Here is a 48,676-nt window from a genome sequence, read left to right as displayed (position 1 = left end):
CACGGCCGCGAGATCGTCATCGGCGCTGATCTGGCGGCGGCCGGTGGCGCGGTTCACGCCGGTGCGACCGTCGAGCTCATCGGGCAGGTCGAGTACGTCGAGCGGGCGCGGGGCGATCAGTGCAGTTTTCATGGAATCTGGACGGGCCTCAGGGTGTCACGCGGCGATTCTTGCACCTCTGCTCCAAGTTTTCAACATTATAGGATTAATGTCAAAATTCAGACCCGATGAAGTAGAAAATTGCCGGTTTACGTTGTAATATTCATCAGGATCACTGCTCCCGACGACCCATGCCCGACCTGATCCCCGACGAAGCCGGCCTGCGCGTCGAAATCGAGCGCCTGAAGGCCGAATTTCCGGGAACGCGCGAGCTCTACCGGGAGGTCTGTGCGTTGCTGTTCTTCCGCCACGGCGTCACGCCGACGGCCAACCGTCTCTACCAGCTGGTCCGGCGGGGTAGCATGAGCACGCCGGTGGCGGTCCTGGCCGGGTTCTGGGCCGGGCTGCGCGAGAAAAGCCGCGTGCGCATCGAGCACGCCGGGCTGCCCGAGGAACTGCGTGATGCCGCTGGCGAGCTGGTGGCCACCCTCTGGCAGCGCGCCGGCGCCACGGCGCAGGATGCGCTCACGTCCCTGCGCGATGAGGTGGAAGCCGCCAGGCTCGCCGCAGAGGCTTCGGTCACCACCCTGCAGGCGGATCTGGCGCGTACGGAGTCGGCGCTCGGGCAGCGTACGGCTGCCCTGCTCGCCGCACAGGTTCGCATTCAGGAACTCGAGCAGGCGCAGGCGGCCGCCGCCGCGACACGTGATGCGTTTGAGGGCGAGCTGACGCGTACGCAACAGGTACTGCGCGAGCGGGACGTGGCCCTGGCGCAGGCCCGCACTGATTTCGCTGCCGGGCTCGACCGGCAGCGCGCCAGCACGGAACTGGCCGGGACGCGCCTGCGGGCGGCGGAGAAGCGTGCCCTGCTGGAGATCGAGCGGGAACGCAGCGCGAATGCACGCCTGCAGCGCGCCATGGAAAGCGCGCAGCAACGCGCGGTGCGCGAGGCCGAACGGGCGCAGGGCGAGATCCAGTTGCTGCAGACCCAGGTGGGCGATCTGCGTCATCAGGCGGGGATGCTGGAGGGCCGGCTCGAAGCGATGCGGGCGAGCCATGCGGCCCAGGCACGGGAACCCGAAGTGGTGCGGCAGAAGGCGTCCGGTGTGGGGAGTGCGGCACAGCGTGCCCCGCGGCGCGCGGCCCGGCAGTCCTCCGGACCGACGAAAGCGGCTGTTCGCAAGCGCGGCGCGAAGACATGAGCCGCACAGGACGCGGGCGACGGAAGGCGGTCTGCCCGGAAATCGGCGTGCTGATGCGCTACGGGGAGCGGGTGGTGCGGGTGGTGGCCGAAGCGCGCGGTCAGCGCGTGATCATCGAGTCACTCGACGATGATGGCCGCGCTTTCCGGAGCACGGTGAAATGGAAGAATCTGGCGGCGCTTGCGGCGCAGCTGTTCTGACGCACATGGGCTCGGCATGGCTGCGCCGGTACAAGTTTCACCTCCGGAATGGACCAACTTTCATTTCGGCGGACGGTCTGCGAGCGGAACGTCATCATCTTGGTCATCGTCGTGCATGGCATTCCCCGCTGTTCAATTGACCCGGCGGACCCGCCCAGGTAAGCACAAAGTGCCCCACCCCGATTTTAACGTACCAAACGCAATCAGCGACACCAGCTCGCGATTGGCGCTCGCGACCGCGCGTTGTCGGGCGCGCTCAATGCGCTGCATCGGCCGTGACGTGCTTGATCGGCAGCAACGGCAGGGGTGGGGCGCAGGCGTCATCGATCGACTCGCGCGTGACCTCAAGGCCGCCTTTCCGGACATGCGCGGCTTCTCACCGCGTAATCTCAAGTACATGCGTGCGCTTGCGCAGGCTTGGCCGGAGCCGGAATTTGTGCAACAGCCTATTGCCATGGTCGCACGTTGTGACGCTGCTCGACCGGCTCGACGACCGGAGTCACCGCGAGTGGTACGCGCACCGTTCGCTCGAACACGGCTGGTCGCGCAGCATCCCGGTCATGCAGATCGAAACACATGCCCATGCGCGTAGCGGCAGCGCGCTGACGAATTTCCGCGAGCGGCTGCCTCCTGCGCAGTCCGACCTCGCGCGGGACATCCTGAAAGATCCGTACATTTTCGATTTCCTGGGTCTGACTGAGGATGCGCAGGAGCGCGACATCGAGCAGGCACTAACGCGTCACATTACCCGCTTTCTGTTGGAGCTTGGCGCCGGGTTCGCCTTTGTCGGTCGACAGTACCGGCTGGAGGTCGCGGGCGATGAGTTCTTCATCGACCTGCTGTTCTATCACCTGAAGCTGCGCTGCTACGTCGTCGTGGAACTCAAGACGACGCCGTTCAAACCGGACTGGCCGGGCAGCTCAATTTCTACCTGTCAGCGGTCGACGCGCAGGTCAAGGCACCGGAGGACCATCCGACCATCGGCCTGCTGATGTGCAAGGAGAAAAACCGGCTTGTCGCCCGTCGCCAGGCCAATGGGCGTGGCCGAATACCAGTTGCTGCGCCAGATACCCGCATCCCTCGAGACCACGTTGCCGTCGATCGACGAGATCGAGCCCGAGCTGCGGGGCGATCTCGGTAGCGGCTAGCGAACGTCTGCGGAAGACGAAGTCCCCGCCAGGTTGACAGTTTGACTGTCGCCAACGGAATGAGAGCTTTGACTCGCGTCATTTCAGCGCTGCCGTCTCCATACTTTGCCGCCAGGAAGTGGAGGCCCGGATAGTTGGGGCTATCCGGGCCTTCGTTTGTGGACATTGATTGACCGGGCAACGGATTTTCGGAACGTTTAAAGGGGCGTTGAGGTTCCACGCGGTATCTCTTGTTCCGTGGCGACGCTGGGTCGCAGCGCCGGGCCGCCGTCATTTCGAGGGTCGTGTATAGCTTGTCGCTCGAGCAGTTGGACGTGGTCGAACGGAGACACCTGACTGAGATCGCGACGACCAATTGGCGCGCTGCGCGCTGCCGTTCGACGAATTGGCTTAGGCGTGAGGAAGCGGCGGCCGCTTATGTCTTCAAGATCCTCCGACGCTATACTCCGAGGACTAAAACAAAACGGGGGCAACCACATGCTGGTCGAGCGCATTGTGGAATGGACGGATACGCAGCAGCCTTGGCTTTCCGACGCAGCGCGTCGGTTGTTCGCCAATGGTCGAATCGAGCCACAGGAGATCGATGTCATTCTTGGGTTCTTGAAGGCTGCCGCCGGAATCGACGATCTGAGCGACCGGGTTCCGGAGCCACTGGCGCGCGCAATGATCCCGGCGGAAATGCCAGAGAGCAACCCGATCGCGCTGGTTGCACTGTGTAACCTGCGTGGCATCAATGCCATCGCGTCTGACCAGTCGCTACCATTCGCCGAGAGCGGTTTGACCGTTGTGTACGGAAATAACGGCGCCGGAAAATCGGGATATTCGCGTGTCTTGCGCAAGGCCTGCAGGGCGCGGGCAACGGGCGGCGCCATTCTCGGGGACGTCTTCGCAGTAGGCGCAGGCCGCCCATCGTCCGCCGAAATCGTAATCAGGCGAGGTAAGGGAGCCGAAACAGAGACGCTCGTGTGGCGGCAGGGGGAACCGCCTCCCGCCGAACTGGCAAGCGTCGCCGTGTTCGACAGCCTTTGTGCGCGGGCATTTACCGACACAGAAGGCGAAGTCGCGTATACGCCGCGCGGGCTCGACGTGCTTACCGGGCTGGCAGCCCTGTGTGTAGAACTGCGCGAGCGGTTGGACACAGAAATGAATGCGATCAAGGCGTCATCTACCTCATTTTCTGACCTACTCGGCGACCACGTGGTGGGGCATCTTCTCGCGCAATTCGACAAGAGGTTCCATCTGCCGCAATTCCGGCGCGACATGAACGATCTTGCGACTGTGTCGGAGGAGGAGGCCCAAGAGAGCGACGAACTGGCCGCACGAATGGCTGAAGCGAACCCGTCGGCTCGCGCAGCCGAACTGCGGCGATTCAAAGGGCGCGTTGATGGCCTCGCATCGCGATGGGAAAAGGTGGAAGCGGCTCTTTCGGATGAGAAAGCGAACGCGGCGATTGCTCTGGGCAAGGCGTCAATCGCAGCCGATGCCGCCGCGAAGCTGGCTGCCGACGTGTTCGTCGCCGAGGGCGATCTGCTGCCAGGCACAGGATCGGATCCGTGGCGCGTGTTGCTTGACGCGGCGCGGAGGTTTTCCGGGATCGCGGCATATCCGGGCCACGATTTTCCACACGTCGACAGCGCCCGATGCGTCCTGTGCCAGCAAGAGCTCGATGCCTCCGCCGCGGATCGCATGCAGCGGTTCGAATGGTTTGTCCAGCAGGAGGCACAAAAGGTCGCGGATGCCGCAAGAGAAAACGCAGGCGCTGCGTTCGCGACCGTGGGTCAGGTCGATCCGGAAGGCCTCATAAACGATCGCGCTCTAGCCGACGAAATCGGGCAGGCGAAACTAGGGCTCGCAGAGGTGCTCGCAAATGCCGGCGCGGCGCTCATGACCCGCAAAAACCAACTGGTCGACTCGTGGGCAGCGAAGAACTTCGATGCGATATCGCCTGCGCCGGCGCCGCTGGCCGAGACACTGCGTGGCTTCTCGCGTGAAATTGAGGAGACTGCTTCAGTATTCGACAAGCTGGCGGGGGCGGTAGCGCGCAAGCAGAGTGAGCAGCGGCTCAAGGATCTGCAGTCCCGACAACGGCTCGCGGGTCGCTTGCAGCAGGTCAATGCGACCGCTGACGACCTGACGCTGAAGGGCAAACTGGCAGTTGCCCACCGGGCCGCAGACTCTGGGCTCGTGTCCCGGAAAATGCAGATACTTCATGCCGCAGCGGTATCCGTGGAGGCTCAGGCTGCATTCGCGCGTGAGTGCGAAGCACTGGGAGTCGGACACGTGCCGATCCGGAACTTTACGCGTATGGAACGAGGGAGAGCGCGGCAGCAGGTGAAGCTCGACACTGCCGGCGCCGAAAAGGTCGGCGATGTGCTCAGCGAAGGGGAGCAGCGGGCATTGGCGATTGCGACGTTCATGGCTGAAGTGTCTCTCGTGCCAGGCCATGGAGCGGTGATCTTCGATGACCCGATGTCGTCACTTGATCACGCGCGTCGTGAGCGCGTCGCCCGCAGGTTGGCGCAAGAGGCGTCCGTGCGCCAGGTGATCGTCTTCACCCATGACCTTGCTTTCGCCAACCATCTCGCCGACGCTGCGGCGAGAGAGCATATAGAAGCTCACGCGATGAGCGTTCGTCGAGCTGGCCGGCGAACGGGCCTCGTCTTTGCAGAATTGCCGTTTGCGGGGGCGAAAGTCAGCGAGCGCTTGGAGCGAATCCGGGCAATGGCAACGGAAGCTGACGCTGCGGCGGAAAGCGGGGAACCGGAGCGGAGCGAGTCAATTGTTCGGACAGGGTATGGCCGCTTGAGAGAGACGTGGGAGCGGGGTGTCGAAGAGAGCGTTTTAAACGAGACCGTTGTGAGATTTCGGCCGGGAGTCTCCACGCAACGGCTTCGTGCAGTCGTTATCAGCGACGAGCACTACATGGAGATTCATGAGGCCATGGCCCGCTGCTCGCAGTTCGCAGCACACGACGCGTCGTTGGACGCTCCCGCCGAGTCGCCGACTGCCGATGAATTGAGGGCTGACGTGGAGAGGGCACGCGTATTCTTCGCCGGACGGAAGAAACTCAATGACGAAACGGATCGCAGGCGCCGGGAAATGATGGAGCGCTCGCCGGGACTCAAGCAAGCGTAGCCTGACGATCAGGCTACGAGATCGGGCAAGCTGGGACGTGAGCTCAGATGCCGTCGTAAGCAACGTGGGGACCGCCGTTTGTTCGCGATCGGCCATCGCCGATCGGTTTCGCTTAAATCGAGCCAGACATAGACGATGAGTAATATCAACATTCAACGCGCAATCGACAATATCCGTGCAACAACGACAGTTTTCACGCCGATCGTCGAGGTTGTTGTCAATGCAATTGAGGCTATCGAAGAAACGCAACGGAGCGATGGACTAATCCGACTCAAGGTGCGCCGTTCGGCTCAGCAGGAAATGGAACTGGATGAGGGCGACTCAAGGATCGTCGATGTGCTGATCGAGGATAACGGGATCGGCTTTACCGACGAGAATCGCGCATCATTTGACACGCTTTATAGCGATCGAAAGATACAGAAGGGTGGGAAGGGCTTTGGCCGGTTCACCTGTCTCAGATATTTCGACGATGTTCGAATCGACAGCACATACGTCGGGGCTGGATTGAGCCGTCGCCAGTTTGAAATGGGCAAGAAGAACGACCTTATCATCAATGAACGTTTTTCGGACCCTGTGCAGCCTGCCACCGGGACGACTGTTACCCTGGCATCCGAGCGAACGGGCAAGCTGCCTCGAAAGCTGGCAAGCCTTGCACGCGGACTGGTTGAATTGCTTCTCCCGTACTTCTCAACGAATGGATACGTGTGCGCGAAGATAGAGTTGTCTGAGATGGACGGCGCTGGCCTGATTGTACTGAACGACTACATCGATAGCCCGGGAGCGATTGTCCACGAGGTCCCCCTTCCCGTCTCGGCTTTCTCCCTGCCGGGGGCTGCGGGGGAGCAAACATTTCTGGTGAGGGTATTCAAGTTCTTATCGCCTCAAAACAAGGTCAGCAAGTTGAGCCTGGTCGCACACAAACGTGAAGTGACCGAAGCGTCTCTGGCTAGCTACATCCCGGAATTCGCCGACGAGTTCGTCGAAGATCCGGGTGGGGACCAAAGCAGGCGTCGAAACTACATTCTAAAGGCGTACGTCTTTGGCCCCTACCTCGATGACAACGTGCTGCTAGAGCGTGGGTCCTTTTCGTTTCAGAAGGACAATGACCTAATTTTCGGCATCTCGCAGTCTCAAATCGAGGTACAGGCCGCTGAACTGACGAAGGCGGCCGTGCTCGAACAGGTCGTTACAAGGCAGGAACGTAAACGCGAACGGCTCCAGCATTACGTCGAAAAGCAGGCGCCCTGGTACAAGCCGCTAATGAAAAGCGTCGACGCTTCGATCTTGTCCTCAGCCGCGACCGAGACGGAGATGGACGCCTTACTGCACAGGGAACAGTTCAAGAGAGAGGTGCGTATAAGGGAAGATGTCGCGGCAGTGCTTTCTTCGGATGATCCGAACCAGATAAGACAACGCGCCCGGGATCTTGTCGACAAGGTGTCGGAAACGAGCAAGAACGAACTGGTCCATTACGTGGCGCTTCGACGACAGGTCCTGGAACTTTTCAAGCGGAGTCTTGAATTGGCTCCGGGAGGTTCACACTTGTCCGAAGGAGCAGTCCACGACGTGATTTTCCCCACGAAGACGGACAGCGAGGAAATCGGCTATGAATCACACAACTTGTGGATCCTCGACGAGCGACTAACTTTCACGACTTATTTGGCCTCTGACATTCCTTTAAATGGGGGGAATACGGAGCGACCAGACATCATAGCTTTTGATCATCCGGTGGCTTTCAGGGCGGAAAACGCGGCGAGCAATCCGGTAACAATTTTTGAATTCAAGCGGCCTGGGCGAGACGATTTCGCTAACCCATCGTCGAAGGAAGACCCGGTCGATCAGGTTGTTCGATATGTGAATGCTATAAGGGCTGGTAGATATCGTACTCCAAAGGGACGAGACATAAACGTCGGCGAGACCACGCCCTTTTACGGCTACGTTATATGCGATCTGACCGCAAAGGTGAAACGATGGCTCCACGATGAAAAGGACTTTAAGCCCTTGCCGGACGGACTCGGTTATTTTTCGTGGCGAGGAAACATCAATCTATACATTGAGGTTCTTAGCTGGGAAAAGATACTTGCCGACGCTGAAATCAGGAACCGGGCGTTCTTTCATAAGCTTGGCATTCAATAGTCCCTCTTCTTTTTCGACTAGCAAAGAGATGGCGAGATTCAATTCGACAGAGCGAATCGGTGTGAACGCCGTAGAACGCATCGTAATGCGCGAAATGGGATGGATTTTCCGTGAGCAACTCGTCGTCGACATGGGCATCGACGCCCAGATCGAGCTTGTTCTGAATGGGAATCCGACAGGTCGCCTGATGGCGGTCCAAATAAAGGCAGGTCCGAGTCACGTCAAGGAGAAGGGCGACGCATTCGAATTTCGGGGCAGCCGTACCCACCTTGATTATTGGTCGAACCATTCGCTTCCCGTCATTCTCGTGTTGCACCTGCCACAAACGGACGCGACATACTGGGTTCACGTCGAACCGAGTGAGGTCCGTGTTGCGGGCAACACGTGGACCATCCAGATACCGAAGCGGAATCGCCTGGGCCCGGAAAGCATCGGCGCGTTGACCTCGCTTTTCGATGGCACCTCTGCACAACAGCGCCTGCGCCGGCTTGCGATGGATGAGCCATTGATGCGCCACATTGTGAGTGGTGGAAAAGTGTGCGTTGAGCTTGAGGACTGGATCAACAAGAGTTTGGGAAGATCGCCAATTCAGGTGTATGTCTATGACAAGCACGGCGACGAAGCGCTGAAACGGCAGTGGCACGTCTTATATACCGGCTTTACTCCACGGACGCTCGCGAGCGCATTGTTTCCATGGGCCAAAGCCTACGTGGATGAGGAGTTTTACGAAGAGAACGAGGATGAAGATCCGGACTCACTTCCGTGGATGAGGGCTGATGACGAATTCAGCTCGCCGCAACGCGATCCAGAAGACGTTTATCCCTACACGAACAGCAGCGGAGAGGTGGATTACTATCGACTGCGTCTATTTTTGAACGCGCTAGGTGAAGCGTACCTGACAGTTCATGACTTCATGGTAGAAAAGCGGTGATTGGTCGACAGGTCAGATCAACGACTGATATCGTTCTGCGGGTTCCTCTGGATTGCATCCTGTTTTTATCTCACGGGTTATCTGAGAGGCCGGGCTGCGATGGCGACGTGTCATGGTCTTTTTCAGCGTCGGGGCGCGGAACGAAGACCGTCGGGATGTTCTGGTGTGTCGTGGATTGCGTGAATCAACTTAAAGGGAAGCCGCCACCACACACGACGATTTGCCGCCCGGTGATAGCACCTGCGCCGTCGCTCAAAAGGCAGGTCGAGCGCAGTCTGACGACGGGTTTTGCGATCAAACCGACGAATGACAGAAGGTGACTGTTGCGACAAGTGAAGGAAACAAGATGGGGCTCACGCAAAAACAGTTTTCCGATCTGGCTGATGAGTTAAAACAACTTTTCGATGTCGACCCGGCCGCCGCAGTGGCGCGCGCAAGAGCGGTTATCGACGTGTCAGGTCGTGATGGCAATTCAATGTTGCTTGCAGCAGGGATATTGGTCGATGCCGGAAAGACTGCCGGCGACCTGGGAGCCGTGGAAAAGGGACTTGAGTGCTTTCAGCTGCTGTTCGCAGGCTTCCCTGATCAGCGTGTCCTCGGCTACAACGTTGCAAATGCACTTATGGCGCGAGCGAACCTGCTGTGGGCCAATTCCTTGGATTGGTATGTCCAGACCATGGAGGATCGAGCGACCGCGCGGAGGCTCTATGCTCGTGTAGCGACGTCGGGAGCCGTTGACGCGAACCTGAGGGCGCAAGCGCATACAAATCTGGCAAACACCCTCCGAGATGCCTACCGATTTAGCGAGGCTTACGACCACTACAGCCAGGCGCTTGAACTTGATCCATACAACGGCGTAGCCAGGATCCATGCAGCCAGCCTGTTGCTACGCTTCGCAAAGCGAAATGGGCCGGGCGCTGAGACGATGGTAGCGGTGGCCGTACATCATCTCAAAGCGGCGAAAGAGAATCCGGCTCGCATCAAGGAACTGGTCAGTGAATGGGAGTTTAAGAAGCTGGCAGAGTCTTTCCATCATGAATTTCCAGCGCTCGATGTGCCGGACTTTTCTGACGCAACACCGTGTCAGCGGTTTATCGCTGAATATCGTCTATTTCTTGCCGATAGCATCGAGGGGCTCGACCTAACGCTAGAGAAATGGGACGCACTGGTGCTGGATGGCATTTCTGATGGAGCCGACGCGATCAAGGGCCCACCGCCACTATTCGCGATGTTTAATACGCTGAAGTCGGACTATCTCGCGGCACGCCATGTTGCATTTCAGGCACTTCATGATCATGTGGTGGACAGCGGTAGCTATTCAGACACCGAAGATCTTGCCCAGTATGGAATCGTTACTGCACTCATGACGCTAGCGCAGCGCGCGTGCCTCGACATTCTGGACAAGGTTGCTGTACTGGCCCACGAGTATCTCAAACTGGCGGGCGACTCCAACAAGGTCTACTTCGTGACGACATGGTTCGAGCGCACAAAGAACAAAGGGATCTTGAGGTGGAAAAGTCCAGTTGACCACGAAGTGAAGCGGGGTAACACGGCATTGATCGCTCTTTCCGAATTGGCGCGGGATATCCAGGACGGCGGCTATCTTGAACTTAAAAGAGCGATGCGCCACGCGTCAACGCACAGATTTGCGGTCTTACATGACAGCCTGCCGACCGCAATTCGAGAGAGTACGGTAATAGCGCACTACGCGCATGCGGAATTCGTTGACCATCTAATCGGTTCCTTGCAAACCTCGCGTGCGGCCATTCACTATGTCGCTGAAATGATAAGCAAACACGAGGCCATTCATGACGACGGGAGGCCCACGAAGCAACTGAGCGTTCGCGAGATGGGGCGGCGATGACGGGTACGGGTCGCCCAGGCCGTCCATTGGCGGTCATTTGCGCCAGCCCTTTGTGCGAGCCCCTCGGCGTATCGGGTGCCACTCGATGCCCGCGTGTGTTTTTGCGGTCCATCGCGGCGGCGAAGCGCGGATGAGACTGGAAAAAAAGAAAAAGCCCGCACGAACTTTTACATGCAGAAATATTAGGCATCCTATGTTTGTGCAACGTGTGAAATTGGTGTCAAAAATACGTCTCTAGTTTACTTAGCGTCAGTCTTCTCAACTGTTACTTGGAGTGAGCGAAAATCGAATCAATAGATTTAATCAATAGATTTAGTTAGCCAATCTAAATTCGTTGCAGAGACCGCGAATCAACTCCAGATCTGCGCTAGCTTATTTCTGTCGATTCTCGTCGTGGAACTCGACGTCCTCGATCACGTCGCCGATATCCATGAGCTGGCCCGCGCGTTCGTGCGCCTGTTGCTCGCGCATCTCATGTGCGCGCATTGTCTGCTCGCGAAGCTGTTTGCGCAGGTCGCGCGTTTTCCACCAGACAAAACCGCCGATCGCGATGCCTGCCCCAAGCACCACTGCCAACATCACGAGCGACACGGCGAACCCCACAACGAGCAGCGCAGCGCCTATCACCACGGCTAACATCTTCGCAAGTACGCTTGGTGGACCCGGACGTATAGTTTCGCCATCTTGCCTGAGTCTCTCCTGTTGCTCGTCAAATTGCATCAAATCTCCGATCTAGGGTTTCCTGAGGCGGTTTCAGGGTGGGGCGCAACAGCGAGCTGGCTATTAAAGCGAGTTGAGTTTGATTTGCAGATGCGACGCTCGACCCTTGCGGACAAAGCTGCCCGGTTATTGACTCAGTATGCGCCGAAGATCCGGTCGAGCGCCGCGAGAATGGCCTCACGTCGATCTGAAAGGGAACCGATGCACTTGCCAAGAGCGTTCAGGGGGACCGCGCTCATGGCAGGCGTATCAAGGAAACATTCTTCGCCGTGGACTTCGAACACGGGAAGTAGGTCAGATGGCTTACCGGAGAAGGCGAGATGTCGGACAGGTCGCAGAGGAATCACGATCCGCGTCGGCAAAATGCCGACATGGGTGCTTTGCACGTCGAGCAGGTAAGGTGCCAGTTTGCGCGTCTCAATGTCGGGGTTCGCGTAGAGATCAAACCTGGCCATTAAAACGTCCTGTATTTTGCGAGCGGAAGCCCGTCGCGATCGACCATCGCCGTGTAAGCGGCGACCAGTTCTGCGTTATCCTCCGCCCAACGGAGGCCCTCCGCCTCCTGGATTTCTTCACGCACGCCGCGCTCGCTCGCGCGCGAAAGATTGATGCCAAGCTGCTTGGCCCGCTCAAGCACCTCCGGCGGCAAGGTGACGTTGGTGGATTTACGCGGTCGAACTTCGAGTGCTTTGCCCATGTGCGGCTCCATGTTGCAGATAATGTGTATTATGCTGCACAAGCCTGACGGGTCGCAAGCGTGCCGGCTGCTGGCAGGTCACCGCTAGACCAATATTGGGCAATTCGGGGAGGTAGGTCGGATAGCTGACCCTCTTAATCACCCGCAGCGATTATTTGACATAATTAAAGTTAGCGAACGAGCGTGCTATTATATTCATCGATGGTTTGTGTAGGGGTGGCCTCAAGAAACGGATTTTTTCGTACGTTAAGACCGCACCTTGGTCGATTTCGCGGCGCGCGATGGCCGGAATCATTGCACGCGCCTTGTTGCGAACCACGCCTTCATCACGGATCTTCACGCGTAGCGCGTCGAAGAACACCACCGGATACATCGCATCGAGCGGGCGCTGCTGCCATTCGCGCACCTCGTCCATCACCGCGTCGGTCACCGTGCTGATGAAGTCCGGCGACACCTCGATGGCATACATCTCCAGCAGGAAGCCCTGGATCTCGCGCACACTCATGCCGCGCGCGTCCCAAGGGGACTAGCTTCGCGTCGTACATTGCAATGATCTTCTGGTCGAAGCCCGTGAAGCGCCGCTCGCCTTTGGCGATCAGCACCGGATCGAAGGTGCCTTCGCGGTCGCGCGGAATCGCCAGATCCAGTGCGTCGTCGTCGGTGGTGATCCGCTTGCGGCTGATGCCGTTACGGTGGTTGGTGCTGCCGGCAGGCTTCGCTTCGCCCTTACCGTAGCCCAGATGGTGTGTGAGCTCGCCACCCAGCGCGCGCTCGAAAATCGCCTTCTTGAGCGCGGCAAGCTGCTCGTTGATCGTCGCCCGGTCCAGCGTGCCGGGAACCAGCTGTCTGATCAGTTCCGGGTCCAGGTTCAGTCCCTTGCCCGGTTCTACCGTTACTTCTTCCTTTCGTTTGCGTGGCATAGCAGCGGCTCCTTGGCCGTCAGTTTATGCCTCACACACAGGAAATCGGATAGGCTCCGCGGCTCCCGAAGAACTGTACGTGCAAGTGTCCCTGCATACAGCTCGAGCCACACTGACGTCGGCCTTGCCAGCCAGCCCGCAACGGTTCAGCAACCGCTCGCCGCCTGATGAACCTGCTCACCGCGTACACCAGATTTGACAATTGCTCCTTGACAAGCCTTACTATTGATAAAACAGTTCTTCACTACCATTATTTATTATGTCGGACGCTATCACTCCGGTTAACTACTGCACCCATGCCATTGAGGACCTGAGAAAGACGATAAAGGAAACCCGCGCACGCGGACTCACCGTCACGGCCGCGCGGCTGGAAACCGTGATCCAGATGCTTGCGGCGGCGCCTAAATTTTTGCTGCCAAACTGCGCCGAGCTGATCGATACCGAGAACATCCGCGAAACGCACCTCGAGTTGCTGAGGCTGCCGTATCCGGTGACAGTGTTCGAGGCCTCGTGGCACAAGGAGAAAATCGTTCCGGCTGCGACCGTGGCCGGTGTGCTGGAAACTATGTCGACGCGCCGAATCGCGCTGTGCTGTGAGATGACCGAGGACCACACGCCGGTTCGGGGGCTCAAGGAAATCCCGGCGTTGCGCAGGCACTATCCGGAAGGCGGCATTTTCATCTATCCCGTCTACTACTCCGATGAACTGAAAACGTGGAATCCCGGCGCAGGCGGGACATTCGTACCGAGGGAATTCCGTATTCCCGAGGGACACAAGCCCACGCGGATGACGCAGATGATGCTGGACGTGAAGGAAAACGCAGGCCGACTTCATCGCAATTCATTTCAACATTTCGCAGAGCCTTTTGTGCTGCTCGATGAAATGTTCGAGATGGTGGCGGCGCAAAGCCATGGTGACATCGATGCGGCGCTTGCCCGTCTGACCTACGATGCCAACGACGAAGTGCACATGGCAATTCAGGCTTGCGCAGTGTTGAACTGCGCCAACGTGGGGACTGTCGACGTGCATCCGAAGCCTGCCATGAACGCGCGACGACTTGCCATGCGCCGGCCACCGTTTTTCACGTACAAGGTCCTGCAGCTCGCAACAGGAAAGGCGGCCGCCAGCGGAAAAGGATCGGGCCCGCACTCGGCGCCGCGCACGCATCTGCGCCGTGGTCATATCCGTCGGCTGGCGAACAAGGTGACCTGGGTGCGACCTGCGGTTGTCAATGCGGGTAGCGAACGCGGTGTCGTGGCGAAGGACTACCGCATTGCCGGAAATGAACCCTAGGCCATGTTCACATTGGGCCAGCTTGAGAGTTCGGAAAATATCGCACGCCTGGATTGTGGAAACCCTTCTGACAGGGAGTTTGCGACGGCAAGACTCTCCCCGCTGAGCACCTTGTGATCCCCCCACGCATAAGTCTTTGATTCAATTGGATCGGCGACAGGCTATCGTGCTCCAAATTCCGAATTCCCAAGCCAAACCATTAAGGATGGCTCTGCAAATGGATTGCTGGTTATTCGCGTTGGCCATTCTAGTTATCCCGTCGGCTTCTCGCGACCGGAACCATCATCGTTGCGCCACTCCCGCCTCTTTTACGAACCCGGAGCATTTTCTGTTACACGTAACTAAAACAGCGATTTTCAATTATTTTCCGTTACCCGATGCAGATAACGGTTAAACGCCGCATCGTCCTCTCCAAACGACTGTACGACGCTGTGATCCGCCCACCAGACCAGCCGCTCCAGCACGGCGCGTCTGGGCAGGCCATAGTGGGCTGCCAGCCGCTGGAGCGAAAAGAACTCGCGGCCGGTCATCGTCACCGCCAGCCGCCGGTCATCCGATTCCGCGTCGTCTGCCGGAAGCGGCCGGACCAGTACCGCCGATGCGGCGTCCCGCCGCCCGCCCACGTCGCGACGGGGACGGCGCGCGATCTCGCGGCGAGCCTGCGCCAGCTCCTCGCGCAGCTGCTCACATTCGAGCACGAGCCTGTCATGCTCCTTTACCGATACCGTGACGGCCTTGCCGGCCGCCTTGCGCCGCGCCCGAAAGGCCGCCTGGCGCTGCGCGTTGGTCATCGCGTCGGGCTTTCGCGGCCTGCCACGACCTCGCTTTTCGGTTACAGGTAACGGAATATTCTTGCTGCGTGCCATGCCGCCCTCTTCACGAAATCCGGGCGTTCATTTTGGATTACATGTAACAATAAATCAACGGTTCGGGTGACACCCGTGCGGACGCCGTCCGCACGACCCGGCAGTTGATCGCCCCTTGAAGTGAACCGCACCGGGAAACCCTTCTCCCTGGAGACCGATTGGCGAAGCGCAGATTCGCGACAGGTTGCCGGAGCGACAAATCCAGTATATAAGACCGGACATGGATCGACCCTTCCCATGGATCACCGCGCCAGCGGACGCATACCGGCTCTGGCAGGAAACCGACGCGCTCGGCGCCCGATCGCCATCCCTTTTCCCCACGCTCGCGCATCCAGCATGCGGCGATGTTCGACCGCTTTCTGCGCCATCTCGCAACAAAGGGCGTGACGCTGGCCACCTTCGGCACGGCCGACGTCGAAGCTTTCTTCGCCGACGTCGATATGCGATGCGCGCCGGGCACCACGACCCGATTGCGCTACGGCAGGCTGCTCGAGCGGCTGTGCCGTCAGTTCATCGAGGACGGCATCCGCGTAGAGAATCCGGTGACCGCCATCGCCGCTTTTGAGCGCTGGCCAGAGGATGAGCCGGTTCCCCTCTATCTTCGCCCCGACGCGGATGCACGGCTGCAGGCGTGGGTCCAGCCCGCGGCCGACGACGACGCCCGCGCATTGCGCAATCGCGCGATCGTCGCCCTCTTTCTGGCTACCGGCATCCAGGCCACGGAGCTTCGGCAGGCGCGGTGCGACCATCTGGGCGTCGCGGGCATCCGCCCACTTCTGGAGGTGCCGAAGCGCGGACCGCGTGACTCGCGACGCATCCCGTTGCCGCCGTTTTCGATCGCCACCCTGTCCAGGTGGAAACAGACGCGCGAGCCGGACGCCGGCGACGCCCTTCTCTTTCCGGCCCCAGGTCGCGACGGCATGGTCAATGACGTGCTACTGGGCAATGTCGTGCGCGAGGCGTTCGAAGCCATCGGATTCCGGGCGCCCGACATGAGTCCGCGCGTGCTGCGCAACACCTATGCTCGCCGGCAGCTGCTCGATGGCCGCGGCAACGTCGACGTGAGCCGGCTGCTCGGGCTGACCAGCCAGCGGACCGTGGTGCGTCTTCGCGCAACCATCGAGTGCATTCAAAACGGCGGTTAATTTACGTTACCGTAACGGTTTTGCCAGCCGCCCGGTACCGCTCCGGAGAGGCCGCCTGGCGCCGGGCGTTGGTCAGGGCGCAGGCTTTTGCGGCCGGCCACGCCTCGTTTCTTTCCAGTTACGCATACGGTATATCGGTGTCGCGCGCCATACGAGCGTCGTCCGTATCGCTCCTGCTAACTGGAATGCTGAGAGCACTGCCACAGCGCCGCTGTGAGTGTGGTCGACCCCACGTCACCCACTAACTCCTCGCGGACGCCGCAAGCCGGCGCTATCGTGCCAGGTCCGACTGCGGACCTCAGGTGCCATTGGCACGCCCCTCACGGAATATGTACCAGGCTACCCTTCATCGCATCGATCTGGCGTTGGCGCTCCTCGATGATTCGAAGTGCGACCCTCTCCATGATCGCAGGATCGGCGTCGCATACATCAATCATCGCGCTAATCAGTTCAGGTAAATCCAGTTGCGGACGGAAAGCGGGAAACGCCTTCATCTGCTTCTTCGCGCGCCTGAAGCTTTCCTGGGACACCAGGATCGCCTTCATGCCGGGCGTCGGCTCCTTCGCCTTCGGCACCAGCTTCGTGACGCCAAAGGCTGCCGAGGCGGGATCGTTCAGCCACTCGTCTGCCGTGAACGTGACCTGCCCCACCTGTTGCTCCAAATTGTTCATGCGTCTCCTCGTTGGTTGTGCTGCTGTCTTAGGCGAGAGGCGAGCCAGTCCTCGAGCGTGAAGGATTCGTCCGCCATGCGCCGCACGTAGGGCAGCGCACCGGGTAAAGGCAGGCTGTCCGTATTCCGGCCCGAGCGCTCCCACTCGGCGCGCAGCAGCGTCACAAGCCTGCCAACCTGATACCGCGTCGTATGAAAACCTGGCGTCTGATACAGCGAGCGCACCAGGCCCGTTACCAGCTCGTCAGCCCGTCTTGCCCTCACGGTCGAGCGGATCTGGTAACGCCACTGCCGCTCCATCGCAGTAGTCATGCGCCAGGTGAGCCGTACGCCGCCGCCTGCATGCTTTGAGTGTGGCAACTTCAGCAGCTCGTACCCGGACACCTCAATACGCTCGCCGGGCACGAGTGCATCCCGAAGCTTCTCCAGCTTATGCGCTACATGCTCTCCATCCGTCACCATCAGGAACCAGTGCAGCGAATCGCCACGCTCGAGATCCGCGAACAGCAGTCGCGCATTCGCCTTGCCGAGTATTTTCCGGTAAGCGCGCTGGTTCGTGTTGAGCAGGATTTCGTATCGATCGCTGAACTTTTCGCAGAACGCCTTCGCGCGTTCTGCGTGGACCACACCCGAGACGTGATGCCGGTAGCCGTGTCGGACGTGGTCGAGAAGCCGCTGCATCAGCAACGTCTTGTAGCGGATCACTCGTGGTTCACCTGCCTTCATTAATTGGGGATTGAGCAACTTTGTTTCGGTTGATTCATTGATAATGCGAAGCCTTGCTGCGCAAGGCTGAACGGTTATCCGGGATGCTTAGCATTCCCGGATAATTATAAGAGATTCCGCACGCGAAGCGTGCAAACTTCCTACGAACGTCACTACAATACGGCCGCTGACTGCCACAAGCGGCCTCGCACGCAAGCATCACTCTGCGTCGCCGGGCCGCCACAAGCGGCCAGCGACGCAGCACAAGGGCGACCACCCTTTCGCAGTACCAGGTTGCCCGAAGTGGTGTATCGCGCGAGCGATTACACGGACCAGGGGCAGCCACCACCGCAGTATTCCGTCGGGGGCTGACCACCCCTGAACTCCATCACTTCACGCGAGCCGCAATGGCTCAAGGCACGGCTACCAACCGTGCCGAGTGTGCTGAAGTCGTATGCGCGTAATGGCGCTGGTACGACTACGACGAGCGCTGGACGGTGTAACTCCGTCCTTCGACTCAATCCCCACCGCACGGGGAAGAGGTTGGGCGACACGGAAACGGGCATGGCGAGGAAATGCGCCATTGCCCTGTGTAACGTGAAAACGGGAGACGGCTTTCGCTGTCGCCAGCACCGTCCAGGGGCTGCGGGGAACCGTAGAACCTGTGCCACACACGTAGGCTGCCGAGGCGTTCCGAAAGGGCGCAGGCGTGCAAGGGGAAACCTGGCGCACGTGGCACCTGCCGGCGCAAGCTGGCAGGGTCGCTGTATAGCTCAAGCGTGTAAATGCGTCCGCAGAGGTCGCTATGTGGTGGGGCATCAAGCCTGTCCGAAGACGAAGCCGTTGACGGCACAACAGGTAAGCGAGCCGCTTTGGAATCTCGGGCCGCTGAAAACCTGATGGGCGAGAGGGAACACCTCTCTGTTGTTGCCTGAGGCGCAGGCGTGGTGCCCCGGAGCGTTGTTTTGCTTCAGTAGCGTTGCACTAACGTGGGAATCGCTAAGGCCGAAACCGGGCTGGTAACCCGGTGGCTATGCGAGGGAGAGTGGATCAGTAGGGCCTCGCGGCGCGAGCCGCGTCGCCGTCTGTCGCGATTCGTCTGAAGCGCAGACGGCAGGTGAAAGCCTGTCCGAAAGTTCACGGCATACGTAAGCGTGAAGATGCGGGGTGGTTCCCGCAATGGAGTGTTGGAACGCTCGCGGCTGGTACCCGCGAGCGTCCCGTGATTGGTCTCCCGGGGTCTCCAACGTGTAATTAACCCTTGAAAAAGGAGCTTGTCGTGGCAGTAAATCGCAGTGAAATTGCAGGCCATCAGGGCTGCAGATACTCCGGTCGAAGCTGGTCCGGAGGACAGGGTGGCCCGCCCCATCACGGGGTCACCTGCATGAAAAAGCCGCGTGCCCAGGCATGTGCAGGTCAACCCGGCAGCAGTCAGGCCGGTGGTCACGTCGTCCTTTTACAGGCCGATGGCAATCAGCGGAGCGGCGTATACGCGTCGTTTCGTTGCGGCAAGCCGGAGTCCGATTCCGGTATGTCAGTGCACAAACAGGCCACAAGCCTGCGTCAGTAGCGTCAAGGTCGAAGGCGTGGGAAGCCTTCGATTGCTGTACGGCTGCAGACCGTATCTGTCCGGCAGGGTGGCACACCTTTTAGGTAATCCGCCTGTGCCTCTTGCACACGCCGGCCCATAGCCCGGGAGACGAAAGTCTCCCGGGTTCCCCCCGCTTTCTTAGAAAGGACAACACTGTTGATTTTTCACGGATTGGGTTTCCACACACTGGTTTCTGGCGCACTAATGAGGTGGCTGGAATGGTCGAGCCCATGGTATTGGGTCGGTCTCGCATTAACGTTATTCGCGGTGGGATTCCTGCATCCGGTACCGTGGAATCTACCGCGTGACGAAGAATCGTTCGTCACACACGCCCTTCTGGTCGCCCGCAAGACCAGCGTTTTTGGGCTGCTCATCCTTGCTCTGCTTGTTCCATTTCTCACATACGCGGCGTATGTCATCGATCAAAAAGAAAGGCCAAGCCCTTCCGCCGATATCCTCGATTGGGGTTTTGAACGCTTCGCCCACTACTCGACGATGCCTGCTTCCGCGCTGATTGCCGCTCTCATTCTCCGCCTCTTGTGGGATCGTTACGCGAGTCCCGCACTGTCGGGAATGTGGCGAGCCATGCGTGTCACGCAGAAAATGGACAGGCTGGTGGATGCCCGGGACGAAATCGCCAACCTCAAAGCGAGAAGCTTTGAACCGGAAAAATATTTCGCCGACGGCAAGATTTTCTACGGACTGGATGAGAACAATCTGCCGGTTTATTTCGACGTAACCGAGTTCCTGACGACCCATCATCTGGTGCTCGGGCCCAGTGACTTCGGTAAGGGCATCATCCTGCAGGGTATATTCAAGCAATGCATCCGTTTCGGTTTCGGCGTTTTCTACGTCGACCCGAAGGGCGATGACTGGGTGCCCTACCTGTTGCAGAATGAAGCTCGCAAAGCAGGTCGGCGCTTCTTCTTTCTTGACCTGAGGCCTGAAGGAAAAGGCACATGGCACCCATTCGTAGGCGGTAGCAGCCGCGAGCGGCGTACACGTATTACGCGCGCTTTCAACCTCGACAAGTCCGGCACTGACTCCGATGTGTACAAGGCGAAAGAACGGGCGTTGCTTGACGACGCGCTAGAAAACACGGACGGGTCGGTCAAGGCGATGCTTGACTATGTGAAGAACCGGGCCGACAGCGAACTATCGATGTTGCGTGACTCGTTGCACGAATGGTCGCGGATCACCACGTTCGCACAACCCGGCAGACGCAAAGGGCATTCGATCGAAGCGTGTCTGATGAATAACGCAGTCGTTTATGTGCGTGGCGATCTTCGTGACCCGGTCGTGAAGGATGCGACGAAAGCCTATATCGCCGAGCTGACGGGCGAAATTAACCGACTGGCAAAGGTGCGGCCGGCTCACGTGGTATTCGGCGTTGACGAACTTAAATTCACCGCCAGCGCGGAAATCAATGAAGCCCTCGCGACGATCCGGCAATCCCGCTGCAACATGTTCCTCCTGGGCCAATCGATCGCGAACGTCGAAGCACCAGATGACCGGCGGCTCGACGGTGAGGCGCTGGCCCGGGAGCTTGAGGTCAACACACCTATCAAGCTCGTCTATCGCGCGGCCGATGAACGCACTGCCGAGTGGGCTGAAAAAATGTCCGCTACGCAGCAGCTTTCGATCGTTCAGCGCGAACTGACGAAGACCAACGCGCACGGTGGTGAGCTTTGGGAAGGTCACCGCATGATCGGAAACCAGGAGGCCCCTGTAGTTTCCGGCACCACGGTGCTGAATCTTCCGCGCCGCGTTGCGATCGCCTTCATGCCGGGGCGACTTGCGACAAAACTTTTCGCCAGTCCGACGACGATCGACAACAGCTACGCGTCGTGGGAAGACGGGCCATCGGGCATGTCGCCTACGACAGACGGGCCCGACAACGATGCATCTGACGACACCCAGGGCGCGAGCCGGGGTGCTAGAATAGGTACGCATCTTTAGATGCCGGTCGGACCCTGCGCTTGTGGGGTCCTCCCCGGTTCAGGCGTTCGCCGCTCCATTAATCTGGCAGATTGGAGTACGCCTACGTGAGGATGCAAGAGCTGTACGAGACCCTGAGATCGTTCCATGAACGTCTACGGGTCGAACTCGATGGCAAGAAGGCCTGGAAAGAGGAACTGCGCAAAGTTGGGCTGGTACTAATCGGCCTTGGTCTGACAGGTCCGTTGATTAACGGCAAGGCAGGAATGTGGCCTTTGTTGGTTGTAGGGATGATTCTCGAAGCCCTGGGACTGATGGAGGACTCGGAACAGGACGACGATGATGCTTGAAGGAACCGGTACCTACCTGATTTTATGCGGTATCCTGGTTGCGGGTTTGGCGGGCGCTTTCTGGTTTACAGAAATACTGCCTGGCAATCGACGCCATTCGGGTAAGCGGAAAAACCGGTCCCACTAGGGATACGGCCGCAACAGGGAAACAGGGACCGTTGGTCCCTGTTTTTTTATGGGTCACGCAGCTTTACGCCTTTGGGCAGTTGCGCTCCCGCTAGAACACGATAGTCAGCATCGCCCGAATGCGAGTTCGCTAACTCATTTTAGCCCATCCGTTGTTGATCGCCGACGTCGCATACTGACTGAAATCGATCGGCCCCGTGCGCTGAACTACGTTACGAGGCCGGTCGGTACGATGTCTCCGCGTAGCAAAATGCGGAGTCTTTGTCATTGCGGTTGGCGACAGGCCTTCTAGCGCTGGCGCGTGAAGCCTAGGTACAAAAGACCAATCGGAGCCAACACAACCGCCGCGCTCCAGCAGAACGTCATCGTGAGCACTTTCATGAACATCGCGAAAAGTGCGCCCACAATAAACTCATTGACACCTATCACGAACCCGACGACTCGTTCGTAAAAGAAGCGCGCGTAGGGATACAGGAATGTGTTGACGATCATGGCGACATGGAGGCCCACTGACATCTGCGCAGCACCGCTCGACATCACGAGAAGCAACACCGGAAACATCGCCCCGAAAACAAGATGCCGGATGTAGTAGCCGGCGGTGACGCTACCGAAACTTTGGCGAATGACGGTGTACATATGCGTATGCCCTATTCGGTCAACCCACTCTGCGTGGCTTTCCATGCCTGGAAAGCCTTGTCACGCTTCATGTGTTGCGAGAGAACATACTCAACCAGCATGTCGACGGGGATTTCAGCCCCGGCCATCTCGTGATATGCACGCCGATATTCGATCAGATCGGCGTTGACGTCGGCCGCCAGGCTGACAGTCAATCTGGCTTTCTCCGGCTCCCTTTTCAAGATCGGCAGAAGCAGACGCTGCTGTTTGTCGTTAGGGCTCTTCATCGATCATCCCCTTGATTGTTGATTGACGGCGCGCACAAGCGGCACGCCAGCGAGACGTGCGATGGACCGCACGCTCTGAGACTGAATCCTGGAAACTGCGAGGTCGGAGTTGAACCAGCCGTTCGACAGCCCGACCAGCACATCCGGGCGATCAATGAGCAGCCGCCAATGTGGCCATACAAGGTAGTCCTCGAAGCAGATCGAGACCGCCACGCGTCGGCCATCAATCGCAAGAAATCCTTGCGTGATAGCACCGGCCACGGCGCTGACTGCCGCGCCGGGCCGCCACATGCCGGCCGGCACTGGCTGGCGACTGTCCAGGCGCCCTGACCCATACCCGACAACCACAGCACTGTCCGAGTACCGGACGGGTTCGTCCTGGACCATCAGATCCACCCCAAGCACGAGCGTTTGTCCGTGTGCCTTGAGGTCCGACGCGAAGCGCTGCCACCAGAACGCCGAGGATGGGCGCCACAAGCCGACAATTTCCTCCGGCAGGACGACGACGCGAGCGCCAGTGTCAAATGCGCGTTGTGCGACGTGCCGCACGCGGTTCGTCCGCTCGTATATAGCGGTGTAGTCGGCCTGATCGAGTTTGCCTAGCTGGGTATCGAGCGCCAGCCAACCGTCCGGCACGACCGGTGTCGTCGCCAGAACATGCGCCGGGATCGCGAATACCGCAAGCATCGCCGCCACAACTGCTGTGCGCCGGTGACGGAACGCTGCAATCGTGGCGAGTAGCAGTAGTGCTAGCACCAAACCGAGCCAGCGCGTTCCCGGGTACAAGGTGCCTGCGACTTGAAGCGGAGACAGCCAGCCGATAATGCCGAGCGGCGGCAACGAGACGAGCAGTAGCGCCAACCCCGCCCTCCATGTGAGCGTTGATGGGGACGCGTCCAGCTCCGGTTTCAGGCCCACCCACGGCGCAGCGAGCACCGCCCCCTGAGCGAGCCAGCAAGCGACGCCGAGCGCCCGCGCGTCTATCGCCGAAAGTTCTCCATATGCGGTGAAGAAGCGCACGAATGTCACAGGTATATCGCGTGCGCCGATGATGTAGTAGGCGGCCCATACCGCGCCGGCCGCCCATCGATTCGGCGCCTTGGCCCATAGCACCGGTAACACCAGTAGCGCAATCAGCCAGTGTCCCGGGTACCACGCGATGAGCGCGATAGCTGCACCGGCGGCACCGTATATCGCGAAAAAGAGGAATCTGCGGCAAATCAACATTTCAGGGCGCATCCGCGTCCGACGCGCGGCCTGCCCCGCTACGGATCTTAGGTGTCGGCGCAACGCCTGAGATCGCAGACGGCGTTGCCTCTCCCGTTCTCACGCCAGACGGTGCAGCGGTCATGGGCGCATTGCGTAGCGCACGCGCTTCGTATGGCCCGACCCGAAAAATCAGCGCGCGTTCGGGATGCCCAATAACCGCGTACGGAAATTCCGGTCGCCACTGGAGGAGCACGCGGCCGGCCGGTGTGTCTGCGAAGATGGCAGGCACGCGCTTCATATCGTCGAACTGGACGTATACGTTGGCGCCGTCGTCGAACACCTGAAACGGGCGTGCCTGGTCGGATCCGCTTGTCGTCCATCCGAAGTTGTAGCTGACCGTCGCCGACGGCCGACTGGCACACGCCGATTGCACGGCGATGCACGCGAGCATGGCGCACGTCGTCGACATCAATGGAATCCGCTTCATTTGCAGCCTCCAGAAATCAGTTCCGGAGGAATCATAAGATCGCGTTTGACCATAAAGACCATCGGTTGGCCTGGTTTCAGAAGCAGCGTCGGCTGAATGTTGGCGTTGCGCTGCAGGATCGTCTGCGTCGTCTGTGCGACGGACTGCCCCGCTGCCGCGCGCAGGTCGTTCGTCGCGCCACCGTTGATGTTGATCGTCGTGCCGCTGCCCGCACTCTGGTTACGCCCGATCAGTTCCGCAACGCCCGCGATCAGGAACGTGGATCCGAAAATCTTGAAGAAATGGTTATTCACCTCAGCCGATACGCCTGCCTCACCATCCGGATCAGCTGAGCCAAGGCCATCGAGGCGCATGCTTGCGCCGTCGGGGAAAGCTTCGCTCTTGGGGAAAAACATCTTTGTCGCGGCAAGCTGCATGCGCTCCTGACCGATCGCCACGTCGTTATTCGACAGCCCGACAATCCTCGTTCCCCTGGGAATGAGTTTGCAGCTCATGCTGACGCTATCGTAGATGTCGCGATCAACCACTGCGCGGAATGTTCCCGGCATGTCGCTATTGGCGCCATGCAGGATCACGGTTGGAATCGGCGTTCCCCCTTCCACGATATATGCAGACTGGTACGGTACCGGGACGAGTGGCGAGCCTTGGGAATCAGCATCCTGCCCGTTCTGCCAGTCGACCGCGCGCTGAGCGCTTGCGCTCGTATTGCTCCCGCGCCGCATGCCTTGGGGCAACGTGGCCAGATCTGCGCCCGCATCGCCTCCGCCATGCGAGTTGGCAAGCTCCTGCTTTAACGCCTTCTGCTCGTTGACTACGTCGTCAAAGCTGCCGGATGCCACCGTCGTGATCGTGTGACTGTCCGTCGTTTCGTATGCCATGAGCCCGATTGACTGATCATCGTCGGATGCGCGTTGCAGGGCAAGACGATCGGCATCGCTCAAATCGCCGTCCGGCTGCAGGGCGCGATACCCAGCCGGCAACGGGTGTTCATTGACGCCAACCGCGCTAGCAGCCGTAGGTGCGGACGTCGCATCGGCCATAGTGGCCCGAAGGCGGGCCTGTTGCTGCTCGAGCTGCGCGCGAAAAGCGTCGGGAGAGGCCGCCGGCTTACGAGCGTCAGCAGCAAGCTGCTCCCGCTGTTGCCGCTCGGCCACCGTCTCGCGCCGGTGGTTAATCACTCGAACAAGGATAATCGCGAACAGAACGGAGAAAAACGCAATGATCATGACGCTCTTCAGATTACGCCGAACACGGGTGCGCTTGCCCGGTTCGTTCGTCATCGGCGGGAGGGGCGACGGCGTGCTCATGATCAGGAATGCCCATAAATGTTCCGGGCCGGGGTCGTATCGCAGCCGAACAGGCCGCATCCACCGCCGCTCTCATTAAACACGCGTACCTCGTCCTTGCCGCGTCGGAGCAACAGGCCATATGTCACGACCTGTGGAATCTTGTAGAAGTCGTTGCCGATCGGCGCAAAATCGGTGATCTCCCCTTCACCGCTCCTGTCCAGGATGAAAACCGCTGATAGCGTAGCGTCGTGCGGCAACCGCATATATGTGAACTGGCCATCATCAAAGACCATCGTCGGGGCAAACGAAGCACTGCCCTTGATCCGGTAGCCGTAGTTCACGTGCGCCAGGTCGATACGCGGGCCCGGGTCCGCCGACATGCCACCGCCCGCGTATCCCGAGCCACGCGGCACATTGCCCGGATACTCGACTCCAAACGGCGTCATATGGGCGGAGCCGGACAAGCCGACATCGACGTAGTGCCATGACACCCGGTGAAACCATGCGGTCGAAGCCGTGGAGCGCAGATCGATTTCGTAACGGCGCCTGGTCGTGATGATCGTGCCGGTATTGCGTAACCCCGGCTGGCGAGCTGAGACGAAAAGATCACGCTTCGTGATCGACGTATGGTAAGGCCACCGCTTTCCCGTATCGGCGAGATACACGCCGATCACTTCTTCGTCGGGCGCAAGAAGAATATGCGTTTCCTGATGGGCCTGGGTGACGATCCTGTAGCTGTAGTCAGGATCATAGTCGTACGTTACGAGCGATGGGTCGTCGTGGTCTGGGTACGGTCCGTTCACTGACTCCGATCGCGTACCCATACTCCGCCTGCGGGCAAGCTGCTTTTGCGGCTGTGTCGTCGGACAACCTGACGCGGCCGCGCACCTCGCCGCGCTGGCGACCGAAGTCGCACCACCGGTGGTCGTCGGGACCGGCGCCGCGACACCGGCGGCCGCAGGCGCGCCCGGCGATGCGGCCGGCACAGCTGCAGACGACCTGGAAACGGTGCGGAAATCGGGCGGCAAGGGCCCGCCTTCCGGGGTATTTGTCGTTTGCGCGGCAGCCGCATGAGCCACCGCTAAAACCCCGGCGGCATAGAACAGATGCATTAACTTCATTCTGCGGATCCCGGGTTGTAGCCTTTGTACGGCGTGACAGTGAAGTGTGTGATGCGCAGACCGATGGGGTTGTCCTTTTCTTCTCCGTCCTTTAGCAAGGACGGATCGGTCAGGAAATTGACGGTCAGAAGGCGTTGTTGTGGTGGGCCAGCCTTGCCGTTGACACTCTCGATCGACGTGAAAATCACGTATGCGACGCGCCCATCTGGTGAAAATGAAGTCGAGTTCTCGACAAATTCACGTGTCAAACCGGGGATAGTCACGACACGTTCCGCGATTGGGTCGGTCTTCTGCGTGTATGTCTCAAGCTCGTTCGTTGCGGCTCCGGAAGTCCACGACGCGGCAGCTGGAAGCTGCCGCTGTATCGTCGCCTGACTGTCGGCACTTATGGTGAATACCCTTGACGCCCATTTGATGAGGAAGTAACGCCTGTTGGCCGCTGTGGGGCTGTATTCACTGGCATATCGATTCGTGACCCATGCCGCGCCCGACTTCTCGTCGTGCTCCACAAAGTACGGCTTCGGACCGCTGCTCCTGGCCATCTGGACAAGCGCGACACATTCCCCCATCGCAATAGCGGCAAACAGTGCCGCGCACTTGACCGCCAGTCGTCTTTCCCAGACAGGTTTCTGGAAAGCGGCAAACCAGCCGTCTGCACCCGCCCCCGTACCCGGCGGTGCGGGCTGTTCATCCCTTGTTCGAGTGAGAGGCGAACTCATTTCAGCAATCCCCCAAGCGTGACGATCTTCTTCACCGCGCCGCCAGCGTCGCCCGATTTGCCACCGGCATATCCGGCCGCAATCTTTGGCACCTGCCACATGATGAAAGCGCCGATTGCACAGAGCAGTGTCAGCCCGATCAGCGGCAGATAGTTAGCGTCGAAGTATGCCTGCGCACTCGTGTTTCCCGTTTGCGCCAGCGTGTCGCTGAATTTCTGGATCTGCGGGATAGCTCCCTTAAGGATAATGACGAGGAAAGCCCATGCGATGACCTTGTACAGACCCGCGGTAATGGTTGACCGCAGCCAGCCATCGAACAGAAACTCGCCGGCAGGAAGTACAAACCACGGGATCAGCACCGGTCCGATGATAAAAGCCACGTCGAGCAGGAATGTCCCTAGCTGCGCTATCACCAAGAATGCAAGAGCCATCGCGATCATTGCGATAAAACAGAGGCCCTTGAGCAAAAACATATCGAGCGCAATCGGCAGTGTTGCGACGAAGTTCCCGATGCGACTCAATGACCCTAAGGCACCACTGCCGGAGTCCGGTTGCGCCGTGCCACATTCCTGGTGCGTTCCTGGGATTACGAGCCCCTCAGGGGTCGTGTTCGGCACCTGCTCGCAGGTTTGGACGGCCCTCTGTCGATCCGCATTAAGCACGATTTTTCCTGCGCTCTCCAACGCCTTGACCAGCTGAGACACATCGGATTTCCCGCTGGCTATACGCTGTGCCATTTCATCCATGTTGCCGACAAAGTAGTGATGCACGACCCCACTCCAGCCGAGCAGCATCGCAAGCATCACCATTGAGCGCACGCCCAGGCGGAAAAGGCGCACCATATAGTCAGCTGTGTCACGATCTAGAACCCAGAGGAATGTGTTCCACGATGCCATGACACCTCCAAGTGCTGCGAGCAGGTCGATACCATCCTGTACGAACAGCGATTGGAGTTCATCAGCAGCTGATTGCGCGCTCGAAAAAAATTCGTTGAGGTTTCCAACTATGGTCATCTTTCTTACCAGCTACTTGAGACGTATGTGATCAGGCGAATGCAAAGCAGGACCGCTATCACCGGAACAGACAACAGCGCGAGCGCGAACAATTGTGGTCGCTCCGCGTAAACGATCAAGAAAGCGAACGCTATCGACAGGCGCCACGAACGGTTAACTCGCCTATCCTTGCTGATGCCTCTCTTAATACCATCGTTGTGGCTTTCGACATACCGCCGAACCGTGCGAAGCACAACTCGCAGATCCCCTTGCGTTCGACAGAATTTCAAAATAATCCATCGCACAAACATTGCGTCACCCGCTCTTCGGTCAATTATTTCAACAACTTGAAGGGCGGCTCCTGTTCTATCTCTTCCGTCTCCTTCCTGTTCAATTCGTCAGCCTCTTCCTTCATGGTTTGCATGCGTTGAGCCTGCCGCCGAGCGGCTATCTGCTCAGCGGCTTGGTCGGCCTCGTGAGCGATCACGACATACACGACACCTCCCGCGATCACAACGAGCAAAGATACGATCGTCCATAGAACTACATTAATTCCCAAAAACTTCATCTGTCCATTCCTCTTTCACTAATTTCTACTCTTTAATAATTCGAACGGTGGTTCACTGTTGATATCCTTGACCTCTAATTCGTTTAACAGCCTCGCCTCGACCTGACGTGCCGCCGCTAAACGGGCGGCATTGACCTGCCCTTGCGCCACTGCCTCGCGCTCCTGCATTCGCTGCGTGAGTTGGCGTTGCATCAGGGCATGCATATCCAACATCTCGCCAGCCAGCAGACCGGTCTGCTGGTTCAGCAGCTGAAGCCCCTGCACGTTGCCACTTATGCCCGGGATCAGCGATTGCACCTGCTGAAGATTCTGGGCGCGTTGCGCAAGGATGCTCAGACTGTTCATGTCCGAATCCAGTTGTTGCCGGTAGTAGCCGCCACGCGTCGTCGCAAGCTTTGAGTAGGCGGAGAGCCATTGGGAAGGTGTCATGCCGGTATTCGACATCTCCGACATGCTGCGGCTGAACAGGTCATTAGTCTGCTCCGCAGCCTGGCGTAGGCCGGACACACTGGTGTAGAGCGATTGCAGACTGCCCATCTGTGCGCGATACGGAGTGGTCGCGCCCGACAGGACCTGTGGAGACATCTGCGCCAGGTTCTGCAGGCGGACGATCTGGGCTTCGATGTTCTGCTCCACCATCTGGGCCTGCTTCGCGACCGACGCGACCAGTTCCGCATGATTCATGATCTGCGTGACTTCGGTAGCACCTACCCCACCGCCTCCGGCGTGTGCGGCAAGGGGATAAGTGCATATCGCAAGTGCTAAAACGATCCGCCACTTCCAGTCAGGCTGCGTGTTGTTCATCGTCCCTGTCTTCGTTATTGTGGTCTTCTTCACTTGCGGCGGTTTCCCGTTCCCGCCGGATTCGTTCAACGGCGTTACTGAAATAGTTATCGCGCCAGTTCGGATCTCCCGATTTCATGTGCCGATCAAGCAACACCTGTGAACTGGACTCCGAACGCAGGATCGCTTCCGATTCGATCGACAGCGGCACGGATACTCTGCGCGACATGCCACCGTCCTCGGATATGAAGTAGTCCCTTTTTGGCCGGCATTCCCTGATCGCCGCGATCTGTGCCTCTGTCAGGCCGAAATCACGCTCGTAGGCCAGCTTCGTGGCCGGGTTGAACTTCCTGACGGGAACGAAGACACGAATCGCGACGTTGTCACGGATGACAGGCCAGATTGACGAGGTAGACACCTGTTCGGGGCTCTGTGCGTCCATCCAGACGTTGCCGAGCAGGCTTCGCATCATCACGATCCAGCCGCCGATCTGACGCGCAAAATCCTCGTCATCCAGCAGGTTCCAGATTTCGGGGAGCATGATGATCGTCGGCCCGAGTTCCCCGCATGCGCGACGCTGTTCCATTGAATCGCGAATCCGGTAGGTTGCATAAGACAGAAACGGCCGCGCGACAGCCTTGTTGCTCAGGATCCCGTCTGTTGCAACTGTCACCCACTCGGCCTCGCTAAAACTGTCCGAGAGGTTGTCAAAGTAACGTGCGTCAACCGCGCCACCTACCCACGTTGCCAGTTCCTTCGCGAACTGGCTATTCTTTGGCAGCGATGTGTGAATTGCTTTGAGTCGCCACAAACGCTGGTCTTTCTGCGCGGCGCGCAGTGATTTCTCGAGCTCCATCCGGTCGTCAGCCGTGGCGCGATAGCCCCGTTGGCCAACGAGCATGCAGATCCAGTCCATCAGAAACGGCATGTGACGCTCGTGCTCAAGCAGGGTCAACGGGCCGCACGTTGCGCGCTCATCAGCCGGTACCGCGTTGAGATCCGGATTGAACTGAAGGTACCGCCCGCGCTGAAGGATCGTCGGGATGCGCATCGACAGCTTCAAATCGAAGCCATAAATCCTCAGGTTCGGATATTTCCGGAACAGAGTCGCGCACAACAGCATGAAGATCGTCTTGCCGAAGCCCGAGCGACCGCAAATTAACATGTGGCCCAGGTCCATCATGTACGCTGTGAACCAGAAAGGCGTGCCGTACTCGGTCATGAACGCGGCCAGGGCCGGCAAACGTCGGCCGAGCTCGCGTGACAGGTGGCGGTTAAACATATTACCTTCCGACACCCCACGTAACGGCAGCAACCGCGATAAAGCAAGTGTGTCGATAAACGACCAGCGTGCGCATTCGCGCCACATACCAGGAATCGTCGTCGCGAACGCCGACAGGGCGTGAAGCGTTTCGCGCACCGGTACGAACTGGGCGCCCCGCAATGCTTCCTCGACGGCCTTGTGTGTTGCAACCGCCTGTGCGTATGCTTTGGGCGCCGCCTCGTGTACGTTTTCGGGGGTTTCTTCGTACACGTCCGAATATGAAATGATCGACAGGTTGTAGAAGCCGTACTGTTCTTCGGCCATTTCCACCCTGCCGGCGCGCGTGTTTGCCTCCCTTGCGGCCTTTGTCCGTGACTCGTTCTTTCTCTGGTTGCCGACCTCCCCTCCCTTGAGCGCGGCGGCAAACAAAGCACGCACATCAACGCTACGGCCTTCATGATATTTCCGGATGCTGTCAATGAAGCGTTTGGCCGTGCCTTGCGACGTAAGGCGGAAGCAATGACTGATCGTCAGCTCTCCCCTTATCTTTAGCAACCCGTCGAGTGACCTGGTGGACACGCGTTTCGGCCAGAAATCCCGACGACCCGGTACGCCAGCGGCGATACCGAACCGGCATCGCCCGTTTGAATAGAAGTGCAGGTAGTCGTGACCGACTGCAACCTCGGTATCGCACATATCGATGTCAAGCGCCGGTGTGTCGGGGATGTCCAGCTCGGTAACGTCGTCGGATGGCGGTGAGCAGACGTTATGCATGAACGCCCCGAGACGCTTTCCCGTTAGCCGCCAGGCTTTAAGGCTGCTATTGGAAGCAACAAAGCCCTGGACAGCCGTTTCGAAGGCGTCGACGACTGCCGGCAGTTCGGACGCGGTATAGGCGAACAGATACTGATCGGAGAACATCGCGCGCGTTGCCTGCCAGACAGCGCGTGGGATCGACAGCTCATCGCGGGTAACACCATGTACCACACGACCCGCGAAGCGATCGATACCAACTTCCGGGCGCAGGACGAGCGTGAAGTAATGCCGGTTGACGTAGTTTCCTTCCGTTTCGAAGGTGCGACGACGTTCATCATCGACAACCTGCGACATGCGATCTGGCATCGGGCGCGTCGGGTAATGTGTGGTGCGGCGACGGAGAACCGTCCACCAGATCGTCATAGGCCGACGCCCAAGGTCACGTAACGACGACGAGAAATGCTCAAGCATTTCCAGAACCTGATACGTCGATACGCTGTCCGTGTCCGGCCCCGCAAATCCGAATGTCACCGCGACGCCGGAATCCTTGTTGACGATCTGTCCGCTTGACGCGTCATAAGGAAACAGCCACGGCACAAGCTCGGCAACCGATCGTCGATTCGGGTTACTAATGCGTTGGCCGATTTGCGCCAGCGACTCGTTGTCGTAGGGAGAAAGCTTGCGCGACCTCACATCAATGTCCTTCGTCCAAAACCCACTGGACGTGTGTTGCGTCGCTGCTTTACAGACTGGCGAGGTTCATAGAAATCGCCTTGATCGCTGTACTTCAGGTAGCAGGCCACCTGATCAGGATCGTTTCGCACCATCAACCATAGGACCGGGTGAGTCACCAGCACAGCCACCAGAACCCATGGATTCTTCAGCCCGATGGCGAAGATGCCAACCGCCGTGATCTGCCCCATGAACCATTTCCGGTCAATGCCAAGCAACATGAAACGCTCAAGCATCGTTTGCTGGATGTTTACCACGAAAGGATCCGTGACGACGCTATCAACGGTGATGTGATCATCGGTACCACTCATCTACATGGATCCCGAACAGGCGGCGCCATGGTTAAAGACCTGCGCCCACAGCAGGGGCGCGTTGATGATTCCAAGCGTGCCGACCATGCCCTTCAGGATCATCGCCTTGATCTTGCTGTGGCCGTCGTCCAGCAGCCACGCGACAAGTGCACCGACGAGCCCCGAGAGGGAGACGATTTCAAGGAGCTCGTTGTCGAGAACCTGCTGATAGATATTGCACAGTCCACCATTCCAGATGCCCGCGTGAGCAATAGCAGGAATGGAGCCGAGCCACAGTGCAACGAGCGCGAAGCGGATTGACGCGTGATAGTCGCGAGCGATTGTGCGCCCGGCGGCGTGCGCATCATTGACACGTGCGCAAATTGCACGCACGCCGAGATTGGCGGAATGGAGCAGAGAGGTGGTTATAAAGTTCTTCATTTCTAAGGCCTTTGAATCAATTAGATCTGTTCGACGCCGCCGAACCGGTGGAACAACAGACGGGTGCGGTACCGGCCGTCTTCGACGCCCAGTACTTCACGGATTTCGACAGGACCACGCATCCCGTTCGCCTGGCGCTCCGCGTGCACAAAGAATCGAAACGTCGAAGCGATCTTCCGGCGTAAATCGTCCCGGCGCACGAGCCGCCCTTCCTCGCTCATACGAACCAGCGATTCAAGCCGCAGCGGCGCCATTTCAGACGAGTTGGAGTGAATCGAAAGCACGGAGCCGTCATGACCTGTCGTTAGGGCTTCCAGTACGTCGAACGCCTCCGGGCCCCGTGACTCGCCCACGACGATGCGATCGGGACGGATGCGCAGGGCGAACTTCACGAGATCGCGGATCGTGACGCCCTGATTCGCTTCCAGCGCAACCCAGTTGACAAGACGTACATCGAGTTCCTGTGTATCTTCGATAGTCACGATCCGCTGTTGTGACGGCATGGAGTCGATGACCTGATTTAGCTGGGTCGTTTTGGCCGACGACGTGCCGCCGGAAAACAGGATGTTGAATCCCTCACGCATCGCCCATTCGTAGAATTCGGGAATGGCTTCACGTCCATCGACGAGTCGGCTCAAGATGTCCTGACCGCCATGGCGTGCGCGTGGATTCGCGCCGGGCGGTAGCACGTCGAACGCGCCGAGTTCCAGGTAGTCGCGCACGGTGAACCGTTTCTCTGCATGCTTGCGGATTGACATCATGTCGCCATGCACGGCGACGGGCCACAGCGCGGCCGCGATGCGCAAACCCGGCAGGCGCGCGTCGAGCAGCGGCGTCGGGTCCTTGTCGTTTACATTCGCGAGGACCGTGATGGCCCGGTTGAGCTGCACCGGGTCGACGTGGCAGCCCTCTTCCCGCCTCATCACACCCGCACTTTCAACCCACACGCTGTCGTGCCGGTTGATCATGATTTCCTGATTCGACGCGTCCTCGAAGAGCGGCCACACGCTTTGCAGAAAACTTTGCAGCGTTTCAATCGCCGCGTCGCGGCTTAGTTTGTCCATCGAGGCCCCGATATCTTAATGGACGGAGCGGCCACCAGCCGGCCAGTCGAGAATCCAGTCGGCCCTCTGCCACAGGGTGTCACCCCATAGAATGCGCAGGTGGGCGCGGCGAATCATGCGCTTTTCACTGGTCCACACCTTGATTTGCCAACTGCGGAACTGCCCGGTCGCGCGACCGGAACCGATGACCGCGGAAACCGTCTCGCCAACGATGTGTTGCTGAAAAACGGAATCGTAGGCGTCGGGGCACGGAACTGGCACAAATGGCTGTTGCATGCTGGTTTCCCTAGTTTTGCTTTTCGTACGCAACCAACGTGCGACCGGGTACGACAGGTTCGGGCCGATGCGAGGCTCGAATTCGAACGGCCGGAGCTGCGCGAGGGATTGGCGGTAAACTGGACCGAAACTGAAGATCAGCCGTACTGGACAAGGAAGTGTTCGCGGCGACCTCAGCGGCGCGGTAGACCTTCTGCGCGTACGCGCGGCGTTTATCCCGCGAAGTCGCGTTATACGCGCCGACCGCTTCCCAGGTTGGGCCGAACTGACGAATGTTTTTCGAGACGATCCATGCGCCGACATAGGCGCTCGTACAGGCATCGTAAAGATCCCGTTTGTGAATGCCGTAGCGAGCGAGCCTCGGCAACCACCAGCTATTGATTTGCATGAGACCAATGTCCGTGCTGCCATTGCTATTCCTATTGACGGCCATCGGGCGCATGCCGGATTCAACCTGCGCGATTGCGCGTACCACCTTCGCGTTGATGTGATGGAATGCAGCGGCGTCATCCAGGCAATCCGCACGGGCGGGAGAATAGATGCCGAAGAGGATCGTAGAAAACGCTAGCAACTTGAACAGATGTCCACTCTGCTTCAAAGACGCGTGTCGCTGCATAATTCCGCAATTTTTCAATAGTCCTACTTGATTTTGTGTATGCTTGCGCCTTGGGATGCGCCTGGCGAAGGCACTTTCAGGTGGGGGGGCGCGAGGACGGCCGTTTTGCGCCTGCCCACCTTCTTCTGTTTCTCACGAGCGCTTGACTTCGGGGGATGTCGATGGCGCCGTTGCTGCGCGACGATGTAACCTGTTCAGCCGTTACGGGGCATTTTCGCCGCACAATCCCATTCATTCCATTTTGCCCCCTCCTCTCGAAGCACGTCTCGTCGAGTAACGCCACGCCTAGATTTGCCCCAGGCAAAAATACGGAGACTCCCCGTGATAAACCGGGAAACACAATTCGCCTGCGAAAAGGATCAGCGGCATCCGGATGCTGGCTATCTCATGACCTGGTCGAACAGAGACTTGATGTTCTTTACATGCTGGGTGGTGAATTTCCGGCACCGTTCACGAAGCACTGCTGTGTACGGTTCCGACTGCCGTCTATGGAGAACCTGCTAACGCCTGCCTGACGACAGACGCCGTGGCAGGAAAGCAGGTTTGTCGCACTCGTTTATCATACGGGTACAGACACGGGGCAGATTGTCGCTGTCCTCTTATGCGATGCGATCTGGCTAAATGCCTGAAAGATCATACCTTCACAGTGCCTGGTATTGAATCAAGGGGTTTCGTTTTTGGCCGCGGATTTTTCGCATAACGATGTTTCTGCGAAGAGGCTCCCGAAGCGAAAAGGAGCAGTACTATCGGGCAACGGCAATTTCCTTGCGCCGATCGTCATGCACGTGTATCCGCGCGCTTACCCAGCCCTTGTTACTGCCTCGTCGCCTTCGAAACCTGGCGCGCCCGAGTGTCCGTTTTGCCGTCAAATTTCTCGGTTTTCCGCAAATTCGGCACACAGTCCTGCGGACACGGCGGCACCTCAAGCGAATTTTGTACGGCGTTTAAAGACCCCCTCCGATACGCTGGCAAATGAAGCAGCACCCGCCACTGAAGGCCGCGATTGGATGATGCCGTCGAAGACATCTGTACCGATCCGAACATTGGGGAGCAGAAGGTAGGCGACCTGGCCGGGTCTACCGGATCGCCTCGAGTTCGAGACGGCACCGAGGGATGACCTTTTCGGCATCACTTCGGGCCAGCGTCAGGAAGAGACTCCGGGTGCGGCGCGGATGGGACGTGCCGCTTGATCTGGCAGAGCGTTTTGAAACCGGCATAAGGCTTCCGAAGCGGTGACGAGCCGGTGCGTGCGCAGCGTCCGTAGCAGCTCTTGGCGCGACGAGTCCGCACGGGGTTGACAATTCTATAGCACGGCATGCCGCCACTGGTGCCTCGGCGTCTTTCCGATGTACGGGTGCCTCTGCTTCGCCTTGCTCAGTATCGCTCACACGTTGACGCCCGACTCCTTTACCTCCGGCGCGCTTACGCGGGTCAATATAGGATCGATCAAATCCTGCCCCTCATGTGCTACCGGCAATCGCGCTTTCAGCAACTCATGTAGGTGTGGGTTGCCTCGGGTTATCCACAGAATCGGTGGATAACAGTGTGCAAAACGTGCGCATGACATGGTTAAGTCCTTGATGCATCTCCGATTCGTTATCTTGCTAATGATGCAGGGACGGGCCTTCGCGCGCGGCGCCTCATCTACGCCCCCCTTCTGGCAAGCCTGTGGAGAACAAGGACGATAGTTGTATCTCGCCCCATAAATTCGTTCCGACGATCTAGAAGCGCATACCAACATCAGTGCATGGTTTCCTGCTGCGCGCCATAAGTTCGCGGCACTCGCCAGGCGTTTCGCTTTATACCGGCCCAACGATTTCGGTGCAGCTCACAAACGTTGACACGCGGAGGCACCATTGGGGTTGCTCAATCGCGCCCGATGCGAGTCGGGCTGCCCGTCAGGAAGTGGCGCTGGCAGCCCTTCGTCCACGATGACTGCCTTGCCAATACTCCGAGGCGCGCAGCGTCCCGCTCAGGGATGTGACCGGGAGACCCGTCTCATATTTATAGGACTACGAAAGAATGGCGAAACCGGGCAAGGAAGACGGCGATAAGGCGAGGTCCAGGTCCCGAGCGACGGATGATGTCGGAGGCAGTATGTCATCTGGTTAGTCTACCCCGGCGCTTGACGACGTGCTTTATCAGATTGTCACCAAAAACTGGCAACATACGTGAGAGAATCGCCTGCCCCGCCTCTTGAATCTGTCCGTTTCAGTGAAATAGCGTCCGGATAACCAGTGACTGATGCACAGTTATAGGCACCGCCATGGAACGATTTATCCGCATCCTGAACGGCGACGACCGGCGCGCGCTCGCATGGCTCAACGCGCACGTGGGCCTTGGGCGCGTTTCGGCCGCTCCACAGCAACTCGCAGCTACCGCGGGCCGGCCGGTCTATGTGCCGGTGGTCTACCGCTGTCTGGGCGGCTGGCCTCCCACCCCACCGCATCCGGTTCATGAGCCGCAAGACGATACGATTGCATCGCAGCATCTTGCGCAAATCCGACGGATTCTTTCCGGGCGTACCGCGGCGGCCACATCCACCACAAGCCGCCACTATTTCCCTCTGACCGCGCGGATCGGGTTGTGAACAATCCGGGCATACCTGACACCCAGTTAGTCAATGTCGATGTGGCCAGTTTCGAGCGGGCAGTTGGACGGGCCATACGCGATCTTGAGCAGATCGTTGTCGTACTCCTCGAGCATGCTACCCGCACGCACGCAGTCCTGACCTGGCGTACGCTGCGCGCGATCGATGAACAGGCATTCAGCGATCTCGGATTCCAGAGCAGACATGACGGGCCGGTGCGGGCTACCTTTGTCCGCGTCGGTGAGCACCGGCTTGCCGGCATCGATTGCCATACGCAAGTGAACTGGTGTCGGCTCGACGATGGCCTGCCCGCTGTGTACCTGATTGCACGACGGTTCTTCTGCAGGCCACGCTCGTAGGTCATGAGAGAAGTGACCTACTGCACGCTCGGCGACACCATGAATCCAATGCAGCTACGATCCAGCCGCGAAACCATGAACTTCCTGAGCGGGTTGCCCGCCACGCTCAGCTCGAGGCGGATGGCTGGTCAGGTGGCAGCGCGGTAAACAGCCGCTCGTCCCAGATGACGGGCTGCGGTGCCGACACCACCAGACGCGCCGCGTCCGGATGGGCCGGGTTGACCAGAACGTTCGATTCCTGGCGCGCGACAACGGAAGGAACAACAAGAACAGCCGACCGGGCCTCAGTAAGCCACGTGTCGCGGAGAACAACAATACCCGGAGCATAAGCCGGCCGAGTACGAGCGCCAGGACTACGGGCAGCTGCAGCCCGAACTACGCGCACCCGCGACCGGCCAGACCTACCAGGGCCCGATCGTCTCGGCCGACGACAAGTATGTCATCCAGTCGGTCCGTGAAGCCGGCCGGGAGCTGCACATTCAGCACGAACGCCTTGTACTGAACAGCGACCGCCGCGATCTGTTGAACGCCGGCGCGAACGTCGAGATTCGCTACCCATACAACCGGGTCGGCATCGTGAATGAACGGGGAGCAAAAGAGATTCAAGGGCCGGCATCCAGGGGGATCGAACCCAAAGATTTCGGCAAGAGATAGCAACACTCGCCGAAGCCACGGACCTACCACGGGTACTGGCTCATGCCGACGTCGCATTAGCGTTTCCCGATTGGCCACCAGCGTCGCACGCATCCGCTTCTTGATCGTCAACCGGACGATCAAGAAGTCGCCGTTGCTGCGTCGCTTGCTACAGCAGTGCGTGAAGCCCGGAAAGTCAAACGTCTGCGGCTTCCGGATTCCCTGCTCCCGGCTTTGCTGCGCGGCGAACCGCCCGAAGCGGATCAGTCGCGTTTTGTCCGGGGTGAAGCTCCAGTCCGAACCTGGCCATCCGTTCCCGCAGCGCGGCCAGAAATCGTCGTGCCTCGCTCTCATACTGAAACCCCGGCACGCTGTCGTCGGCGTAGCGAACGATGTCGCCGGCGGCATGTCGGTTACGCCATTGCTGCACCTACCGATCCAGTGCATAGTGCAGGCAGGCAAGCGTCTGTGGCGGTGCTGGGCTGGGATGGCCATGTCGACACGCACGGCTACGCCGTTATCGCCTTTCAGTACGTGAAAGACATCGGCTGGGTGCGCGTCTCGGCCTGAAAGTAAAAAAGGACGCTCAACGCGTCCTTTTCTTTTGCGGGCAGCACCAAGGTCAGACAGCGCGAACTTCCAGGCGCTTACCGAGCGCCGCGAAAGCAGACTCGACCATCTCGATTTTTGACGAATGGCGGAAGTTGAGCAGCCGGTCTATCTGGACCTGGTTAACCTTTAATCGACGAGCCAAGTCCGCCTTACGGACCTTCTGATTCACCATCTCGTTAGCGAGTAGCACCTTCGAGGTGGCGAGCGCCGGTAACGTGACGGCCTTCTGGCCGCGCTTTACCTTTGACGGCAGCGGGATCGGTCGTTTTTCCGAAAAGTAGATCTCCAGTGCAGCCTCGAGCGCGTCGAGCGCCTGCACCAATGCATCAGCCTCGTCTTTACCCACGGTGATCGCCTCGGGGACGTCCGGGAACGTCACCAGCAGCGTGCCGTTGGTGTCCGGTTTCAGCGCGATGGGATATGACAGCATACGAATCTCCAGTAATACACAAATACGAAGGACTGCTTACGACGAAGCACTACTAACAATGAAGCACGAGGTCACAAAATTTTGTGAGTTCGGAAGGAAGGGCCTTACGGCCCCCATCCTGTCCTACTTGATCCCGAGTTGTTTCTTGATCGCCTCGACAAGTCCGGTACCGATTTCTTTCGACCCGTGGTCTGGGAAAATCGTCGTCTTGCCCTTCAACGTAACCCGGTAGTGGCTTGAACCGCTGCGGTGCCTTTCAAACGACGCACCCTGTTTTTTGAGCCACTTCCTGAACTCACTGTATTTCATGAACCTCCTTATGAATGGGGAGGCCCCTAGTGTACAACATTACTGTTGTATTTCTCAAGCAGAAGTTGCAACATAAATGTTGCGAAGACCGGGGTTTTCAAGTGCTAGGCACAGCGGCACGAGCGTCATGGGCATTGCAGGCCGACGTAGCAAGCGTTACGGCATCCGTGTTACTTGATACGCCCCGCCCTTCCCCACCTCGGCAGTAACGTCCAATCGACCAAACCGCACCGGGATTGCGTGGAACAATGCGGCCGGATCAACATAAGTCATTGATTTATGAAAATGTTTTTTGCTCGCCCGAAAATTCCAGATGTTCCACGGGTGCCGCTTCGGACAGGACCGCACAACGCTTCAATAGGGCGTCCGCAATCGCATCAACAAGAGCAGCGTCGAGATGTGCTCTGCGGGAGCGCACGCGCTCGGCCCACTTTGCCGAGACATTCCGATAGTAGCGTCGCTGCTCGCGATCCCAGCCTTATCGGGATGCATTTCACTTTGTATTTTGACGAGACAGAGACGATCGATATCGAGGTCTGAAAACCGTTCGCTATGGTGGATCTGATTCCGGTCACGGATCTCCGAGTCGAACGTCGAGTCGATCTGCCTGATGAACTGCCCAAACTGGATACCTGGTCATGGTGGGACACTGGCAGACCATTGAACGGGAACCGTCGAAAATAAAACTCGCACGTCTGGAACGAGAGCGCAACGTCGTGCAGTGCGAGGTAGCGCATGACGACGGCGCGCTCGATCTCGGGCGGGAACTCGAAATCCGACACTGGCTCCCTCGGGAGAACATCGTCGAGGGCCATCGCGATGCCCACGATGGCAGCACGGTTCTGAAGTCAGCCGGGGGACCGCGTTTAGCTTTTTCAGGAACACGCCAATTGCAGCCATCATCCGATCACTGGCCGTTTGCTCCGCCGCAGCAGTCTCGTTATCCATCGAGGCACCCAAGGGTTAGTTGGTTCGAATTCTGAAGGGCTTTTTATCGCAGCCGGGCCATAGGCCCATGAAGTGCCGCCCTCACGCCGGCAAGCCCAGTGCGCACGCTATCGGTCAGCACGCGTGGCACCGAATCTGGGCGCAGGACAGGCACTGTGTGCCGACGACGAGCCTGAGCGAATGCCTTGAGGTCAGCCTCGGTCGCCACGCGAATCCGGCCGGTGCGTACGGCCGCGGCGAACCCGATCTGCCAGGGGCCGGCGGCGACCCGCTCGCCCGACTCGTCGACGCGCGAGACGAACATCGAGACGCCGTCCGGGTCGACCCGAGCCAGCTGCTCGCCCGATTCGTCGACGAACGTCTGAGCGCCCACGGACCGCACCAACGCGTCGGCGGCGTCGCGCTCGGCAACCGCGTTCCGTTCGGCAGCATGCGCGGCTTCCCGAGCACGCGCCACGGCGCCGAAGTCGACATCGCGCTTCAGCAGCGATCGCAGGTAGCAGATTGGCTTGTCGGAGCGTTTCAGGCCATGCCAAGTCGCTTGAACCACGTCGCTAAGCCGCTTGCCCTGCTCGCGAGCATCGCGCATCAGCCCGAAGATCAAAAATTTAGAAAAGCCTAGGGACCGCAGGCGCTCGAGATCCGCAGGCACCTGCCCCGGTTGTCTCTTTTGAAAAGCAACTGGGGAAAGATCCCTTATATATGCACCGTGCGCCACTTTGGCGTGCGGCTCGGCAAAGCCATTTCCGGCATCGTCGTCGGCCTGTTCGAAGCCGTTCAAACCCTGCGCCGTCCGAGAATCCTCAGAGCCGTCAGAGGCTTTATGGGCGGGCGTCGAGCCGTGCGCCACTTCGGGATTTATCAGGCCGAGCAGAACCGCTGCCTTCTCGGTCAGATGCAGATGAACACCGTCGAATGTGCCCTTCATAGGGCCATCGTCGAGACGGAGTTGTGCCTTCCGCGTGATGAAACCGGCTTCTTCAAGATCGGCCAATGCGCGGCAAAGAGTGCGAGAGGTAAGCTGGGCGCGTTCGGCAATTCGTCTGCGCTTGGCAAAGATCGCCGACAGCGGGCGCCGATGGTCAACCGTGCGCGCCAATTCAGCGAGCAGATCACGGGCGCGATTGGGAAGCCCTCGCGCGTTTGAGGCGCGATGCTGCGCGTGGTGAACCTGCCACGGCAATTTCGTTTCGTCGGTGGGGAGTGCAGCGAAAGCGTCAGCGCCGGCGTGATCCTCTCCCGGGAACACCACGGAGGCGTTGACGTTCTCATGCGAGTCGCGGCAAAATCCGCCCTCCTCGCCTGCAACCAAGTGTTGCGCGATATACATAGGAAGTCCGTTCCCATTTGTGAGATGGGCATAAAAACTTGACGGACTCTCTCAGTCAGCTAAACTTCGCGATGTGCCAAAACCCCGTACCAAGGTTTTTGGACGCTGCCCGCTGATAACGGGTGGATGTGTAGCTAGCCGACGGTTGAGAGACCCCAAGGCCGTGTTATGCAAAAGCCCCCGGTTCCCGCCGAGGGCTTTTGTCTTTCTAGGAGTTCAACATCGCGTCATGGCGTCCTCTTCGGTTTTCCAAAAGCGTAAGTGATTGATTTAGAAGTGGTTCCAAGTTGGTATCAGCGATCGCCAGCAGCGAATTCACTGAGAATCTTTTTTACGGCTTCCTCAACGGCCGCCCTTGCCTCCTCCGTTTTGAAGTCGATCCGCAAGGTTTTGTTGGCTGCGATAACCGTACAATAAGTCGTCTTCCCTGATTTGATTGACACCGGAGTTGGCCGCGTCGCCTTGACGCGAACCTCGCCGTCGCGTGCCATTCGAACCGCAGCGTCTTGGGTCACGCGACCCTCCGCGAGCGCTTTAACGGCGTTCAGCACCGCATCCGCCTTGCCCTCCCTAGCTATCGCACCAAGCTGGCTTACAGCACTGCTGCCGATGCAGTGAGGCACGGTCCTGATGATTTCGATAGCAGTCGGTGGTAAGTCTACAAATGCCATCAGGCGCGACAGCGTGTTTTCGCTGATACCGGAATCAGCCGCGATTTCAGCCTGCGTCTTGCCAGTCCGCTCCAAGAGATCTTGAAATCCGACGAATTTCTCGTAGTCGCTGAGATCAGACTGCAGCAGGTTTGCGTAGAACGCGCTCGCCGACGCCTCTGCATCCGACATCTCAATGGGCACGGCGCTGATCTTGTCTCGCCTGAGCTCACGGTACTGGTCCGTTCGGTTATGGCCGGAAATCACTTCGAACCGACCATCCGGTAGCGGGCGCACAGTGATCGGATGCGTAAGCTTGTTGTGGCGCAGGTTTTCGCGCAGCTCGATCTTTTGCTCTGGAGTGAGCGCGCGGCGACGCCCCGGCACCTCGACGAGAAGATCGAGCGGAATCTCAATGACCGCGCCACTCTTGCGAGCCTTTTCGAGTTCGGCCGCAAGTTCATCGATCTGCCGTTGATAGCGCTGTGCTTCAAGCCGGAATGCCCCTAGCTGGCCTGGCATCGTCATCGGACGCTGATCCGCGATTGATGGCCGATCAGCAGCGGCGGCTTCGACCTTCTCCGCAAGGTTGGCTGTGCGTGCCATAAGCCGGTCCTTCAGCTTATTCGCCATCGGTTACCTCCGCGAGTTGGAGTGCCCATGTGTTCTGGATTTCCGCTTCGATCTCGTCGACGACGCTATCGAACGATTCGAGCGCCCGATTGAAAGTAGCAGTGCTTCCCTCGTACCGAGTCAGGTCATAGATCGTTTTAAACTCAGCCGCCGCGTTCTTGACCAAATCCGTTTCGAGCACTTCGGCGCGCGCGAGTAGTTCAGGGTAGGTTTGCTGAATCCACGATTTGACGACGTCTGTAGTTGCGACGCCCGGTTTGACCTTCGACAGCACGACCTTGATGAAGGCGAATGCCTTCTCCACAGAACGGTCGCTCAGCGTCTTGAACAGTTCGGAGAACTGCCGGAAAAACTGAGTGCTCGACGCATAGTCCAGCGTCTCTGGCGGGAGCGGGATCACCATGCCGTCCGTCGCCATGAAACACCCGATGGCAAGGTAAGAGAGCGTCGGTGGTGTGTCGATAACGACAACGTCATAGGTCTCGCGGATCGGCCCCATGGCGCTGTCGAGCACCTTCCAGAATTCGTACTGAGGGTCGGTCGCTTGCTTGTTGGGGAGGTAATAATCAGCCCCGAACAGCGCCGCCGAAGACGGAATGATGTCGAGATTGTTCCAATAAGAAGGAATCGCCGCGTAGGTGAGGTCGGGCTGCTCTCCGTAGACTACCGGCATCACGGTCATTTCCTCGGACACTTCGGGAGTCGGCACATAGCCCATCAGCGTGGTGCTCGACGCTTGCGGATCCAAGTCGATCAATAGAACCTTGTGTCCGTGCAGCGTAAGCGCCTGTGCAATCGCAACGGCCATGGTGGTCTTGCCAACACCGCCTTTGAAGTTGCCGACGCTAAGCACGATTCCTTTCGTGCCGGTCGGTCGTGGCTTGTATGGACCGGCCATGCGTACGAATTCTTGAGCCTCGGCCAGCGTGAACTCGCGGTTGCGACTTGTTCCCTTCAGAGTGCCGACAGGCAAACCTTCGCGATGACCACGCGTGCACAGGTAGTTGATCTGCGTTCGGTCCAGCTTGCACAGCTTTGCAAGCCGTGCCCCAGTTACAATTGGGGCCATCTTTCGGGGCCACGGTTCGAGCAGATCGTCCCGCAACTTCGCGAGTGTGCCTTCCGCACGGTCGGCAATAGCGCCCAATTGTTCCGCACCGATTGAAATCCGCGGGGGAGTCAGTTCCTTAAGCATCATGTTTTTCCCGTCTGACTTGTCTGTCATCGAAAATTGCGATTTTCATGAAATTTCGGCGACAAATGGTTTGATCGGCACTCTAGTCGGTAAACGAGCAAACGGCAAGTAAACTCTTCGCCCGGAAACCCGCGCCACGCCTGGTTCTCCAGGCGATAGCTCGAAAATGCATGAGCAAAACCGGGCCTTGCGGTGCAGGAATTACACTGCACCGCGCGCAGATCCGATCTTCGCTGGGTGGCCGAAAAGTATGCTAAATGCGTATCGAAATCTTACTGACGCCCCGTAGTAGCCCGGACACGCAGCGCGCGGGGCTTATATACTGATTTTGACTTCACGTGCGGGTAATCCCGCTGCGCGCCAGCCAAGTTTTTAGCCCGAGGGGGTTAGCAACTGAGTCGAATTCGCTGCTGAAATCTGTCACGCCGACGCCCAGTGCGTCACACATCAGGACGGGCAGGGAATGGGACATTGCTGGTCGTTTGTGCTGAGGCGTCACCAACGCCTTGAGCATCGGATTTGGGCAAGGTCTTCATGAAGTATTCCGCGCTTTCCTTCATCATGCGTTCCCGTTCGGCCTGCACGTAGATGGTCGTTGTCTGCAGCGAGGCGTGGCCCATGATGCGCTGGATCACGTCGAGCGGTACGTCGTTGGCGCCCGCCTGGGTGCCGAACGTGTGCCTGAACGCATGCGGGGAGGTCGACGCGAGCTGCGTCATTTCAGCGACCGTCAGGTCCGGCATGCCGGCGACCAGCCGCTTCATGGCCCAGCGCACCATCTTGTTGATGCCGTCAGGCACGTACGATTCGTCCGTGCCGTCGCCGTGCCTGGCCAGCGCGAGCGGGGTAGGGGGGATGAAAACCGGCCGGACCAGCGGCCCTGCCGTTGCCGTGTCGAACTCGAGGCCGCGGTCGGCCCAGTGCGCCCGCAGCGCGTCGATCGCGGCCGGGCTGACCGGCACGGTGCGTTCCTTGTTCCGTTTGCCGATCCCGGTCAGTTCCCATACCGGGCTCTTCTGGTCACCGTGCGGTGACGGGCGTGTTTTCTCGCGCCGCGCGCGATGCCAGAGGCTGGCGGGCAGGGCGCGGCCGATGTCCACGTCCACCTCCCGTTCCACCACGACCGGATCCTTGACGGCCTTCCACGGATTGCCTGCCAGATAGCGGACGTCGACCAGCCACGCGAAGGCGGCGCGCAGCGCGCGCACCGCGTATTTCTGGGTGTCGGCCGTCAGGTCGGTTGACGCGAACGGCCGCCAGCCCAGGCTGCTGCGCGCGAAGCGCGGCCCAACGAAGGCCGGGGAGGGCGCCTTCAGGAAATCCTTGTAGGCTTCGCAGTCGGGTTGTGTCGCGATAAGGTGGTCGGGACGGCTCTGGTGCAAATGGTGGAAACAGTCAAGGAAACTAATTTTGACAGGATGACTTATTGAGCAAAGAGGACCGCGTTCCAGACGGTCGGCGTAGCGGTGTCTTTGAGGTCGAGCGTCGCGAGATTGAATTGCCCCTTGCGAATGCGATGCATCAACCCGATGCCTGAAATCGTAGTCGTGGCGCCTCTAAACCGCTTGAAACCCAGCATGACCTTCGTCCGGGACTTGATGTTTCGATGGTCTTGCCCGATCAGGTTATTCAGATACTTCGAGGATCTGACCTCGGTGCCGGCAGGCAGCAAGCCGCGGGCCTTCATCTCGCGCACGGCCCGGTGCGAGGCCGCATAGCCATCGAGTGTGATGCTTTTCGGTGGCTGCCCCTGGTGCTTGATGGCCTTGTTGAAAAATGCTTTTGCTGCTGCTACGTCACGTTTTGCGCGCAGCATGAAGTCTACCGTCTGGCCGGCCCGATCTACCGCACGATAGAGGTAGACCCACTTGCCGCGGATCTTCAGGCAGGTTTCGTCGACACGCCACGACTGTCCCGTGGGCGAGCTAAAACGATTCCACCGTTTGACGAATTCGGGCGTGTAACGTTGAACCCAACGCATGATCGTCGTGTGCGCGAGTGACAAACCGCGCTCTGCCATCATCTCGACCAGATCCCGCAGGCTAAGCTTGTAGCGCAGATACCAGCGAACACACAGAATGATGATCTCCCGATCAAAATGCCGTCCACTGAACAGCCCCTCCAGACCTTTTCGCTTGCTCATCACCGGCTACCAGTTTGATGGCCGGCTACTTTAACCGATTCACCGAAACTATTTGCACCAGAGCCCTCGCAGGCATCATTTCCATCTGATCAGGATAACTAATTTATTGCCTGCAATTGACATTGATTCAGCAATTTGACAAGGCCGTCAAATTGGGACGCGCAGGAGGTCGGGGGAACGCAGGCCTGCATATTCGCCTTCAATGTGTCGTTGAGGGTCTCTCTCTCTATGTGTGATGATGTCCTTTATCACATATAGAAAAAGAGGATGGCGGACCGGCGCGGACCCCCCCGTTTCGCCACGGGGGGCGCGGTTACGGGAGCGATACGCGGCCGGGATGTCTGAAAATCGTAGGGTTACATTCATCCCAACCTTATTACGGAGATACTTACCATGCCCAACGAACTGAACCCGATTTACGGCGGATATCAGCCCACTACCCCCTATGGCCACGCTGCCCATGGCAGCGGCAATGCCGAGCACACAGCAGCCCTGGCCGGGCTGGCAGCAGCCGCAGGCTTCAGCCAGCGGGCGGCCTCGCCGATCGTCGCGGCGCTGCCGCCTCAGCCCCTGTCGGGCGCGGATGTCGAGGCAGTGTTGGGCGGCAGTCCTCACCCGGGTCCGTCAGCCAGCGCTACCCGGCAAGACGCAGCCGCGCGCGGCGCGTCGGTCGGCCTGACGTTGGCGCAGCTGCTATCCGGGGCGGATAAGGCGCTTGAACAGGTGCGTAATCGGGAGGCAGCCGGGCAGGCTCCACGTGCCATCGACACTGCGAGGCGATATGAGCTTGAAAAGAGCTACGAGACGGCGAATCACGTCAGGAACGGAACCCGTATGAAGAAGGCGCACGACCATACAAACGAGGTCAGTCTTGCCGCAGTCGCACGGAGAGAAGGTAATCATCCGGACGCTATCAACCACCTTATGCGCGCAGATGGTACGTTGACTCCGCGAGGGAAACGATGTCTCGAAGTCGCTTACGGTAAATTTTTCGAGAAATGAGTCTCGCTTCTGATCGCAGGGAGGGAGATGGGTGATCGGCACTAACCTTGTCCTGCCTGCCGGCGTTGCTACGCCCCCGCTGGTCGCGTCAGCCGGCGAGCGCGCCAGTGTGCGTTTACTGGAATACTTCGCGTCGGCGATCCGCAACCCGCGTACGCGGCGCGCGTACGCGTGGGCCACGGGGGATTTCTCGGGTGGTGCGCCGGCGCCGGGGTGACATCGATCACGGCCGTGCAGCCGCTGCATGTGGCCGCGTGGATCGAGCTACAGACAAAGACGTCGTCGGCGCCGACCGTCAAGCAGCAGCTCGCGGCGATCCGGCATCTGTTCGACTGGCTGGTGACCGACCAGATCGTGCCGGTGAATCCGGCTGCGTCGGTGCGCGGGCCGAGTCACACCACGAAGCAGGGCAAGACGCCGGTGCTCGATGCCACGGAGGCGCGGCGGCTCTGGTGCAAATAGATGAGCGAGTTGAGCAGTTTCTGATATAAAGGACGCCTTATCGAGTTGACAGGACAGCATCCCATACGGCGGGCGTGGTGGCATCCCCGAGGCCGAGCCTCGCGAGATCGAACTGATCCTTGCGAATGCGATGC

General features: G+C 59.1%; 48 protein-coding genes and 3 pseudogenes. 20 read left to right on the top strand and 31 right to left on the bottom strand.

Features of this window, described 5'->3' with window-relative positions:
• Positions 1-290 precede the first annotated feature (290 nt).
• The 8 genes and pseudogenes from HV796_RS31945 (at position 291) to HV796_RS31910 (ending at position 11,351) form a co-directional block, all read left to right on the top strand.
• Complete coding sequence (locus HV796_RS31945; protein WP_175231881.1) at positions 291-1,301, top strand: DNA-binding protein; 1,011 nt, start codon at positions 291-293, stop codon at positions 1,299-1,301.
• On the top strand, positions 1,298-1,501 hold the full coding sequence (locus HV796_RS31940) for a hypothetical protein (protein WP_175231812.1): 204 nt from the start codon (positions 1,298-1,300) through the stop codon (positions 1,499-1,501). The genes HV796_RS31945 and HV796_RS31940 overlap by 4 nt, the downstream gene beginning before the upstream one ends.
• A 223-nt stretch (positions 1,502-1,724) precedes the next feature.
• A pseudogene (locus HV796_RS31935) lies at positions 1,725-2,649 on the top strand (PDDEXK nuclease domain-containing protein).
• 477 nt (positions 2,650-3,126) lie between these two features.
• Positions 3,127-5,784 carry an AAA family ATPase gene (locus tag HV796_RS31930; protein ID WP_175231878.1) on the top strand — a complete coding sequence of 886 codons (2,658 nt, stop codon included), beginning with the start codon at positions 3,127-3,129 and terminating at the stop codon, positions 5,782-5,784.
• A 135-nt stretch (positions 5,785-5,919) separates the two neighbouring features.
• Positions 5,920-7,920, top strand: a complete 2,001-nt coding sequence (locus HV796_RS31925; protein ID WP_175231876.1) for an ATP-binding protein — start codon at positions 5,920-5,922, stop codon at positions 7,918-7,920.
• A gap of 61 nt (positions 7,921-7,981) precedes the next feature.
• Positions 7,982-8,851, top strand: a complete 870-nt coding sequence (locus HV796_RS31920) for a DUF4365 domain-containing protein (RefSeq protein ID WP_175231874.1) — start codon at positions 7,982-7,984, stop codon at positions 8,849-8,851.
• 346 nt (positions 8,852-9,197) lie between these two features.
• The gene (locus tag HV796_RS31915; RefSeq protein WP_175231872.1) at positions 9,198-10,715 is read left to right on the top strand and encodes an LA2681 family HEPN domain-containing protein; all 1,518 of its coding nucleotides are present in this window, start codon (positions 9,198-9,200) and stop codon (positions 10,713-10,715) included.
• Between the two features lie 393 nt (positions 10,716-11,108).
• Positions 11,109-11,351 (top strand): hypothetical protein, encoded by a 243-nt coding sequence (locus HV796_RS31910; RefSeq protein ID WP_175231870.1) that lies wholly within the window; start codon positions 11,109-11,111, stop codon positions 11,349-11,351.
• Between the two features lie 218 nt (positions 11,352-11,569).
• Here HV796_RS31910 and HV796_RS31905 read toward each other — a convergent pair whose 3' ends face one another.
• The 3 genes and pseudogenes from HV796_RS31905 to HV796_RS31895 all read right to left on the bottom strand — a co-directional run.
• A complete protein-coding gene (locus HV796_RS31905) occupies positions 11,570-11,890 on the bottom strand; it encodes a CcdB family protein (RefSeq protein WP_175231868.1) in 321 nt (106 codons plus the stop codon).
• On the bottom strand, positions 11,890-12,132 hold the full coding sequence (locus tag HV796_RS31900) for a type II toxin-antitoxin system CcdA family antitoxin (protein ID WP_246356145.1): 243 nt from the start codon (positions 12,130-12,132) through the stop codon (positions 11,890-11,892). Before HV796_RS31900 ends, HV796_RS31905 begins: the two co-directional genes overlap by 1 nt.
• A 301-nt stretch (positions 12,133-12,433) precedes the next feature.
• Positions 12,434-13,052, bottom strand: a pseudogene (locus HV796_RS31895) (transposase); the annotation flags it as partial.
• Positions 13,053-13,311: 259 nt separating this feature from the next.
• Here HV796_RS31895 and HV796_RS31890 point away from each other — a divergent pair.
• Entirely contained in the window at positions 13,312-14,346 is a 1,035-nt protein-coding gene (locus tag HV796_RS31890) for a hypothetical protein (RefSeq protein WP_175231810.1), read from the top strand.
• A gap of 356 nt (positions 14,347-14,702) precedes the next feature.
• Here the strand turns inward: HV796_RS31890 and HV796_RS31885 are convergent, their stop codons facing one another.
• Positions 14,703-15,212 (bottom strand): hypothetical protein, encoded by a 510-nt coding sequence (locus tag HV796_RS31885; RefSeq protein ID WP_175231866.1) that lies wholly within the window; start codon positions 15,210-15,212, stop codon positions 14,703-14,705.
• Between the two features lie 344 nt (positions 15,213-15,556).
• Between HV796_RS31885 and HV796_RS31880 the strand changes: the two genes are divergently transcribed.
• On the top strand, positions 15,557-16,357 hold the full coding sequence (locus HV796_RS31880) for a tyrosine-type recombinase/integrase (RefSeq protein ID WP_343053021.1): 801 nt from the start codon (positions 15,557-15,559) through the stop codon (positions 16,355-16,357).
• A gap of 320 nt (positions 16,358-16,677) precedes the next feature.
• Here the strand turns inward: HV796_RS31880 and HV796_RS31875 are convergent, their stop codons facing one another.
• Entirely contained in the window at positions 16,678-17,028 is a 351-nt protein-coding gene (locus tag HV796_RS31875) for a hypothetical protein (protein WP_175231864.1), read from the bottom strand.
• A complete protein-coding gene (locus tag HV796_RS31870) occupies positions 17,025-17,732 on the bottom strand; it encodes a hypothetical protein (RefSeq protein ID WP_246356144.1) in 708 nt (235 codons plus the stop codon). Before HV796_RS31870 ends, HV796_RS31875 begins: the two co-directional genes overlap by 4 nt.
• A gap of 1,795 nt (positions 17,733-19,527) precedes the next feature.
• On the opposite strand from HV796_RS31870, the gene HV796_RS31865 reads away from it, so the two are divergent.
• Together HV796_RS31865 and HV796_RS31860 are read left to right on the top strand one after the other, a co-directional pair.
• A complete protein-coding gene (locus tag HV796_RS31865; RefSeq protein ID WP_246356143.1) occupies positions 19,528-21,282 on the top strand; it encodes a type IV secretory system conjugative DNA transfer family protein in 1,755 nt (584 codons plus the stop codon).
• 92 nt (positions 21,283-21,374) lie between these two features.
• On the top strand, positions 21,375-21,611 hold the full coding sequence (locus HV796_RS31860) for a hypothetical protein (RefSeq protein ID WP_175231862.1): 237 nt from the start codon (positions 21,375-21,377) through the stop codon (positions 21,609-21,611).
• A gap of 414 nt (positions 21,612-22,025) precedes the next feature.
• Here HV796_RS31860 and HV796_RS31855 read toward each other — a convergent pair whose 3' ends face one another.
• From HV796_RS31855 to HV796_RS31780, 16 genes are all read right to left on the bottom strand, one after another.
• Positions 22,026-22,373, bottom strand: coding sequence for a hypothetical protein (locus tag HV796_RS31855; protein WP_175231860.1), 348 nt, complete (start codon positions 22,371-22,373; stop codon positions 22,026-22,028).
• Between the two features lie 11 nt (positions 22,374-22,384).
• Positions 22,385-22,639 carry a DUF2274 domain-containing protein gene (locus HV796_RS31850; protein ID WP_175231858.1) on the bottom strand — a complete coding sequence of 85 codons (255 nt, stop codon included), beginning with the start codon at positions 22,637-22,639 and terminating at the stop codon, positions 22,385-22,387.
• 3 nt (positions 22,640-22,642) lie between these two features.
• On the bottom strand, positions 22,643-23,866 hold the full coding sequence (locus HV796_RS31845; RefSeq protein WP_175231856.1) for a carbon-nitrogen hydrolase family protein: 1,224 nt from the start codon (positions 23,864-23,866) through the stop codon (positions 22,643-22,645).
• 1 nt (position 23,867) lies between these two features.
• Entirely contained in the window at positions 23,868-24,335 is a 468-nt protein-coding gene (locus HV796_RS31840; RefSeq protein ID WP_175231854.1) for a TrbG/VirB9 family P-type conjugative transfer protein, read from the bottom strand.
• Positions 24,332-25,561 (bottom strand): TraB/TrbI/VirB10 family type IV secretion system protein, encoded by a 1,230-nt coding sequence (locus HV796_RS31835; protein ID WP_246356142.1) that lies wholly within the window; start codon positions 25,559-25,561, stop codon positions 24,332-24,334. The genes HV796_RS31840 and HV796_RS31835 overlap by 4 nt, the downstream gene beginning before the upstream one ends.
• 83 nt (positions 25,562-25,644) lie before the next feature.
• Entirely contained in the window at positions 25,645-26,427 is a 783-nt protein-coding gene (locus HV796_RS31830) for a TrbG/VirB9 family P-type conjugative transfer protein (protein ID WP_246356141.1), read from the bottom strand.
• A gap of 314 nt (positions 26,428-26,741) precedes the next feature.
• On the bottom strand, positions 26,742-27,464 hold the full coding sequence (locus tag HV796_RS31825; protein ID WP_175231848.1) for a VirB8/TrbF family protein: 723 nt from the start codon (positions 27,462-27,464) through the stop codon (positions 26,742-26,744).
• A complete protein-coding gene (locus tag HV796_RS31820; protein WP_175231846.1) occupies positions 27,461-28,477 on the bottom strand; it encodes a conjugal transfer protein TrbL in 1,017 nt (338 codons plus the stop codon). The genes HV796_RS31825 and HV796_RS31820 overlap by 4 nt, the downstream gene beginning before the upstream one ends.
• 313 nt (positions 28,478-28,790) lie before the next feature.
• Positions 28,791-29,024, bottom strand: coding sequence for a hypothetical protein (locus tag HV796_RS31815; RefSeq protein ID WP_175231844.1), 234 nt, complete (start codon positions 29,022-29,024; stop codon positions 28,791-28,793).
• 18 nt (positions 29,025-29,042) lie between these two features.
• Entirely contained in the window at positions 29,043-29,828 is a 786-nt protein-coding gene (locus HV796_RS31810) for a TrbJ/VirB5 family protein (RefSeq protein ID WP_175231842.1), read from the bottom strand.
• The gene (locus HV796_RS31805; RefSeq protein WP_246356140.1) at positions 29,809-32,520 is read right to left on the bottom strand and encodes a VirB4 family type IV secretion system protein; all 2,712 of its coding nucleotides are present in this window, start codon (positions 32,518-32,520) and stop codon (positions 29,809-29,811) included. Before HV796_RS31805 ends, HV796_RS31810 begins: the two co-directional genes overlap by 20 nt.
• Positions 32,517-32,870, bottom strand: a complete 354-nt coding sequence (locus tag HV796_RS31800) for a VirB3 family type IV secretion system protein (RefSeq protein WP_246356139.1) — start codon at positions 32,868-32,870, stop codon at positions 32,517-32,519. The genes HV796_RS31805 and HV796_RS31800 overlap by 4 nt, the downstream gene beginning before the upstream one ends.
• Positions 32,871-33,290 carry a hypothetical protein gene (locus HV796_RS31795; protein WP_175231840.1) on the bottom strand — a complete coding sequence of 140 codons (420 nt, stop codon included), beginning with the start codon at positions 33,288-33,290 and terminating at the stop codon, positions 32,871-32,873. It lies immediately after the preceding gene.
• Positions 33,291-33,310: 20 nt separating this feature from the next.
• Positions 33,311-34,354, bottom strand: coding sequence for a TadA family conjugal transfer-associated ATPase (locus tag HV796_RS31790; protein WP_175231838.1), 1,044 nt, complete (start codon positions 34,352-34,354; stop codon positions 33,311-33,313).
• A 15-nt stretch (positions 34,355-34,369) separates the two neighbouring features.
• Positions 34,370-34,630 (bottom strand): hypothetical protein, encoded by a 261-nt coding sequence (locus HV796_RS31785; protein ID WP_175231836.1) that lies wholly within the window; start codon positions 34,628-34,630, stop codon positions 34,370-34,372.
• A gap of 10 nt (positions 34,631-34,640) precedes the next feature.
• On the bottom strand, positions 34,641-35,228 hold the full coding sequence (locus HV796_RS31780; protein ID WP_484555918.1) for a lytic transglycosylase domain-containing protein: 588 nt from the start codon (positions 35,226-35,228) through the stop codon (positions 34,641-34,643).
• A gap of 1,021 nt (positions 35,229-36,249) precedes the next feature.
• Between HV796_RS31780 and HV796_RS45940 the strand changes: the two genes are divergently transcribed.
• The 3 genes from HV796_RS45940 to HV796_RS45935 all read left to right on the top strand — a co-directional run bounded on the left by HV796_RS45940 (position 36,250) and on the right by HV796_RS45935 (position 38,195).
• On the top strand, positions 36,250-36,363 hold the full coding sequence (locus tag HV796_RS45940) for a type II toxin-antitoxin system RelE/ParE family toxin (protein ID WP_175231832.1): 114 nt from the start codon (positions 36,250-36,252) through the stop codon (positions 36,361-36,363).
• 1,149 nt (positions 36,364-37,512) lie between these two features.
• A complete protein-coding gene (locus HV796_RS31770) occupies positions 37,513-37,836 on the top strand; it encodes a CppA family protein (RefSeq protein ID WP_175231830.1) in 324 nt (107 codons plus the stop codon).
• A complete protein-coding gene (locus tag HV796_RS45935) occupies positions 37,833-38,195 on the top strand; it encodes a DUF2471 family protein (protein WP_175231828.1) in 363 nt (120 codons plus the stop codon). Before HV796_RS31770 ends, HV796_RS45935 begins: the two co-directional genes overlap by 4 nt.
• Before the next feature lie 106 nt (positions 38,196-38,301).
• Here the strand turns inward: HV796_RS45935 and HV796_RS44305 are convergent, their stop codons facing one another.
• On the bottom strand, positions 38,302-38,580 hold the full coding sequence (locus tag HV796_RS44305; RefSeq protein WP_343053020.1) for an RES family NAD+ phosphorylase: 279 nt from the start codon (positions 38,578-38,580) through the stop codon (positions 38,302-38,304).
• On the opposite strand from HV796_RS44305, the gene HV796_RS45930 reads away from it, so the two are divergent.
• Positions 38,559-38,849 carry a KfrB domain-containing protein gene (locus HV796_RS45930; protein WP_425497104.1) on the top strand — a complete coding sequence of 97 codons (291 nt, stop codon included), beginning with the start codon at positions 38,559-38,561 and terminating at the stop codon, positions 38,847-38,849. The two genes, HV796_RS44305 and HV796_RS45930, sit on opposite strands and share 22 nt — an antisense overlap.
• Before the next feature lie 601 nt (positions 38,850-39,450).
• Here HV796_RS45930 and HV796_RS31750 read toward each other — a convergent pair.
• Together HV796_RS31750 and HV796_RS31745 are read right to left on the bottom strand one after the other, a co-directional pair.
• The gene (locus HV796_RS31750) at positions 39,451-39,870 is read right to left on the bottom strand and encodes a type II toxin-antitoxin system HicB family antitoxin (protein WP_175231826.1); all 420 of its coding nucleotides are present in this window, start codon (positions 39,868-39,870) and stop codon (positions 39,451-39,453) included.
• 123 nt (positions 39,871-39,993) lie between these two features.
• Positions 39,994-40,179 carry a type II toxin-antitoxin system HicA family toxin gene (locus HV796_RS31745; RefSeq protein ID WP_175231824.1) on the bottom strand — a complete coding sequence of 62 codons (186 nt, stop codon included), beginning with the start codon at positions 40,177-40,179 and terminating at the stop codon, positions 39,994-39,996.
• 638 nt (positions 40,180-40,817) lie between these two features.
• On the opposite strand from HV796_RS31745, the gene HV796_RS31740 reads away from it, so the two are divergent.
• Positions 40,818-41,162: a hypothetical protein gene (locus HV796_RS31740; protein WP_175231822.1), complete on the top strand. Its 345-nt coding sequence runs from the start codon at positions 40,818-40,820 to the stop codon at positions 41,160-41,162.
• Between the two features lie 8 nt (positions 41,163-41,170).
• Here HV796_RS31740 and HV796_RS31735 read toward each other — a convergent pair whose 3' ends face one another.
• The 5 genes from HV796_RS31735 to HV796_RS31715 form a co-directional block, all read right to left on the bottom strand.
• The gene (locus HV796_RS31735; RefSeq protein ID WP_175231820.1) at positions 41,171-42,457 is read right to left on the bottom strand and encodes a helix-turn-helix domain-containing protein; all 1,287 of its coding nucleotides are present in this window, start codon (positions 42,455-42,457) and stop codon (positions 41,171-41,173) included.
• A 293-nt stretch (positions 42,458-42,750) separates the two neighbouring features.
• A complete protein-coding gene (locus HV796_RS31730; RefSeq protein ID WP_175231818.1) occupies positions 42,751-43,740 on the bottom strand; it encodes a ParB/RepB/Spo0J family partition protein in 990 nt (329 codons plus the stop codon).
• Complete coding sequence (locus HV796_RS31725) at positions 43,730-44,965, bottom strand: ParA family protein (protein WP_246356137.1); 1,236 nt, start codon at positions 44,963-44,965, stop codon at positions 43,730-43,732. Before HV796_RS31725 ends, HV796_RS31730 begins: the two co-directional genes overlap by 11 nt.
• A 410-nt stretch (positions 44,966-45,375) precedes the next feature.
• Positions 45,376-46,317 carry a tyrosine-type recombinase/integrase gene (locus tag HV796_RS31720; RefSeq protein ID WP_246356136.1) on the bottom strand — a complete coding sequence of 314 codons (942 nt, stop codon included), beginning with the start codon at positions 46,315-46,317 and terminating at the stop codon, positions 45,376-45,378.
• Positions 46,318-46,358: 41 nt separating this feature from the next.
• Complete coding sequence (locus tag HV796_RS31715; protein ID WP_175231816.1) at positions 46,359-47,078, bottom strand: IS6 family transposase; 720 nt, start codon at positions 47,076-47,078, stop codon at positions 46,359-46,361.
• Between the two features lie 393 nt (positions 47,079-47,471).
• On the opposite strand from HV796_RS31715, the gene HV796_RS31710 reads away from it, so the two are divergent.
• Genes HV796_RS31710 through HV796_RS45920 form a run of 3 tightly spaced genes read left to right on the top strand, consistent with a single transcriptional unit; the run spans position 47,472 to position 48,542 of the window.
• Complete coding sequence (locus HV796_RS31710; RefSeq protein ID WP_175231814.1) at positions 47,472-48,080, top strand: hypothetical protein; 609 nt, start codon at positions 47,472-47,474, stop codon at positions 48,078-48,080.
• Positions 48,081-48,111: 31 nt separating this feature from the next.
• The gene (locus tag HV796_RS45925) at positions 48,112-48,297 is read left to right on the top strand and encodes a hypothetical protein (protein WP_425497103.1); all 186 of its coding nucleotides are present in this window, start codon (positions 48,112-48,114) and stop codon (positions 48,295-48,297) included.
• Positions 48,294-48,542 (top strand): site-specific integrase, encoded by a 249-nt coding sequence (locus HV796_RS45920; RefSeq protein WP_425497102.1) that lies wholly within the window; start codon positions 48,294-48,296, stop codon positions 48,540-48,542. Before HV796_RS45925 ends, HV796_RS45920 begins: the two co-directional genes overlap by 4 nt.
• A gap of 37 nt (positions 48,543-48,579) precedes the next feature.
• Here HV796_RS45920 and HV796_RS45915 read toward each other — a convergent pair.
• Positions 48,580-48,676: pseudogene (locus HV796_RS45915) on the bottom strand (IS6 family transposase); the annotation flags it as partial.

The sequence above is a fragment of the Paraburkholderia humisilvae genome (genome assembly GCF_902859855.1).
GTDB lineage: Bacteria > Pseudomonadota > Gammaproteobacteria > Burkholderiales > Burkholderiaceae > Paraburkholderia > Paraburkholderia humisilvae.
This window is presented reverse-complemented; position numbering and strand designations above follow the sequence as displayed.

Excerpts from the sequence above, each read along its gene's own strand:
- HV796_RS31875 (WP_175231864.1), bottom strand. The coding sequence starts at position 17,028 with ATGAACAATTTGGAGCAACAGGTGGGGCAGGTCACGTTCACGGCAGAC.
- HV796_RS31885 (WP_175231866.1), bottom strand. The coding sequence starts at position 15,212 with ATGGCACGCAGCAAGAATATTCCGTTACCTGTAACCGAAAAGCGAGGT.
- HV796_RS31750 (WP_175231826.1), bottom strand. The coding sequence starts at position 39,870 with ATGCTGTCATATCCCATCGCGCTGAAACCGGACACCAACGGCACGCTG.
- HV796_RS31785 (WP_175231836.1), bottom strand. The coding sequence starts at position 34,630 with ATGCAACAGCCATTTGTGCCAGTTCCGTGCCCCGACGCCTACGATTCC.
- HV796_RS31905 (WP_175231868.1), bottom strand. The coding sequence starts at position 11,890 with ATGGCCAGGTTTGATCTCTACGCGAACCCCGACATTGAGACGCGCAAA.
- HV796_RS31925 (WP_175231876.1), top strand. The coding sequence starts at position 5,920 with ATGAGTAATATCAACATTCAACGCGCAATCGACAATATCCGTGCAACA.
- HV796_RS31815 (WP_175231844.1), bottom strand. The coding sequence starts at position 29,024 with ATGAAGTTTTTGGGAATTAATGTAGTTCTATGGACGATCGTATCTTTG.
- HV796_RS31800 (WP_246356139.1), bottom strand. The coding sequence starts at position 32,870 with ATGAGTGGTACCGATGATCACATCACCGTTGATAGCGTCGTCACGGAT.
- HV796_RS31770 (WP_175231830.1), top strand. The coding sequence starts at position 37,513 with ATGGAACGATTTATCCGCATCCTGAACGGCGACGACCGGCGCGCGCTC.
- HV796_RS31740 (WP_175231822.1), top strand. The coding sequence starts at position 40,818 with ATGGTGGGACACTGGCAGACCATTGAACGGGAACCGTCGAAAATAAAA.
- HV796_RS31860 (WP_175231862.1), top strand. The coding sequence starts at position 21,375 with ATGCAAGAGCTGTACGAGACCCTGAGATCGTTCCATGAACGTCTACGG.
- HV796_RS31845 (WP_175231856.1), bottom strand. The coding sequence starts at position 23,866 with ATGTTGATTTGCCGCAGATTCCTCTTTTTCGCGATATACGGTGCCGCC.
- HV796_RS31735 (WP_175231820.1), bottom strand. The coding sequence starts at position 42,457 with ATGTATATCGCGCAACACTTGGTTGCAGGCGAGGAGGGCGGATTTTGC.
- HV796_RS31900 (WP_246356145.1), bottom strand. The coding sequence starts at position 12,132 with ATGGGCAAAGCACTCGAAGTTCGACCGCGTAAATCCACCAACGTCACC.
- HV796_RS31850 (WP_175231858.1), bottom strand. The coding sequence starts at position 22,639 with ATGAAGAGCCCTAACGACAAACAGCAGCGTCTGCTTCTGCCGATCTTG.
- HV796_RS31715 (WP_175231816.1), bottom strand. The coding sequence starts at position 47,078 with ATGAGCAAGCGAAAAGGTCTGGAGGGGCTGTTCAGTGGACGGCATTTT.
- HV796_RS31810 (WP_175231842.1), bottom strand. The coding sequence starts at position 29,828 with ATGAACAACACGCAGCCTGACTGGAAGTGGCGGATCGTTTTAGCACTT.
- HV796_RS31725 (WP_246356137.1), bottom strand. The coding sequence starts at position 44,965 with ATGACAGACAAGTCAGACGGGAAAAACATGATGCTTAAGGAACTGACT.
- HV796_RS31915 (WP_175231872.1), top strand. The coding sequence starts at position 9,198 with ATGGGGCTCACGCAAAAACAGTTTTCCGATCTGGCTGATGAGTTAAAA.
- HV796_RS31840 (WP_175231854.1), bottom strand. The coding sequence starts at position 24,335 with ATGAAGCGGATTCCATTGATGTCGACGACGTGCGCCATGCTCGCGTGC.
- HV796_RS31945 (WP_175231881.1), top strand. The coding sequence starts at position 291 with ATGCCCGACCTGATCCCCGACGAAGCCGGCCTGCGCGTCGAAATCGAG.
- HV796_RS31820 (WP_175231846.1), bottom strand. The coding sequence starts at position 28,477 with ATGACCATAGTTGGAAACCTCAACGAATTTTTTTCGAGCGCGCAATCA.
- HV796_RS31930 (WP_175231878.1), top strand. The coding sequence starts at position 3,127 with ATGCTGGTCGAGCGCATTGTGGAATGGACGGATACGCAGCAGCCTTGG.
- HV796_RS31890 (WP_175231810.1), top strand. The coding sequence starts at position 13,312 with ATGTCGGACGCTATCACTCCGGTTAACTACTGCACCCATGCCATTGAG.
- HV796_RS31865 (WP_246356143.1), top strand. The coding sequence starts at position 19,528 with ATGAGGTGGCTGGAATGGTCGAGCCCATGGTATTGGGTCGGTCTCGCA.
- HV796_RS31855 (WP_175231860.1), bottom strand. The coding sequence starts at position 22,373 with ATGTACACCGTCATTCGCCAAAGTTTCGGTAGCGTCACCGCCGGCTAC.
- HV796_RS31880 (WP_343053021.1), top strand. The coding sequence starts at position 15,557 with ATGTTCGACCGCTTTCTGCGCCATCTCGCAACAAAGGGCGTGACGCTG.
- HV796_RS31825 (WP_175231848.1), bottom strand. The coding sequence starts at position 27,464 with ATGAGTTCGCCTCTCACTCGAACAAGGGATGAACAGCCCGCACCGCCG.
- HV796_RS31790 (WP_175231838.1), bottom strand. The coding sequence starts at position 34,354 with ATGGACAAACTAAGCCGCGACGCGGCGATTGAAACGCTGCAAAGTTTT.
- HV796_RS31730 (WP_175231818.1), bottom strand. The coding sequence starts at position 43,740 with ATGGCGAATAAGCTGAAGGACCGGCTTATGGCACGCACAGCCAACCTT.
- HV796_RS31795 (WP_175231840.1), bottom strand. The coding sequence starts at position 33,290 with ATGAAGAACTTTATAACCACCTCTCTGCTCCATTCCGCCAATCTCGGC.
- HV796_RS31940 (WP_175231812.1), top strand. The coding sequence starts at position 1,298 with ATGAGCCGCACAGGACGCGGGCGACGGAAGGCGGTCTGCCCGGAAATC.
- HV796_RS31710 (WP_175231814.1), top strand. The coding sequence starts at position 47,472 with ATGCCCAACGAACTGAACCCGATTTACGGCGGATATCAGCCCACTACC.
- HV796_RS31745 (WP_175231824.1), bottom strand. The coding sequence starts at position 40,179 with ATGAAATACAGTGAGTTCAGGAAGTGGCTCAAAAAACAGGGTGCGTCG.
- HV796_RS31835 (WP_246356142.1), bottom strand. The coding sequence starts at position 25,561 with ATGATCATTGCGTTTTTCTCCGTTCTGTTCGCGATTATCCTTGTTCGA.